The 57671-nt window shown below is 46.4% G+C and carries 53 protein-coding genes, 1 tRNA gene and 1 other annotated feature; of the genes, 49 read left to right on the top strand and 5 right to left on the bottom strand.

What is annotated here, in order from left to right:
* Positions 1 to 166: 166 nt before the first annotated feature.
* On the bottom strand, positions 167 to 1648 hold the full coding sequence (locus MKX46_RS09275) for a PTS transporter subunit EIIC (RefSeq protein WP_029518394.1): 1482 nt from the start codon (positions 1646 to 1648) through the stop codon (positions 167 to 169).
* Between the two features lie 318 nt (positions 1649 to 1966).
* On the opposite strand from MKX46_RS09275, the gene MKX46_RS09270 reads away from it, so the two are divergent.
* Together MKX46_RS09270 and glpK are read left to right on the top strand one after the other, a co-directional pair.
* The gene (locus tag MKX46_RS09270) at positions 1967 to 2791 is read left to right on the top strand and encodes an MIP/aquaporin family protein (protein WP_341071175.1); all 825 of its coding nucleotides are present in this window, start codon (positions 1967 to 1969) and stop codon (positions 2789 to 2791) included.
* A gap of 32 nt (positions 2792 to 2823) precedes the next feature.
* Entirely contained in the window at positions 2824 to 4317 is a 1494-nt protein-coding gene (glpK, locus tag MKX46_RS09265; protein WP_341071174.1) for a glycerol kinase GlpK, read from the top strand.
* An 85-nt stretch (positions 4318 to 4402) separates the two neighbouring features.
* Here glpK and MKX46_RS09260 read toward each other — a convergent pair whose 3' ends face one another.
* Complete coding sequence (locus tag MKX46_RS09260; protein ID WP_341071173.1) at positions 4403 to 5443, bottom strand: LacI family DNA-binding transcriptional regulator; 1041 nt, start codon at positions 5441 to 5443, stop codon at positions 4403 to 4405.
* 311 nt (positions 5444 to 5754) lie between these two features.
* Here MKX46_RS09260 and MKX46_RS09255 point away from each other — a divergent pair, with 311 nt between their 5' ends.
* From MKX46_RS09255 to MKX46_RS09245, 3 genes are read left to right on the top strand one after another with little or no spacing between them, the layout of a single operon-like run.
* Positions 5755 to 7101: a GH1 family beta-glucosidase gene (locus MKX46_RS09255; protein ID WP_318628057.1), complete on the top strand. Its 1347-nt coding sequence runs from the start codon at positions 5755 to 5757 to the stop codon at positions 7099 to 7101.
* Positions 7102 to 7119: 18 nt separating this feature from the next.
* Positions 7120 to 7398: a hypothetical protein gene (locus MKX46_RS09250; RefSeq protein WP_029518399.1), complete on the top strand. Its 279-nt coding sequence runs from the start codon at positions 7120 to 7122 to the stop codon at positions 7396 to 7398.
* Positions 7399 to 7424: 26 nt separating this feature from the next.
* Positions 7425 to 7748, top strand: coding sequence for a hypothetical protein (locus MKX46_RS09245; RefSeq protein ID WP_230585102.1), 324 nt, complete (start codon positions 7425 to 7427; stop codon positions 7746 to 7748).
* Positions 7749 to 7834: 86 nt separating this feature from the next.
* Here the strand turns inward: MKX46_RS09245 and MKX46_RS09240 are convergent, their stop codons facing one another.
* The 3 genes from MKX46_RS09240 to MKX46_RS09230 all read right to left on the bottom strand — a co-directional run bounded on the left by MKX46_RS09240 (position 7835) and on the right by MKX46_RS09230 (position 10080).
* Positions 7835 to 8599 carry an exodeoxyribonuclease III gene (locus MKX46_RS09240; RefSeq protein WP_029518401.1) on the bottom strand — a complete coding sequence of 255 codons (765 nt, stop codon included), beginning with the start codon at positions 8597 to 8599 and terminating at the stop codon, positions 7835 to 7837.
* A 16-nt stretch (positions 8600 to 8615) separates the two neighbouring features.
* Complete coding sequence (locus MKX46_RS09235) at positions 8616 to 9695, bottom strand: hypothetical protein (protein WP_029518402.1); 1080 nt, start codon at positions 9693 to 9695, stop codon at positions 8616 to 8618.
* Between the two features lie 311 nt (positions 9696 to 10006).
* A tRNA-Arg gene (locus MKX46_RS09230) sits at positions 10007 to 10080 on the bottom strand.
* A gap of 257 nt (positions 10081 to 10337) precedes the next feature.
* Between MKX46_RS09230 and MKX46_RS09225 the strand changes: the two genes are divergently transcribed.
* The 44 genes from MKX46_RS09225 (at position 10338) to ilvE (ending at position 57615) form a co-directional block, all read left to right on the top strand.
* Positions 10338 to 11246, top strand: coding sequence for a hypothetical protein (locus MKX46_RS09225; protein ID WP_185156363.1), 909 nt, complete (start codon positions 10338 to 10340; stop codon positions 11244 to 11246).
* Positions 11247 to 11389: 143 nt separating this feature from the next.
* Entirely contained in the window at positions 11390 to 12703 is a 1314-nt protein-coding gene (gene tig / locus MKX46_RS09220; RefSeq protein ID WP_341071172.1) for a trigger factor, read from the top strand.
* A gap of 411 nt (positions 12704 to 13114) precedes the next feature.
* Positions 13115 to 13705: an ATP-dependent Clp endopeptidase proteolytic subunit ClpP gene (gene clpP, locus MKX46_RS09215; RefSeq protein WP_016324659.1), complete on the top strand. Its 591-nt coding sequence runs from the start codon at positions 13115 to 13117 to the stop codon at positions 13703 to 13705.
* 12 nt (positions 13706 to 13717) lie between these two features.
* The gene (clpX, locus tag MKX46_RS09210; RefSeq protein ID WP_013311623.1) at positions 13718 to 14974 is read left to right on the top strand and encodes an ATP-dependent protease ATP-binding subunit ClpX; all 1257 of its coding nucleotides are present in this window, start codon (positions 13718 to 13720) and stop codon (positions 14972 to 14974) included.
* A gap of 110 nt (positions 14975 to 15084) precedes the next feature.
* The gene (gene ispG / locus MKX46_RS09205) at positions 15085 to 16203 is read left to right on the top strand and encodes a flavodoxin-dependent (E)-4-hydroxy-3-methylbut-2-enyl-diphosphate synthase (RefSeq protein ID WP_025718670.1); all 1119 of its coding nucleotides are present in this window, start codon (positions 15085 to 15087) and stop codon (positions 16201 to 16203) included.
* Between the two features lie 218 nt (positions 16204 to 16421).
* Positions 16422 to 18149 (top strand): ATP-dependent protease LonB, encoded by a 1728-nt coding sequence (lonB, locus tag MKX46_RS09200; RefSeq protein WP_029518404.1) that lies wholly within the window; start codon positions 16422 to 16424, stop codon positions 18147 to 18149.
* A gap of 110 nt (positions 18150 to 18259) precedes the next feature.
* Entirely contained in the window at positions 18260 to 20596 is a 2337-nt protein-coding gene (gene lon / locus MKX46_RS09195) for an endopeptidase La (protein WP_023989969.1), read from the top strand.
* Positions 20597 to 20614: 18 nt separating this feature from the next.
* Positions 20615 to 21226: a ribosome biogenesis GTP-binding protein YihA/YsxC gene (gene yihA / locus MKX46_RS09190; protein ID WP_029518405.1), complete on the top strand. Its 612-nt coding sequence runs from the start codon at positions 20615 to 20617 to the stop codon at positions 21224 to 21226.
* A gap of 287 nt (positions 21227 to 21513) precedes the next feature.
* Positions 21514 to 22101 carry a hypothetical protein gene (locus MKX46_RS09185; RefSeq protein ID WP_029518406.1) on the top strand — a complete coding sequence of 196 codons (588 nt, stop codon included), beginning with the start codon at positions 21514 to 21516 and terminating at the stop codon, positions 22099 to 22101.
* 268 nt (positions 22102 to 22369) lie between these two features.
* Complete coding sequence (gene speD, locus MKX46_RS09180) at positions 22370 to 22768, top strand: adenosylmethionine decarboxylase (RefSeq protein ID WP_025365654.1); 399 nt, start codon at positions 22370 to 22372, stop codon at positions 22766 to 22768.
* 246 nt (positions 22769 to 23014) lie between these two features.
* On the top strand, positions 23015 to 24409 hold the full coding sequence (hemA, locus tag MKX46_RS09175) for a glutamyl-tRNA reductase (RefSeq protein WP_029518407.1): 1395 nt from the start codon (positions 23015 to 23017) through the stop codon (positions 24407 to 24409).
* A 16-nt stretch (positions 24410 to 24425) separates the two neighbouring features.
* On the top strand, positions 24426 to 25253 hold the full coding sequence (gene ccsA, locus MKX46_RS09170; protein WP_029518408.1) for a cytochrome c biogenesis protein CcsA: 828 nt from the start codon (positions 24426 to 24428) through the stop codon (positions 25251 to 25253).
* 8 nt (positions 25254 to 25261) lie between these two features.
* On the top strand, positions 25262 to 25909 hold the full coding sequence (locus MKX46_RS09165; RefSeq protein WP_069011260.1) for a precorrin-2 dehydrogenase/sirohydrochlorin ferrochelatase family protein: 648 nt from the start codon (positions 25262 to 25264) through the stop codon (positions 25907 to 25909).
* Position 25910: 1 nt separating this feature from the next.
* Positions 25911 to 26837 carry a hydroxymethylbilane synthase gene (hemC, locus tag MKX46_RS09160; protein ID WP_029518410.1) on the top strand — a complete coding sequence of 309 codons (927 nt, stop codon included), beginning with the start codon at positions 25911 to 25913 and terminating at the stop codon, positions 26835 to 26837.
* A 4-nt stretch (positions 26838 to 26841) separates the two neighbouring features.
* Entirely contained in the window at positions 26842 to 28398 is a 1557-nt protein-coding gene (gene cobA, locus MKX46_RS09155) for a uroporphyrinogen-III C-methyltransferase (protein ID WP_209950329.1), read from the top strand.
* Positions 28399 to 28446: 48 nt separating this feature from the next.
* Positions 28447 to 29445, top strand: coding sequence for a porphobilinogen synthase (gene hemB / locus MKX46_RS09150; protein WP_069011262.1), 999 nt, complete (start codon positions 28447 to 28449; stop codon positions 29443 to 29445).
* Positions 29446 to 29475: 30 nt separating this feature from the next.
* Complete coding sequence (gene hemL, locus MKX46_RS09145; RefSeq protein ID WP_069011263.1) at positions 29476 to 30780, top strand: glutamate-1-semialdehyde 2,1-aminomutase; 1305 nt, start codon at positions 29476 to 29478, stop codon at positions 30778 to 30780.
* Positions 30777 to 31691: an RluA family pseudouridine synthase gene (locus MKX46_RS09140; protein ID WP_209950330.1), complete on the top strand. Its 915-nt coding sequence runs from the start codon at positions 30777 to 30779 to the stop codon at positions 31689 to 31691. Before hemL ends, MKX46_RS09140 begins: the two co-directional genes overlap by 4 nt.
* Positions 31692 to 31817: 126 nt before the next feature.
* Positions 31818 to 33155: a LysM peptidoglycan-binding domain-containing protein gene (locus MKX46_RS09135; protein ID WP_318628060.1), complete on the top strand. Its 1338-nt coding sequence runs from the start codon at positions 31818 to 31820 to the stop codon at positions 33153 to 33155.
* Between the two features lie 409 nt (positions 33156 to 33564).
* Complete coding sequence (locus tag MKX46_RS09130) at positions 33565 to 36231, top strand: valine--tRNA ligase (RefSeq protein WP_029518416.1); 2667 nt, start codon at positions 33565 to 33567, stop codon at positions 36229 to 36231.
* 36 nt (positions 36232 to 36267) lie between these two features.
* Entirely contained in the window at positions 36268 to 37644 is a 1377-nt protein-coding gene (locus MKX46_RS09125; RefSeq protein ID WP_069011266.1) for a bifunctional folylpolyglutamate synthase/dihydrofolate synthase, read from the top strand.
* A gap of 6 nt (positions 37645 to 37650) precedes the next feature.
* The gene (gene murC, locus MKX46_RS09120) at positions 37651 to 39030 is read left to right on the top strand and encodes a UDP-N-acetylmuramate--L-alanine ligase (RefSeq protein WP_013311605.1); all 1380 of its coding nucleotides are present in this window, start codon (positions 37651 to 37653) and stop codon (positions 39028 to 39030) included.
* A 166-nt stretch (positions 39031 to 39196) separates the two neighbouring features.
* Complete coding sequence (locus MKX46_RS09115) at positions 39197 to 40417, top strand: SPOR domain-containing protein (RefSeq protein ID WP_069011267.1); 1221 nt, start codon at positions 39197 to 39199, stop codon at positions 40415 to 40417.
* A gap of 121 nt (positions 40418 to 40538) precedes the next feature.
* A complete protein-coding gene (locus MKX46_RS09110) occupies positions 40539 to 40781 on the top strand; it encodes a DUF4321 domain-containing protein (protein WP_023989955.1) in 243 nt (80 codons plus the stop codon).
* A gap of 22 nt (positions 40782 to 40803) precedes the next feature.
* A complete protein-coding gene (locus MKX46_RS09105; RefSeq protein ID WP_039272577.1) occupies positions 40804 to 41412 on the top strand; it encodes a Maf family protein in 609 nt (202 codons plus the stop codon).
* Between the two features lie 13 nt (positions 41413 to 41425).
* A complete protein-coding gene (gene radC / locus MKX46_RS09100) occupies positions 41426 to 42118 on the top strand; it encodes a RadC family protein (RefSeq protein WP_341071171.1) in 693 nt (230 codons plus the stop codon).
* A 105-nt stretch (positions 42119 to 42223) separates the two neighbouring features.
* Positions 42224 to 43258, top strand: coding sequence for a rod shape-determining protein (locus MKX46_RS09095; RefSeq protein WP_013311600.1), 1035 nt, complete (start codon positions 42224 to 42226; stop codon positions 43256 to 43258).
* Between the two features lie 55 nt (positions 43259 to 43313).
* Positions 43314 to 44135: a rod shape-determining protein MreC gene (gene mreC / locus MKX46_RS09090; RefSeq protein ID WP_029518420.1), complete on the top strand. Its 822-nt coding sequence runs from the start codon at positions 43314 to 43316 to the stop codon at positions 44133 to 44135.
* Positions 44135 to 44665, top strand: a complete 531-nt coding sequence (gene mreD, locus MKX46_RS09085) for a rod shape-determining protein MreD (RefSeq protein ID WP_029518421.1) — start codon at positions 44135 to 44137, stop codon at positions 44663 to 44665. The genes mreC and mreD overlap by 1 nt, the downstream gene beginning before the upstream one ends.
* Positions 44666 to 44747: 82 nt before the next feature.
* Positions 44748 to 45410, top strand: a complete 663-nt coding sequence (locus MKX46_RS09080) for a septum site-determining protein MinC (RefSeq protein ID WP_029518422.1) — start codon at positions 44748 to 44750, stop codon at positions 45408 to 45410.
* Positions 45411 to 45413: 3 nt separating this feature from the next.
* The gene (minD, locus tag MKX46_RS09075) at positions 45414 to 46211 is read left to right on the top strand and encodes a septum site-determining protein MinD (protein ID WP_013311596.1); all 798 of its coding nucleotides are present in this window, start codon (positions 45414 to 45416) and stop codon (positions 46209 to 46211) included.
* A gap of 342 nt (positions 46212 to 46553) precedes the next feature.
* Positions 46554 to 47399, top strand: a complete 846-nt coding sequence (locus MKX46_RS09070) for a M23 family metallopeptidase (RefSeq protein ID WP_341071170.1) — start codon at positions 46554 to 46556, stop codon at positions 47397 to 47399.
* Positions 47392 to 48270 carry a M50 family metallopeptidase gene (locus tag MKX46_RS09065; protein ID WP_029518424.1) on the top strand — a complete coding sequence of 293 codons (879 nt, stop codon included), beginning with the start codon at positions 47392 to 47394 and terminating at the stop codon, positions 48268 to 48270. Before MKX46_RS09070 ends, MKX46_RS09065 begins: the two co-directional genes overlap by 8 nt.
* A 47-nt stretch (positions 48271 to 48317) precedes the next feature.
* Positions 48318 to 49502 carry an Rne/Rng family ribonuclease gene (locus tag MKX46_RS09060; RefSeq protein WP_341071169.1) on the top strand — a complete coding sequence of 395 codons (1185 nt, stop codon included), beginning with the start codon at positions 48318 to 48320 and terminating at the stop codon, positions 49500 to 49502.
* 98 nt (positions 49503 to 49600) lie between these two features.
* Positions 49601 to 49688, top strand: a sequence feature (ribosomal protein L21 leader region).
* A 13-nt stretch (positions 49689 to 49701) separates the two neighbouring features.
* Entirely contained in the window at positions 49702 to 50013 is a 312-nt protein-coding gene (gene rplU, locus MKX46_RS09055; RefSeq protein ID WP_013311592.1) for a 50S ribosomal protein L21, read from the top strand.
* A gap of 13 nt (positions 50014 to 50026) precedes the next feature.
* The gene (locus MKX46_RS09050; protein WP_013311591.1) at positions 50027 to 50365 is read left to right on the top strand and encodes a ribosomal-processing cysteine protease Prp; all 339 of its coding nucleotides are present in this window, start codon (positions 50027 to 50029) and stop codon (positions 50363 to 50365) included.
* Positions 50366 to 50370: 5 nt separating this feature from the next.
* Positions 50371 to 50688, top strand: coding sequence for a 50S ribosomal protein L27 (gene rpmA, locus MKX46_RS09045; RefSeq protein ID WP_039272574.1), 318 nt, complete (start codon positions 50371 to 50373; stop codon positions 50686 to 50688).
* Between the two features lie 146 nt (positions 50689 to 50834).
* The gene (locus tag MKX46_RS09040; protein WP_029518427.1) at positions 50835 to 51572 is read left to right on the top strand and encodes a Spo0B domain-containing protein; all 738 of its coding nucleotides are present in this window, start codon (positions 50835 to 50837) and stop codon (positions 51570 to 51572) included.
* A gap of 13 nt (positions 51573 to 51585) precedes the next feature.
* Positions 51586 to 52896: a GTPase ObgE gene (gene obgE / locus MKX46_RS09035; protein WP_029518428.1), complete on the top strand. Its 1311-nt coding sequence runs from the start codon at positions 51586 to 51588 to the stop codon at positions 52894 to 52896.
* Between the two features lie 157 nt (positions 52897 to 53053).
* The gene (locus MKX46_RS09030) at positions 53054 to 53491 is read left to right on the top strand and encodes an ACT domain-containing protein (protein ID WP_013311587.1); all 438 of its coding nucleotides are present in this window, start codon (positions 53054 to 53056) and stop codon (positions 53489 to 53491) included.
* A gap of 43 nt (positions 53492 to 53534) precedes the next feature.
* Complete coding sequence (locus MKX46_RS09025; RefSeq protein WP_029518429.1) at positions 53535 to 54821, top strand: homoserine dehydrogenase; 1287 nt, start codon at positions 53535 to 53537, stop codon at positions 54819 to 54821.
* Positions 54822 to 54848: 27 nt separating this feature from the next.
* A complete protein-coding gene (gene thrB, locus MKX46_RS09020; protein WP_165148813.1) occupies positions 54849 to 55817 on the top strand; it encodes a homoserine kinase in 969 nt (322 codons plus the stop codon).
* A complete protein-coding gene (pheA, locus tag MKX46_RS09015) occupies positions 55814 to 56713 on the top strand; it encodes a prephenate dehydratase (protein WP_029518431.1) in 900 nt (299 codons plus the stop codon). The genes thrB and pheA overlap by 4 nt, the downstream gene beginning before the upstream one ends.
* A gap of 17 nt (positions 56714 to 56730) precedes the next feature.
* Positions 56731 to 57615 (top strand): branched-chain-amino-acid transaminase, encoded by an 885-nt coding sequence (gene ilvE / locus MKX46_RS09010; RefSeq protein ID WP_165148833.1) that lies wholly within the window; start codon positions 56731 to 56733, stop codon positions 57613 to 57615.
* The last annotated feature ends 56 nt before the right edge of the window (positions 57616 to 57671 follow it).

The raw sequence follows: 57671 nt of genomic DNA, 5'->3' as shown, positions 1-57671 counted from the left end.
TGCCTGCTAAACAAGTTGTAAATGGTTTAGCTCCATCATATGAAGCTGTTACCCATTTATGTGCATTGCCTTAACCAAAAACAAAAAATTTGAAACGTTTATCCATAAAAAAAAGCACGTGCGTCTGTTATATGAAGAACGCACGTACTTAAGTTAGGGATTCAGCTCATGACATCAACCGCAGTATTTCATCTTTCAGAATTTCGGACCGAGTCCCGAAAATAACCTGCAGGGTACCGTTACCAAGCCTGATGATTCCCGACGCTCCGAGCTGCCTGAGAGCTTGATCGTTAACTGCTTTGTCGTCTTTGACGACAAGACGCAGCCGTGTGATGCAGGCATCAATGCTTAGGATATTGTCCGAACCGCCGAGATAGGTTAGTACCCTGCCTGCCTGACTGGACGGAGTGTCGGATGTAGCGTTTGCTTTTTTATTGGGTACAGATTCGTTAGCCTCAGACAGGAGACTGTCTTCTCCATCATCTTCACGCCCAGGAGTTTTTAGGTTGAATTTGAGAATGATAAATCGGAACAGAAAGTAATAGATGAGGGCGAAGACAAGCCCGACCGGGATCATTCGCAATGGGTGAGTGGAGAGCTTCATATTGACCAAATAGTCAATGAGTCCTGCTGAAAAGGAAAAGCCCAGTTTGACATCCAATAGGTATACGACCAGGCCGCTCAGGCCTGTCAGCAGAGCATGAACGCCGTAAAGCAATGGTGCAATGAACATAAACGAAAATTCGAGGGGCTCGGTAATTCCGGTCAGGAACGATGCCAGCGCAGAACCGATGAAAATGGAAGCGACGGCTTTACGTTTTTCCGGTTTAGCCGTATGGATGAATGCGAGAGCGGCTGCCGGGAGAGCAAACATCATAATAGGGAAGAAACCGGACATGAATAGACCAGCTGATTTATCGCCTGCAAAGAAACGGGTCAGGTCACCATGAACAACTTCGCCAGCTGCATTCGTATAGTTACCAATCTGAAACCACGCGATTGAGTTTAGTACATGATGCAAACCGAGCGGGATCAGCAGCCGATTGGCAATCATGAATACCATTGATCCGATTCCGCCAAACCCGACAATCCAGTTGCCGAAGGCTGCAATCCCATCTTGTACCGGACTCCAGATCATTCCGAGCAGAATGGCCAGAATCATGGTCGTGAAGGCGGTAATCATGGGGACAAAACGTTTGCCTGAGAAGAAGCCAAGCCAATCCGGGAGCTGAATATTATGATATTTTTTAAACAGAAAAGCAGACCATCCACCGATAAAAATACCACCCAATACGCCCATGTCCAGCTTGACGTCGTCTGGAATATATGCAAATATACCCGGCACTGCCGCCAAAATACGGGTCAACACCATATAGGCAATGACTGCCGATAATGCGGCTACTGCGTCGCCTGCCAGACCAATGGCAACACCAATGGAGAAAATGAGCGCAAGGTTACCGAAGATAGCCCCCGCCCCCTCGTTCAGAAAAGGAGTGACATAATGATTCAGAAATCCGCCAACTACGGGACCAAACGGTATATCCGTTTCATAATTAATCAGAGCTAATCCTTGCAAAATCCCTGCGGCGGGTAGAGTAGCTACTGGAAGCATTAACGACTTGCCGATTTTTTGCAGAAATTTCAGCATAACATTCTTCCCTTCTTCATCGAGTTTGGGAGTGTCGTATTCATCCTGAAATCCTTACTTGTGCCCATTTTTTTACATCATAAATCGGGGGATCTAACATGGTCAACGATTATTTTAAGCTATGAAATGACGTAAATCCGCAGTTGACATCGCTTACATGCTTATATAGTATCAAATTTAAGTTAATAATCGTGACGGAGACAAGAGAGCCACGCAGACATCCCATGGTACAGCACAGGGTTGATTTGTGATGGCTTTTCTTTTTTTTGTGCGATGAAAGCGATCAAAATCGGGTGATCTATTGAGGAGGTAGGTTGTATGTCGCCATACGCAGCCGAATTCATAGGGACAATGATTCTTATTGCCCTAGGTGGCGGAGTGTGCGCAGGGGTGTCCCTGAAAAAGTCATTTGCCCACGCTTCCGGCTGGATTGTGGTCGGAATGGGTTGGGGGCTTGCGGTAGCTATTGCGGTGTATGCAGTGGGTCAAATCAGCGGAGCGCATTTGAATCCGGCAGTTACACTCGCGTTGGCATTTCAGGGTAGTTTTCCATGGCAAGATGTATCCGGCTATATTGTGGCTCAGCTTCTCGGGGCCATGGCGGGTGCGATCATCGTCGTTTTGCATTATTGGCCCCACTGGAAAGAGACGGAGGACACAGCAGCCAAACTCAGTGTATTCGCGACAGGACCAGCTATTGATCATCCGTTTGGCAACGTGCTTAGTGAAATGATAGGTACTTTCATCTTTGTGCTTGCTTTACTGTCGTTTGGTGCCAATTCATTTACAGACGGCCTGAAACCGCTGATTGTTGGTTTTTTAGTTGTCAGTATCGGTTTATCCCTTGGAGGCACAACGGGCTATGCCATCAATCCAGCGAGGGATTTTGGGCCGCGTCTGATGCATTATTTACTACCGATTCCCGGTAAGGGGGCGTCCAACTGGAAATATGCATGGGTGCCCATTATAGGACCGCTATTGGGGGGATCTTTCGCAGGGCCATTTTATCAGGCTGTTTTTAAGGGGAGTGTGACTCCAGCTTTCTGGATTTTACTAGGGATCATCGTGATTGTACTCTTGATTACCTTCCGTATGAGTCGTACTTATAAAAATCATAAAACGGATCACAAACTTACAGCGTAAAAACGATGGATTTACACGGGGAGAGATGAACAATGGGAAAATATATTTTGTCACTAGATCAGGGAACGACAAGCTCAAGAGCGATTTTGTTCAATAGCGAGGGAGATGTAGTGTACTCGGCTCAGCGAGAATTTCCGCAATATTTTCCTCATCCCGGCTGGGTAGAGCAGAATGCGAATGAAATCTGGAGCTCTATTCTCGGAGTCATTGCCTCCTGTCTTTCCGAATCCGGTGTAAAAGCAAATCAAGTGGCTGCCATCGGCATTACCAATCAGCGAGAATCGGTGGCTGTGTGGGACAAAAATACAGGAGTGCCCGTATATAATGTACTCGTATGGCAATCACGCCAAACCTCGGACATCTGTGAAGAATTGAAGCGACAAGGGCACGAGGAACTGTTTCACAGCAAAACAGGGCTGCTGATCGACCCGTATTTTTCAGGCACTAAAGTAAAGTGGATACTGGACCATGTAGAGGGCGCGCGGGAAAAGGCGGAACGAGGTGACCTGTTATTCGGTACGATTGACTCGTGGCTGATCTGGAAACTATCCGGCGGAAAGGCACATGTGACGGACTACTCGAATGCAGCCAGGACGCTCATGTACAACATTTATGAGCTAAAGTGGGACGAAGAGCTGCTGGACATTCTGGGTGTTCCGAAAATCATGCTGCCCGAGGTAAGACCTTCTTCTGAGGTATATGCGCACACCGTGGATTATCATTTCTTCGGTCAGAATGTACCGATCGCCGGTGCAGCAGGTGACCAGCAAGCAGCCTTGTTCGGTCAGGCATGTTACGAAAAAGGGATGATCAAAAATACTTACGGCACAGGCTGCTTTATGCTAATGAATACGGGGGATCAGCCTGTTGAATCTAAACACGGCCTGATTACGACCATCGCTTGGGGACTGGAGGAAGGCAAAGTGCAATACGCACTCGAGGGGAGTGTGTTTGTAGCGGGGTCGGCGATCCAGTGGCTGCGAGACGGGCTGCGTATGTTCCGTGAAGCGAAGGACAGTGAGCCTTATGCCGCTCGTGTTTCGTCTACGGAAGGAGTGTATCTTGTCCCCGCTTTTGTCGGACTGGGGAGCCCCTACTGGGATAGCGAGGTGCGCGGAGCGATGTTCGGCCTAACACGAGGGACCACGAAGGAGCATTTTATCCGCGCCACATTGGAGTCACTCGCTTATCAGACCAAAGATGTGCTTACAGCCATGGAGATCGATTCAGGTATTGCGGTGAAGACGCTGCGGGTGGATGGAGGAGCTGTATTGAACAATTTTCTGATGCAATTCCAGAGCGATATTTTAGATGCAACGGTGGAGCGGCCAGTGATCCATGAGACGACGGCACTGGGGGCTGCATGTCTGGCAGGTTTGGCTATTGGATATTGGAAGAGTACGGATGAACTTCGTAAGCGGGTGAGGGTGGAAACCTCTTTTGCCCCGAATATGGATGAATCAAGACGTGCAGACTTGTATGAAGGCTGGAAAAAGGCTGTGAATGCGACGATGGCCTACAAGTAATGATTAAGCGCTGGGTCTCTGAATATTAAACTGCAAAAAGATGACTTCTGAATCTTATCAGGAGTCATCTTTTTTAAGGCATGAGCTAACCTTTGACCTTCGTATGGTTCCAATGTTGGCCGGTTCCGCAGGAACTACGAATGACCAGTTCCGGCTCGACTTTAATACATTTGGTATCCATTTGTTTATTCATCAGGTCAAACAGCACCATAGCAGCTAGACGGCCTATTTTTTGCTTGTCTTGTTTTACAGTTGTCAGTGGAGGTTCGGTATAACGACAGGCTTCTATATCATCACATCCCACTACAGCAATATCCTCGGGTACCCTCAAGCCGCTTTCCTTGAAAGCACGTATGGCACCAAAGGCAAGCAGGTCGGTAGCCGCAAAAATAGCTTTTGGTAAATTTCCTTGCTGTATCCACGCCTTCGCGACCTGGTATCCATCTTCTGCCGCGTAGTCCTTACCATATACGACCCATTCAGGTCTGACATCAAGACTAAACCGTTTTAGTGAAGCGATAAAGGCCTCCTCTCTCTCTTTAATAACCAAGGAGGGGCGTTCAATGCCTATAAAACCCATGTCGCGGTATCCATTCATGTAAAAGTGCTCAACAACCTTCATTGAAATCTTCTGATTGTCGGACATAATGTAGCAGGAGCTGGCTCCGGTTAGCTCAATATCGACACCGATGCAGGGGATAGGGCTGGCGTCGAGATCAAAAACACTCTTCTCCACTTCATCTCCAGCGATAATAATGCACCCGTCCACTGAAAAATATTTCGAGCGTGCCAAATAGTCCTCTCCATTATCCAGAAATTTCTCATTTGAAAAAAACAGCAGATCGTAACCGAGCAAGCCAATCTGTTTTTTGAAGACATTAATGATATCTACAAAAAAAGGATGACTAAAATCAACATTCAGCTTACCAGCAAATATAACGCCTACCAGATTAGATTTTTTGGTAGCCAGCGTTTTAGCCGAGGAGGAGGGTCTATAGCCTGTTTCCTCCATGATTTTAAGTACCCGCTGCCGGGTTTCCTCACTGATGTCTGTGTAATTGTTAATGATTTTCGAAACCGTTGCTACTGAAACGCCTGCCATGCTAGCTATTGTTTTTATATTCATGGAATCCTCCGCAACTAAACTGATTTAGTTAAATTGACTTTGTTTTTCAAAATTAATGATTACTCGTATTCTATGCTACCTCATAGAAGTGAGTCAACCGTGCTAATAAAGGATGACTCCTAATATTTTAAGGAGTAATAACGGTGATTTGTGTTTTATTTGATAATTTACAAATCTCTATTTACAAATACAGGCTATCCGATACATAATAGTAGCTGTAATTAACTAAACCGCTTTCGTAAAGGTAAGTGCATTTATTCTAAGATAGCCGGAGCTGTGAAGTCTTGATTCCTGAAAGGATGATACCAAGTATGAATGAGAATACCTATACATTCCCCACCACGTTTATGTGGGGAACTTCGACCTCTTCTTATCAAATTGAAGGTGGCGTGGATGAGGAAGGAAGAACGCCTTCTATTTGGGATACTTTCTGTCAAGTACCCGGGAAGGTGATCGGAGGGGACTGCGGAGATGTGGCTTGTGACCATTTTCACCGCTTTAAGGAAGACGTGCAATTAATGAAGCAACTTGGCTTTTTACATTACCGTTTTTCCGTGGCCTGGCCGCGCATTATTCCCGCACCTGGCGTGGTTAACGAACAGGGGCTACTCTTCTATGAGCGTCTGCTGGATGAGATTGAGTCGGCTGGGCTGATTCCAATGCTGACGCTGTATCATTGGGATCTGCCGCAGTGGATTGAGGACGAGGGTGGCTGGACGCAGCGAGAGACTATCCAACATTTTAAAACGTATGCCTCTGTAATCATGGATCGATTTGGACAGCGTATAAGCTGGTGGAATACGATAAATGAGCCCTACTGCGCCTCTATTTTGGGCTATGGTACAGGCGAGCATGCCCCCGGCCATGAGAACTGGAGGGAAGCTCTTGCTGCCGCTCATCATATTCTGATGTGTCACGGGATAGCCATGAACTTACACAAGGAAAAGGGCCTGACGGGCAATATCGGTATTACGCTGAACATGGAGCATGTCGATGCAGCCTCTGAACACTCCGAGGATGTAGCCGCTGCTGTCCGGCGGGATGGCTTTATTAATCGTTGGTTTGCCGAGCCATTGTTTAACGGGAAATACCCTGAGGATATGGTGGAATGGTACGGGGAGCACTTGAACGGATTGGATTTTGTACAGCCTGGTGATATGGAGCTGATTCAGCAGCCAGGGGATTTTTTGGGCATCAACTACTACGCCCGCAGTATCATTCGAGCGACTACAGACGCTTCGTTGCTTCAGGTCGAGCAGATTTCCATAGAAGAACCGGTAACGGATATGGGATGGGAGATTCACCCTGAATCCTTTTATAAGCTGCTGACACGGATTGAGAAGGATTTTACCAGAGGATTATCCATCCTGATTACAGAAAACGGAGCAGCGATGAAGGACGAACTGGTGAATGGAAAGATTGAAGACATTGGGCGTCAGCATTACATTGAGGAACATTTAAAGGCATGCCATCGCTTTATTGGGGAGGGAGGTCAGCTTAAGGGCTATTTTGTATGGTCATTCCTCGATAACTTCGAATGGGCCTGGGGATACAGCAAACGTTTTGGGATTATACACATCAATTACGACACGCAGGAACGGACACCCAAACAAAGTGCGCTGTGGTTCAAGCAAGTGATGGCGAATAACGGGTTTTAAAAAGAAAAGGGGTGCACGATGCAGCAGTATTATTTTGACGATCAAGGACGTTTTGTGATTGAGAATTTTGCGCAGGCCAAGCCCTTTTCCAGTTTTCTACCCGGTATTGCTGGTGTTCAGGGAATTCCTCTGTGGGCGTATTATGTTAATCGTGGACAAGGAATTGCGAGCTTTGGTGTGGAGGATAAGAATGGAGCTATCATGGAGTTTTTTCCGGCCAACCGAACAGCTCCTTTATTGCTAGCAGTGCTAATCCTGATGCAAGTTTGCATGGAACGGGATATATCGCGAGGCTGAGCGGATCTACAGCAGAATTTATTCATATGTGGATATGGATGATGACGGGCGGGCAGCCGTTTGGCTATGATCATAGGGGCCTATCCTTGAAGCTGGAGCCCAAGCTGCCAGGCTGGCTGTTCACAGCTACAGGTGAGCTATCTTTCTGTTTTCTCGGAAGCTGTCAGGTGACTTATTTTAATACGGATCGCAAGGATACTTATCCACCGGAATGCATAGTGACCCAGTATGTACTGCATTACGCTAGTGGCGAAAAGAAGACGATAAGACAGGCTATATTAGATCATAAAGAGGCACAAGATGTGAGAGAGCGGTTGATTTCCCGTATCGAGGTATATTTGGGGACATAGCTCCATTCATTAAAGCGGTCATGCTGCAATAACAGAGCATGACCGCTTTTTAAAGTTTCATAAATCCTTGTGTCAGGGCAGGGGACTTATGCTGAAATATCTTGCAACTCCAATATCACAGGACAGTGGTCACTGCCTGTAATATGACAATCAATGTTCGCATCCATCAATAGCGAACGAAGTCTCTCCGAGACGAGGAAGTAATCGATCCGCCAGCCAATATTCCTTTCTCTCACCTTTGGCATGTAGGACCACCAGGAATAAACATCCGTCCGGTCAGGATAAAAGGTTCTGAAGGTATCTATAAATCCGGCGTCTAGCAGCTGTGACATGCGTTCCCGTTCCTCAGGCGTAAAACCGGCATTTCCGTAGTTAGCTTTGGCGTTTTTGAGATCGATCTCCTGATGAGCTACGTTCAAGTCTCCACACACGATGACAGGCTTCAAAGCATCCAGTTGTTGCAGGTAGCTGCGAAAACGGTCTTCCCATTCCAGTCTGTAGGGCAGTCGGGATAAGTCCCGTTTGGTATTTGGTGTGTACACATTGACGAGATAAAATTTTTCGAATTCCAAAGTGATGGTTCGGCCCTCCGGTTCTTCATTTTCTTCAAGTCCATAATGCACAGAGAGCGGCTTGATTTTGGTGAAAATAGCCGTGCCGGAATATCCTTTTTTCTCAGCATAATTCCAGTATTGTGTGTATTCCTCCATGTTCTCCATGAGGATCTGCCCTTCTTGAAGCTTCGTTTCCTGTACGCAAAAAATATCGGCATTCGTTTCTTTTAAATAAGTATAAAACCCTTTGGTCACACAGGCTCTTAAGCCATTTACATTCCAAGATATTAATTTCATTTGATTAATCTCCTTGCTACTTCACGCGGTCAAGCGATGTGATTTGTATATCCTTTGTTGACATAAGCTTATAAATGTCTTCTATCTGGACTTCATAGGTCTTTTCATCAAAATGGTCCTGACCAAACATATAATCGTTTAGTTCTATTGCCTTAAGGTTTCGGTTGGTATTCATAGCCGAAGGGAAGTATTCGATGTCTAATGAGGCTTTATTTCCGGCCAACACTGTTTTGAGAACTTTTGCAGTTTGTAATACCCGTTCTTTTTCCAATGACAATCCTGAGTCAGTTAGATCCTCGAATACAATTATACGAATATATTGATCGCCGACCGCTTCGGGATTCAGTTTAAAATCGTCGTATTCTTTGATCATTTTATCTGTTTCCCCTTCTTGCACCCCAGAATGAACAGCGGCTGCATCATTGTATAGCTTCTGTATAACAGGTTTGAGCTTCATGTCCAGTTGGCTCTCCCAAAGGGCGTTAAGATATTTTTCTCTAAATGGGACATCCTCATAAGGACGCTTGGTCATGTTAAAGAGGACGGAAGGATGACGATTAGAGATCGCCTCCATGGTATATTCAGTGAAGGGAATACTATGATAGCTAATATTTTGAATTTGAAAGTCCTCTCCGTATTTCTGCTCCAGATATTGCTCTGATTCTGCGGCTACGTTGCGTTTATTTTCACCTGTTTGTGTAAAAGGTTCTATAATATCTACGTATTTCATTGTGACTGCAAGAAGTAGAAGTGTAGCTCCCACAGTGAGACTGAGCAACATGCGCCATTTGGAAGGCAACGATGCACTTGTCGGCGCGCTACCCACATTGCTTGTAATTTGAAAAGATCGTATTGTAAAAATAATGCCTAAAATGTGGAGAATAATGGCCAGCGGTCCCGAAATAATAAGCAGGTATCCGAGAGAAAATAATGTAAAATAGATCAGAATTCCCTGTGTGATGATCAGAGCCGCTCCTCCAATCATATAGGAAGGAATGGCGAGATAAAACATACCCAATCCAGTACCTAATATAGAAAGCAAAGTGGCAACAAAACGATGAATTTCCCGCGACTTTTGGAGTTTATTCGTAGTCAAGGGAGTCAGCCAACCTCCTTTACTTCAAAATGGTGTAACATGATAGATGATAGCAATATCTGCGTTTTATTGAAAGAGTAGTGACTTGAAACCAGCGCCTAAAGTAGCGTGGCAGACTATTCTTTCTACATTATTTATCATCAAAAAAAGCTCCCTTGCGGAAGCTTTTTTTTGATGTAATTTATCAAGAGAGATACTCTCCCTATGGTTGACTGCGAAGTATAGGCTAACGATGCCGATGGGCCGACGTTCCCCTGTGAGTTATCTCATGAGAACAAAAAAGCCTCCATTATGGAAGCTTCTTGTTATGACGTCCCAGGAGGGATTCGAACCCCCGACCGACGGCTTAGAAGGCCGTTGCTCTATCCAGCTGAGCTACTGGGACATAAAATTCAAGCGAATATTAATATATCATATGGATAAAAGAAATTCAAGTCTTATTTTGCATATATCGCTTATTTAGGCTTTATACAGCATAAATTCTGAGTAGACGTAGTTTTTTTTGCCTTATAAAAGGGTATGTTAGAATACAGGTGAATATGTGTAAGACGAGTGGTTGGACTTCGGCTACTGTTTCTCATATAATCTACAAATACTTGAGCTTGTGAAGGAGAGGGGGTGCCTTGAATAAAGGACTCCAAGGTGACGACAAAAGAAAATAATATTGTATTGTTTCCGAAGACACTGGACTATTATCAAATCCAACTTACTGTGATGCTTGAAAACGAACGTTACGGAGAGGCGATGGCGATGCTGCGTTTTTTAATGCAGTGTCAGGGACAGGAGCAGAAGCAATATGATGAATGGAACGCTCTATTACAATGGCTGGAAGCTGCATTTCCACAGTACGCTGACAGCGGGGCGGTAACGGACGCTGTGGAAGAAGAGGTCAGTGAAGTAGAGTTAGCTCGCCGTCATGCACGCTTTAAGCAGGAGCAGGATGCGGGCTACGGCAACAAGCTGTTGCGGATGGCTATGGATGAACCCTTATCCGAACAGACGATTTTAGCGTTGGAGCAGTTGTCCTATTTGGAACTGCCAGAAATCGACGATGCCTTGCTTCGCTGGATTACGGACCGGGAAATCCATCCTTTACTTCAATTCCGTGTTCTACAGACAATGCGACGACGCGGAATGGAAGGGACGATAGAAATCAGACGGGGTGATGAACAAGCGGAAATCGACATTGAAACGGTTCCGTTACAGCCTGGTGATTTTCCAGAGTCGATTATGCGTATTTTGGAACGGGTGGCTGATCAGACTGAGGTGCACGAGCCTACACTATTCTATTTTGCACAGGAGTTGTGGTCACAGTTTGTGATGGCAGTATACGGTACGAATGATTATAGATCCATGTTGGTGGAAGAGGACGGAATGCCGGATATTTGGGCTGCAGCACTCCATCAGACCGTTTCGGAAAGTTTGAACGGTAATAATAATGAGGAAGAAACCCGTGCTATATATGGTATTACAGATGCGTTGCGCTTCCGTTTTGAGCAGGCGTATCGGTCGATGCGACTATTCGTAGCGGCGGGAATGCACACTCCTTAGTGACCGGAAACGTTTACCTGTGAAGCATTCAAAGGGCTGCTCTTGAAAAAGACAGTAATGTTAGATATACTATAGTGGTTATTTTGTGTGCGTTGATTGTAATGAAAACTAAGTGAAGATTTTGTTGGAGGGGAAAGCATAAAATGAAAGCAACTTGGGAGAAAATAGAGAAGAACCTTGGGGTTCTTGAAGTTGAGGTTGACGCGGATCGTGTAGCCGCTGCACTCGACAAAGCTTTTAATAAAGTGGCAAAACAAGTAAGTGTACCAGGATTCCGTAAAGGTAAAGTACCACGTCCTATCTTTGAAAAACGCTATGGTATTGAAAGTCTGTACCAAGATGCAATTGACATCCTGTTGCCAGAAGCTTACAGCCAAGCTGTAGAGCAAACGGACATCTTCCCGGTTGACAGCCCTGACGTTGAAATTGATCAATTTGCTAAAGGCGAATCTTTCAAGTTCAAAGCAAAGGTTACTGTTAAACCTGAAGTGACTTTGGGCGATTACAAAGGCGTAGAAGTGCCTGTAAGCAAACTCGAAGTAAGCGACGAAGAACTGGCTCAAGAACTGGAGCGCCTGCAACAACGTCATGCTGAACTGGTTGTCGTTGATGAAGATGCTGCTCAATCCGGTGATACAGCTATTATTGACTTCGACGGTTCCGTGGACGGTGTACCATTCGAAGGCGGACAAGCTGAGAAGTATTCTTTGGAACTGGGATCTAACACATTCATCCCTGGTTTTGAAGAGCAAGTGGTTGGTTTGCACACTGGCGATTCCAAGGACGTTGAAGTAACGTTCCCTGAGAACTACCATTCTGCTGACCTCGCTGGCAAACAAGCGGTATTCAAAGTGAAAGTTCACGAACTGAAACGCAAAGTTCTTCCTGAGCTGGACGATGAATTTGCTAAAGATGTAAGCGAATTTGACACACTGGCTGAATTCAAGGAAGACTTGAAAAAGCAATTGTTGGATCGTAAGGAAAACGAAGCTAAAGCAGCTCGCGAGGGTGCTGTAGTGGAGAAGGTTGCTGAGAATGCAACAATCGACATTCCTGAAGCAATGGTGAAGAGCGAAGTGCAAAACATGGTTCGCGATTTCGACAACCGTTTGCGTAGCCAAGGTATGAACCTTGAAATGTTCCTTGGATTCTCTGGTCAAAGCAAGGAAGACCTGGAAGAGCAAATGAAAGCTGATGCTGAGAAGCGCGTACGTAACAACCTCGTGCTGGAGCAAGTGGCTAAAGCAGAAAACATCGAAGTTTCCGAAGCGGAAATTGATGAAGAACTGAAAAACATGGCTGAAGCTTACAAACGTTCAGTTGAAGAAATCCGTAGCATTCTGGAAGGTAACGGCTCGTTCGCTAACCTGAAAGAAGAAATTTCACTGCGCAAAACCATTGCTTTGTTGGTGGAAAACAGCAAAGATGTAGAAGCGCCAGTTGAAGCTGCTGAGTAATTCAGACGATAAAATATACGGAGTATGCTGTAACAAGCTGAAACGTAGTAATTAGATAGGGATAAGGCACGTAGTGAAAGTTACGTGCCTTATTTTTACCTTTGATAACCCAAATTTTAGTCGTTTATGGAAAGTGCTGTGAGTCGCGTTTTCTTGTTTTACATAAGTCACTACCGTATATTTGCACATACATACGAAACATGGTTAAATATGAGAAGGTCTCGGCAGAGTGTACTGTAAATAGCCCGCACTGCATATATGAGCGCATGCAAATATGACACGAGACTCTGAACATGTTAAAATATTTTGTAAGGTGTTCACGTTTCATGCTTGCTGCTTCCGTTTTAATGGGACATAAGGAAGCGGATGAATACAGGTGTTCATTTTAATAAAGAAAAGAGGTTGGTCGTGATGAGTCTCGTCCCTATGGTTGTGGAACAAACGAATCGAGGAGAACGATCTTACGATATTTACTCGCGGTTGCTTAAGGATCGTATTATTTTCCTAAGTGGCCCGATTGATGACGATGTCGCCAATCTCGTCATTGCACAGCTATTGTTCCTTTCTGCGGAAGATCCAGAGAAGGATATTAATTTGTACATTAACTCGCCAGGCGGTTCTGTAACTGCGGGCATGGGTATATATGATACAATGCAATTCATTAAGCCGGACGTATCGACGATCTGTGTAGGCATGGCTGCAAGTATGGGTTCGTTGCTGCTAACAGCGGGTGCGCCAGGTAAGAGATACGCGCTTACCAATAGTGAAGTCATGATTCATCAGCCACTTGGTGGCATTCAGGGGCAAGCCTCCGATATGCTGATTCATGCGGACTGGATTATCAAAACACGTGCTAAGCTGAATCAAATCTATGTAGAGCGTACGGGTCAGCCCCTCGAAAAAATCGAACGTGATACTGACCGGGATTTCTTCATGGAAGCGGAAGAGGCAAAAGCATACGGTATCATTGACCAGGTGCTGTCTAAACCGATTAATCTGTAAAGGGGTGGCTCTATGTTTAAATTTAATGATGAAAAAGGACAATTGAAATGTTCTTTCTGCGGTAAATCTCAGGATCAGGTTCGCAAGCTTGTTGCCGGACCGGGCGTATATATATGTGACGAATGCATTGAGTTGTGTACGGAGATTGTAGAAGAGGAATTGGGTCATGAAGAAGAAGTAGATCTGAAAGACATTCCGAAACCAATGCAAATCCGTGACATTCTGGACCAATATGTTATTGGTCAGGATCAAGCGAAAAAATCGTTGTCTGTAGCGGTATATAATCACTACAAACGAATTAATACTCAAAACAAAATTGATGATGTGGAACTGCAAAAAAGTAACATCTTGATGCTTGGACCTACAGGTTCGGGTAAAACGTTGCTTGCGCAAACCATGGCTAAAATTTTGAACGTTCCTTTTGCTATCGCAGATGCCACTTCCCTTACGGAAGCAGGTTATGTGGGTGAAGACGTTGAAAATATTTTGCTGAAACTGATTCAAGCTGCCGATTATGATGTAGAAAAAGCCGAACGCGGCATTATCTACATTGACGAAATTGATAAAGTAGCCCGCAAATCCGAAAACCCGTCCATTACGCGTGACGTTTCGGGTGAAGGTGTACAGCAGGCGTTGCTTAAAATTTTGGAAGGCACGGTTGCTTCTGTACCACCTCAAGGCGGTCGCAAGCATCCACATCAAGAGTTTATTCAAATTGACACCACGAATATCCTGTTCATTTGCGGTGGTGCCTTTGATGGTCTGGAGCAAATGATCAAACGTCGTATCGGTAAAAAGGTTATCGGCTTCAACGCTACCAGCGAACAAAAAGACCTGAAACCAGGCGAATATACTTCAATGGTATTGCCTGAGGATCTTTTGAAATTCGGTCTGATACCGGAATTTGTAGGACGCTTGCCAGTAATTTCTACGCTGGAGCCGCTTGATGAGAACACATTGGTTCGTATTCTGTCCGAACCGAAAAATGCGTTAACCAAGCAATACCAGAAGCTGCTTGAGCTGGATAATGTGCAACTGGAGTTTAAGCAAGATGCTCTGGAAGCCATTGCTCGTGAAGCGATCAAGCGTAACACGGGTGCCCGTGGCCTTCGTGCGATCATCGAAGGTATTATGCTGGACGTAATGTATGAGGTTCCTTCCCGTGAGGATGTGACTACTTGCGTCATCAATGAGCAGGTTGTAAAAGACAAAATCGCACCGGAACTCGGTGGTACAGATAAGGATAAAAAACAAGAAGAGAGCGCCTAAGGATTGATACTTCGCGATCTCTAAAACATGAGAAGCCGGATCTCCACTTCACTAAACCTGTATGAGGTTTTAAGGGGTGGAGGTTTGGCGTTAATGGGAGAGAAAAGTACATGTTCTTAAGACAAGACACACGTCCCGTTAAAGTCGGGAATCTGACGATTGGCGGCAGCAATGAAGTCATCATCCAAAGCATGTGTACAACTAAAACAGCAGATGTGGAAGCAACTGTAGCCGAGATTCTTCGCTTGGAAGAAGCCGGATGTCAACTGGTGCGGGTTACCGTCAACAATGAGGAAGCTGCCGCAGCCATTAAGGAAATTAAAAAACGGATTCATATTCCGCTAGTTGCAGATATTCACTTTAATCACAAGCTGGCTCTACTGGCAATTGAAAATGGGATTGATAAAGTTCGCATTAATCCAGGTAACATAGGACGACGTGAAAAAGTAGAAGCTGTCGTGAAGGCATGTAAGGAAAAAGGGATTCCGATTCGAATTGGTGTGAATGCCGGGTCATTGGAACAGCATTTACTTGATAAGTATGGCTACCCTACGCCAGAAGCGATGGTAGAAAGTGCGCTGTATCATATCGGGATACTGGAAGAACTTGATTTCCATGACATTATCGTGTCACTGAAGGCGTCTGATGTTCCTATGGCGATTGCTGCTTATACGAAGGCCGCTGAAATTATTAAGTATCCGCTCCATCTGGGTATTACCGAAGCGGGTACACTCTTTACGGGTACAGTTAAAAGCGCGGCAGGTATGGGCGCTTTGCTAGCATCAGGCATCGGCTCCACAATGCGTATTTCACTTAGTGCTGATCCGGTGGAAGAAGTGAAGGTAGCCCGTGAGTTGCTCAAGACGTTTGGATTAATCACAAACGCAGCTACATTGATTTCTTGTCCGACTTGCGGACGTCTGGATATTGATCTGTTCTCTATTGCCAACGAGGTAGAAGACTACATTGCAAAACTCAAGGTACCGATTAAAGTATCAGTACTGGGTTGTGCAGTAAATGGCCCGGGTGAAGCGAAGGAAGCTGATATTGGAATTGCCGGAGCGCGCGGTGAAGGCCTTTTGTTCCGTTATGGAAAAATGATTCGCAAAGTACCTGAGGCTGATATGGTGGACGAATTGAAAAAAGAAATTGATATCATCGTCAAAGCATATGAGGAAACAGGGAAAATACCTGGACGTGAAGAACGTCATACCGCCGAGAAGGTGTAGGCAAAAAGCAGTTATTATAAAGAGGCATAGTCATAATCTATTGTCATCATTTAAACGCCGTGGAGAGCAGCTCTGCTACAGAACTGTTCTTCGCGGTGTTTTTGTATTTCTCTCTGATCTTTTGAAAGACCGCCGTTTAGCTATCGCGGAAAAGGAAATACTGTTTTTCATAGAGCGGCATTTTTAAAATTGCTGAGATGAGAAACGGAGGAAATACGATGGACTTGACTATGATTTTGTTATTGGTGCAAATGTTTTTCGGGATTGTTATTGGTCTGTATTTCTGGAACCTCCTGCGGAGCCAGAAAACGAACCGTAGTGCGGTGGATCGGGAATCCCGCAAGGAATTGGATAAGCTACGCAAATTGCGTTCTATTTCACTTACCAAGCCGTTGGCTGAACGCACACGTCCTGCCACATTACAGGATATCGTGGGTCAGAAGGATGGACTGCGCGCGCTCAAGGCTGCGTTATGTAGTGCGAATCCGCAGCATGTCATTATTTATGGCCCGCCGGGTGTAGGGAAGACAGCTGCTGCACGCGTTGTGCTGGAAGAGGCTAAGAAGAATCTGTCCTCTCCGTTCAAGGGAGACGCCAAATTCACGGAGATTGATGCTACGACGGCCCGCTTTGATGAGCGCGGTATTGCGGACCCGCTGATAGGTTCAGTGCATGATCCAATCTATCAAGGGGCAGGAGCGATGGGGGTAGCGGGTATCCCACAACCTAAACCCGGAGCTGTGACGAAGGCGCATGGGGGGATGCTGTTCATTGATGAGATTGGTGAGCTGCATCCAACGCAGATGAATAAACTCTTGAAAGTACTGGAGGATCGCAAGGTATTTTTGGAGAGTGCGTATTACAACTCGGAAGATTCGAATACTCCTGCTTATATCCACGATATTTTCCAAAACGGTTTGCCAGCCGATTTTCGTTTGGTGGGTGCGACGACCCGTTCGCCGCATGAACTGCCACCTGCGATTCGCTCCCGGTGCATGGAGATTTATTTCCGTGCCTTGCAGCCACAGGAGATTGCTCGTATTGCAGAGGATGCCGTCCACAAGCTAGGCTTTGGCCCTTGTCCTGAGGCGGTAGAAGTTGTACAGCGTTACGCAACGAACGGTCGGGAGGCGGTCAATATGATCCAGCTGGCTGCTGGTTTGGCACTTACCGAGAAAAGGGAATGTCTCAATGCTTCCGACGTCGAATGGGTAGCGGGCAGTAGTCAAATTCAACCGCGTCCTGACCGAAAAATACCAGGCTTGCCGCAAATCGGATTCGTTAACGGATTAGCTGTATATGGCCCGAACATGGGGATGCTGCTTGAAATTGAAGTTACAGCAGTTCCGGTTCCTGAGGGAAAGGGCAGCTATAATATTACGGGGGTTGTGGATGAGGAAGAAATCGGAGGCGGGTCCCGTACACTGCGTCGTAAGAGCATGGCTAAAGGTTCTGTAGAAAATGTTCTAACCGTTTTGCGTACGCTCGGATTGTCTCCGTCGAATTACGATTTGCATATCAATTTTCCTGGGGGTACGCCGGTAGATGGCCCGTCCGCAGGAATTGCGATGGCAACAGCCATTGCTTCCGCGATGCGGGGAATTCCGGTGGATCATGAAATTGCAATGACTGGCGAAATTAGCATCCATGGTCGTGTCAAACCGATTGGTGGTGTATTAGCCAAGGTTGAAGCCGCTTTTCAGGCAGGAGCCAAAAAAGTGATCATTCCGCAGGACAACTGGCAAGCTCTTTTTGACAGCATTGAGGGTTTAAAAGTGATTCCCGTACAGTCGGTTACCGAAGTGTTCCGACATGTGTTCGGGGAAGAGATAACGTCGGATTCGCCTGTACATGCGCCAATTGAGACTTTTCGCCCATCCCAATCTTCCTTGTTACAGGCTGATGGAACGCATAACGGGACGATATCAGATACAGGATCTTGCTGATGAACCACCCTTTCATTGGTTTTTTCATAAAACATTTGATAAAATATGAAAGATAACAACTTGAGGATTGTAAAATCCGGAACCTGAGAATCACTGGAGGTGCGAAAGCGATGGGACCCACCAAGACAAAAGGTCGTCGTTTTCCTTTGCTGCCTTTAAGAGGGCTTCTGGTCTACCCGAGTATGGTTCTGCATCTCGATGTGGGCCGGGAAAAATCGGTCAAGGCTTTGGAAAAAGCGATGGTTGAAGACAATTTGATTCTCCTGTGTTCTCAATCAGAAGTAAATATTGAAGAACCTACACAAGAGGACATCTTTCGAGTCGGCACGGTAGCCAAGGTACGCCAGATGCTCAAACTTCCTAATGGAACCATTCGAGTATTGGTGGAAGGGCTGGAACGGGCCGAGATTATTCAATATACGGACAATGAAGAATATTACGAGGTAATGGCGAAGGAGCTGCACGAGGCAGAAAACGTACAGCCTGAGACGGATGCGCTAATGCGCACTGTATTAACTCAGTTCGAGCATTATATCAACTTGTCCAAAAAGGTAACACCGGAGACTCTCGCTGCGGTATCGGATATTGAGGAGCCGGGACGGCTAGCAGACGTAATCACAAGTCATTTGACGCTCAAAATTAAGGAAAAGCAGGATATACTGGAGACGATCGACGTTACTCAGCGTCTGGAGAAGCTTCTGGATATTTTGAACAATGAGCGTGAAGTACTGGAGCTGGAACGTAAAATCAACCAGCGTGTGAAGAAGCAGATGGAAAAGACGCAGAAGGAGTATTATCTGCGTGAACAAATGAAGGCAATTCAGAAGGAACTTGGCGAGAAGGAAGGTCGCGCGGGAGAAGTTGAAGAACTGCGCAACCAGCTAAGTGAACTAGAGTTGCCTGTTCCGGTGAAGGAGAAGGTCGAAAAGGAAATCGATCGTCTGGAAAAAATGCCGGCAAGCTCTGCCGAGGGTGGCGTCATCCGTAATTATGTGGATTGGTTGTTAAGCTTGCCATGGAACAAGTTTACCGATGATGATCTGGATATCGTCAAAGCTGAAGAGGTACTTAATAACGACCACTACGGATTGGATAAACCCAAGGAGCGTGTATTGGAGTATTTGGCTGTACGCAAGCTGGTGAAGACCATTAAGGGACCGATTCTGTGTCTCGTGGGTCCGCCAGGGGTCGGCAAGACCTCGTTGGCCCGTTCGATTGCCAAATCCATGGGTCGGGAATTTGTCCGCATCTCTCTCGGAGGTGTGCGGGATGAAGCGGAAATCCGTGGTCACCGTCGGACTTATGTTGGTGCGATGCCAGGGCGGATCATTCAGGGGATGAAGACCGCAGGAACGTCTAATCCAGTATTTTTGCTGGATGAGATTGATAAAATGGCTTCCGATTTTCGAGGAGATCCATCGGCGGCATTGCTCGAAGTGCTTGATCCTGAACAAAACAATACGTTCAGTGACCATTTTGTTGAGCTGCCGTTTGACCTGTCCAATGTGATGTTTGTAACGACAGCCAATGCTGCACACAACATCCCGCGTCCGCTAATGGACCGCATGGAGACGCTCTATATTCCTGGCTACACCGAACTGGAGAAGCTGGAAATCGCCAATCGGTACCTATTGCCCAAGCAGAAGAGAGAGCATGGCTTGGACGAGGAACAACTGGTTATCGGGGAGGATACGCTACTGCGTGTCATTCGCGAATATACGCGTGAATCTGGTGTGCGGAATCTTGAGCAGCAAATGGCTTCTCTGTGCCGCAAGGCGGCGAAGTCCGTTGTATCTGGTGGCGAAGGACCAATTCAAATCACACCGGATAATCTGAAGGATTATCTGGGTATCGCTAAATTCCGTTACGGTGTTGCAGAACTGGAGGATCAGATCGGTACGGTTACAGGCTTGGCATGGACAGAGGTCGGTGGTGAAACACTGATGATTGAAGTGACGGTCGTACCTGGTAGTGGTAAACTGATTCTTACGGGTAAACTGGGAGACGTTATGAAGGAATCTGCACAGGCGGCATTCAGCTACACCCGTTCCAAAGCAGTTGATCTGGGCATTGAACTAGACTTTTATGAGAAAAATGATATCCACATTCATATTCCTGAGGGTGCGATTCCGAAGGATGGTCCATCTGCGGGAATTACTATTGCTACCGCGTTAATTTCAGCTTTGACCAACCGTCATGTATCCAAGGATGTGGCTATGACGGGCGAAATTACTCTACGCGGCCGTGTATTGCCGATTGGTGGTTTAAAAGAGAAGTCGCTGGCTGCCCACCGGGCAGGCTACAAAAAAATTCTGCTTCCCAAAGATAATGAACGGGATTTAAAGGATATTCCCGACAGTATCCGGCAGGATGTTGAATTTGTCCCCGTTGCCCATATGGATCAGGTGCTAAAGCATGCTTTGGTTGAGCAGGCAAGGGTACATTAGAGAGGAATTAAGGACACAATGAAAGTAACAAAAGCAGAATTTATAATAAGTGCGGTTGGTCCCGATCAGTTTCCTGTGGACGCTTTGCCAGAGATTGCTCTGGCGGGGCGCTCCAATGTAGGAAAGTCTTCATTGATTAATCGGTTGATTAACCGTAAAAATTTGGCGCGTACCAGTTCTACGCCAGGTAAAACCCAGCAACTCAATTATTACCGGATTAATGATGATCTCTATTTTGTCGATTTTCCCGGTTACGGTTACGCCAAGGTATCCAAAACGTCCCGCAAGGCTTGGGGGCAGATGATTGAGTCTTATTTGCTGGAGCGTGAGCCACTCAAACTGGTGCTTCAAATGGTAGATTTGCGCCATCCGCCGTCCAAGGACGATATCATGATGTATGATTGGCTGCGTCATAACGGGCTTCCCGTATGTGTAGTAGGCACGAAGGCAGATAAAATCCCTAAAACGCGGCGAGAAAAGCATTACAAGGTAATCAAGCAGGAACTCGGAATACTTCCCGGGGGATTGTTTATCCCCTTTTCATCCGAAGAAGGTATGGGCAAGGAAGAGCTGTGGTCTGTCATCTCCAGCTATATAGAGAATGACGAAGAAGAGCAGACGGAATTGTAAGGCTAGGGACGTCCTTGAGGACGTCCTTTTTTCATGGTTCGGGCTTCAAAAAAATAAACTTACTAAATAGGTGGGAATAATATATAATAACAAAAAGAACTCGTGGATTTTAAGCCGAAAAGTGAGTATATGGGGGATAATGCAGTCTCAACCCCATCATTTTCCGTTTATTTCCGATGTATGGCGGGAATTTATGATTTGATGTGCAAGAAAAGCACTTTAGGTCTGATGTATAATAAATTTAAAGCTTAAACTTATAGGTTCAGGAAAGAATTGAGGAGATGGGTATGGCTCAGCGGTTAGCCACAGAGTATGTTAAAACCACTTTGACCTTGTCGGAAACCCAAATGGACGAATTTTTGCGGGCAGTGGATGATCCCCAGGTGCATTACTATATTAAAGTTCTAGATAACGGAAGACAGGAAATCGTTCTGGAGCATAGTGCGGGTGAGGAAGTTCATTTGTTTTTTGAAGCCAAAGAGGGAGCGTTTGTGTGTGAATTGACTTGTCGCTTAATTCATCCGCAACTAACCCTGTTTATACGCAAACTTTTTGTTCGTTTTAAGGGCGAAGGCATCGTTTACCGAATGTATCAAGGATTCACTATGGTGTATTTTTATAATGAAGGTACGGTTCGTAAAATTATGGAGAAGAATGCCGGAGGTTCCAGGCTGGTATTCGAATATAAAAATACGGTGCAGGAATTGCAACAGCTTTTTCAGCATCAGAACGTCGAAAATGAAATATCTGACGTATATCATCTCATTAATTCGTTGCTTGACCAGCGGAATTTGGCGCGTACTTTCTCGGAGTTGGAACAGATTGACCACAAGCTTCGAATGAGTTGCTCAAAATTATTTGCACTGGAAGCTTAATAAGGCATGAATATATGGAATGAATCGTTATGCCATGTAGTCCCTTTCTTTACCGAAATAGGCTTTTTTATTCTTAAAAAATGATTGCATTTGCTGCACATAGATGTTATTTTTAATCTCGTTGAAAATGAAATATAGGAACCAGGATTCACTCAGGACATTGAATGTTGCGAGAGGTTATTCCCTCGGGAAGTGAATGACGTAGGTCCTAGCGGATGAAATTTTTCCAAACATTTTATTCCTAGGAAGGGGGAACCGAAAGATGGAATTGGAGTACTCAACTTTCGGAAGACACGTTGCCGTAGATACTTGGGGTGTTGAGTTTGAATTACTGAATGATGCGCAGTTTTTGGAGGCTCAATTAGTTGAAGCAGCTGAAGCTTGCGGAGCAACGGTGATGTCCGTTCAATCCAAGCAGTTCGAACCACAGGGAGCTACCGTGCTTGTACTGTTGTCGGAGAGTCATCTCTCTATTCATACGTATCCTGAGAGAGGGTTTGCCGCTATTGATTGTTATACTTGCGGTGAGACTGTCGATCCGCAGCTGGCTATTGATTACCTGGTATCCGTTCTAAAACCGAAAAAAACATATGCGAAAAAGCTGATTCGCGGCTTGGGAGAACTTCAGGTGGAATCACCAGAGTGCAAGCTGGCTGAGTTAGTGTAAATCGTTTTTTATGGAGCCGTTTGTGCGTCCTATATTATAGCCATGGAACATTTCCATGGTTATTTGTTTTAAAAGTGGTCTACACTAAATCAAATCATACAGAACGTGCTGGTTTCATGAAAGCTATTCAATTTTCATAAACAATTCATAAAACAGCCGGAGGAGATTCGGACTTCTGTGATATAATTAACATAGTTTATGATAACAGTGGTTATTCTTATTACAGTTTAGGCAGGTGAATTTGCAATGCACATCGTCGTTGTTGGGTTGAATTATCGTACGGCGCCTGTGGAAGTCAGAGAGCGTTTTACATTTGCAGAACAAGATTTGCCAAAAGCGCTGGAGCAACTCAAACTTACCAAAAGTGTGTTGGAGGGCGTAGTTGTCGCAACCTGCAATCGGACTGAAATATATGTTGTAGTGGACCGCCTTCACATGTGCGGCTATTTTATACGCAGTTTTATGGAGCAATGGTTTGGCATTCCGCGTGATCAATTTACACAACATTTATATATATATGAGGACGAGCAGGCGATTCGGCATTTGTTCCGTGTGACTTGTGGTCTTGATTCTATGGTAATCGGAGAAACACAAATTTTGGGACAGGTAAAGAACGCTTTTCTTCAGGCTCAATCCCAGAAAATTACGGCAACGTGGTTTAATATGTTGTTTAAGCAGGCTGTCACATTGGGCAAGCGTGCCCATTCAGAGACATCTATTGGAGAAAGTGCCGTATCTGTCAGCTATGCAGCAGTTGAGCTAGGCAAACGGATTTTCGGGATGTTTACCGATAAAAAGGTACTGATTCTCGGTGCTGGTAAAATGAGTGAACTTACGGTTAAGCATTTGTACAGCGGCGGAGCAGCCGAGGTTATTGTAGCCAACCGAACCTTGTCCCGTGCGGAAGACCTTGCCTCCAAGTTCCATGGAACGCCGGTTACGATGGAGGAAGGCATGAATCGGTTGGCGGACGTGGATATTGTTATTAGCTCGACAGGTGCCCAGGGGTATATTCTGGATCGGACTCGGGTTGAAGCAAGTATGAAACGTCGACAGTCCCGTCCTTTGTTTATGATTGATATTGCGGTTCCGCGTGATCTCGACCCGGCTATTGGTGAATTACAGAATGTTTTCCTGTACGATATTGATGATCTGGAAGGGATCGTGGAGAGCAATTTGGAAATGCGCCGTACCGAAGCTACAAAAATCGAGCATATGATCGAAGATGAGCTTAGCGAGTTTTATCAATGGTTGAAAACGATGGGAGTGCGTCCGGTGATTCGTGCATTACAGGAAAAAGCGGAGTCTGTACATCAGGATACGTTGGAAAGCTTGTTCAATAAGCTTCCCGAGCTGGATGAACGGCAACGCAAAGTGATTAGCCGTTTGACGAAGAGCATGCTGAACCAGATGATGCATGATCCGATCAATCGGGTAAAGGAACTGGCTGTCCAAAAACAGGGGAATGAGGCCCTGGACATGTTTAGCCACATTTTTGCTCTGGAGGATCGTTTGGATGACGCCGCTCAGAAAGTAGATAAAAGCGATGCATCTGCGTTAATAAAACCGGAAGCCGGTGTTCATGAAAAAACCGTTCAGGCTCAGGCTTTGCCAGCGTCGTTTGCGCCGGCCAGCCTGTAAAAGTGGGTGAACAGACGTGGCTTCAGGCATGCTTATATATGATTCAATGATTTATGTTTTTGCCCTGAGCCTTCTGTTTGTATTCTCGGATGGGATTCGTCGCAATGCGAATGCTAAACGGACAGGTACAGGGCTTCTTGTTGTCGTTCTGGTGCTCCAGCTTGCTTATATGGGGATAAGAACCTGGAATGAAGGGCACCTTCCTATTTTCGTGACCTACGATTTTCTATTTCTGTTTTCAGTTATTTTAGTGCTGATTTCTTTGATTTTGACACGTTATCAGCGTTCCGAATTTGCGGTATTGCTGCTTAATATTATTAGTTTTGCAGTGCTGGTGCTCAACAATATATGGATGGAGCCTCTCGACAATCCACTTGGAAATTGGCATACCGTGCATGGGCTGCTCCTGATTCATATTGCGCTGGCTAATCTTGGTTTTGTAGCGATGACGGTAGCAGCTGTATTTTCGGGGTTATATCTGTTTTTGCATCGTAAATTGAAAGTAAAGAAATGGAATGACACGATCAGACGCCTGCCAAGTCTGGAAATGATGGATCGGTATACGCATATGGCGCTGTTGATTGGTACTCCTTTGCTGGGAGTCTCTATTGTAGTTGCCGTTATTTCTATTATTGCTGAGGAACGCTGGCTTCTCTTGCTAGATACCAAGGTGCTGATGACAGCGATTGCCCTGTGTGTGTATATTATATTTTTAGTGAGCAAAAGATTGAATCAGCGTTCAGGGCTTGTGATGGCAAAGTGGGCATTGGTGGGCTACACGCTATTGATTCTTAATTTTTTGCTGAATTCCTGGTCTGTATTTCATCAGTGGACGGGAGAGTGAAAAGCCATTTGCAGCATTTTGTCCCGATTTCGTTGAATTGTAACAATAAGATCTGTTGTATTGTAGGCGGCGGCAGGATTGCGGAACGAAAGGTTAAGGGGATGATGGAAAGTGGGGCGTCCATTACCCTCATTAGCCCGAATATAACGCCGGATTTACAGGTCCTGGCCGATCACAAGCAGCTCCACTGGGTAAATCGCGTATATCGCGAGGGTGACCTCCAGGGAGCCTTTCTTGTATATGCCGCTACGAACCAGAGAGAAGTGAATAATAAGGTTGCGCATGAGGCCAGACAAAGGGGTATACTGGTAAATGTGGCGGATCGCTCGGAAGAGGGAGATTTTATAACGCCGGGCATCATCCGACGAGGGAGACTGACGATTAGTATCTCTACAGAAGGGGCAGGCCCCGCTGTGACCGCTGATATTACATCAGCCTTGGATACGTTGTTTGGTAGCGAATACGAGCCATATCTGGATTTCATGCACGATATGCGACAGATCATCAAACGTAAGATAAGTTCCCCACAGCAAAGGACTAAACTACTGAGGCGCTTGGCGAGTAGCGGAATTTTGGATCAAATACGCCGTCATGAATTTATGGCTTGGACCGAACAACAAATAGACCTGTGGATTGCGCAAAATCAGGAGGAATAACATGCGAACAATTGTGGTAGGCAGCAGACAGAGTGCGCTGGCGTTAACTCAGACCGGGCATGTCATTGAAGATTTGAACGCGCTATGCGCGGAGCATGGAATGGATTTGCAATTTGTCGTAAAGAAAATCCTGACCAAGGGTGATCGAATATTGGATGTAACCTTGTCCAAAGTGGGTGGCAAAGGGCTTTTTGTCAAAGAGATTGAACAGGCCATGCTGGCTGGTGAGATTGATATGGCAGTACATAGTATGAAGGATATGCCTTCCGAATTGCCGGAAGGGCTTGTCAACGGCGCTGTACCGCGTCGTGAGGATCCACGTGATTGCCTGATCACATTGGGCGCCGAGAGCCTGGAGGAATTGCCTCAAGGGGCAAAGGTGGGCACGAGTAGCCTGCGCAGAGCCAGTCAAATCAAGTCCATGCGACCTGATCTACAATTGGAGCCTGTGCGTGGGAATATTGATTCCCGTCTGAAAAAGCTGGAGACGGAAGGTTTTGACGCTATCATTTTGGCGGCAGCAGGTTTGCATCGGATGGGCTGGAAAGATCGAATTACATCCTATATACCGGAAGAAGACTGTTTGCCGGCGGTTGGGCAGGGAGCGCTGGGTATTGAATGTCGCGCGAGTGATGAAGAGCTATTGGCCTTGCTGCGCCTTTACAACGACCGGGATACCTCGGCTACCGTTGCGGCAGAACGAACCTTTTTGGGCGTGTTAAATGGGGGGTGCCAAGTGCCGATCGGGGCTCATGCCGTCTGGGCTGGTCAAGAAATCAGCCTTACGGGCATGGTAGGCTCGCCAGATGGCGAGGTTATTTTGAAGGAAACGCTCCAGGGAAATGATCCGCAAAAGCTGGGAGAAGCGGTGGCGGCCAGTTTGATAGCCAAAGGAGCAGAACAGATTCTGGCGCAGGTGAGGGGATGATAGCATGGCAGGAAAAGTATATTTGGTAGGTGCAGGACCCGGAGACGCAAGATTAATTACGGTCAAGGGTTGGGAATGCATTCAATTGGGCGATGTCATTGTGTACGACAGACTGGCAAGCCCGCGCCTCTTGGGATTGATGAAGCCAGGGGCCCAAAAAATATATGTTGGAAAGTTGCCAGATCGTCACACTATGAAGCAAGAGGAAATTAATCAGCTGTTGGTGGATTTGGCCTTGGAAGGAAAAACAGTTGTTCGTCTTAAAGGGGGAGACCCTACTATATTTGGACGAGTCGGCGAGGAAGCCGGGCTACTGCGTAAACATGGTATTTCCTATGAAATTATACCCGGCATCACATCAGCAATCAGTGTGCCCGCCTATGCGGGGATTCCAGTCACACACCGGGATATGGCCTCATCGCTATCTATCATTACAGGTCATGAAAGTCCGGATAAACTCGACAAAAGTATTCATTGGGATAAAGTGACGAACGCAACGGGCACACTGATCTTTATGATGGGTGTAGCAAAGATTGGCTATATCAGTGAACAGCTGATAAAACACGGCAAGCCATCAAATACTCCTGTTGCCTTGATCCGCTGGGGAACCCGTGCCGAGCAGGATACGCTGGTGGGTACGCTTGCGGATATTGAAGCTAAGGTGAAGGCTGCGAATTTTCAGCCTCCCGCCGTCATCGTTGTCGGAGAAGTGGTCAATCAACGTGAACAGTTAAAATGGGCTGAGGACATGCCTTTGTTTGGCAAGCGAATTTTGGTTACTCGCGCGCGTGCGCAGGCCAGCAGTCTGGTCCATCGGATAGAAGAGCTTGGTGGCGAGCCTTATGAATTTCCAGTTATTCAGACGGTCGCCCCTTCGGACGAGCCAACCAAACAGGAAATTAAAGAGGCATTTGCGCGACTGCCAGAATATGATTGGGTGTTTTTTACCAGCGTTAATGGAGTGGAATACTTTTTCACGCACTTAAAGGAACAGGGAAAGGACGTACGTATGCTGTTCAAAGCGCGTATTGCCGCAGTCGGACCGGCTACAGCAGCCGCGCTTCGGACGCACGGAATTGTGGCAGAACAGATCGAGGGCCCATTTCAGGCAGAGGGCTTGCTCGAAGGATTTGAGCAGGATTTGCAGGCAGGGCAGAACGTATTTCTCCCAAGAGGTGATCTAGCTCGGCCGTGGCTGCCAGAAAAGCTGAGGGAGATGGGACTTCATGTGACCGAGGCTGATTTGTATCAAACGGTGCTAGCAGCCAACACACAGGATGATGAACTTCTCAAGCTGCTTCAGGAGCGTGCCATTCATGCGATTACGTTTACCAGTTCCTCAACTGTAACCTTTTTCTTAGAAGCCCTCAGACAAATGGGGATCCATGATCCGGTGTCGCTGCTGGAGGGAGTTACGATTGCTGTGATAGGTCCTTTGACCGGTGAGACAGCTACCCAAGCCGGCTTGACTGTAAGTTTTATGTCAGAGAAGGCGACCATTGAAAGTCTGATCCAATCGTTGTGTGAGTGGAAACGTTCAAGTACTGTTATGACATTATAATTTTTTTGTTTTTACTAATGAATGTATAAAAAATGGAGGTTTGTAATCATGAGTGTTCCTTTTACCAGACATCGCCGTTTGCGCCAGTCGGCTGCAATCCGCAGTATGGTGCGTGAGACCGTATTGAATCCCACTGATTTTATCCAACCGATCTACGTAACATTTGGCACTGGGGTGAAACAGGAAATTAGCTCTATGCCAGGTGTATACCGTTTTTCTCTGGATCGGCTGGAGGAAGAACTGAAAGAGATTAGTGAGCTCGGCATTCCCGCTGTGCTCCTATTTGGCATCCCAGAAACCAAAGACAGCGTAGGGACTTCGGCTTTTGTGGACGATGGTATTGTTCAGGAAGCTACTCGTCTGATCAAGTCGCGTTATCCCGAACTGCTGGTTGTGGCTGACACTTGTTTGTGTGAGTTTACGGACCATGGACACTGCGGTATGGTGCACATGCATGAGCATGATGGTGAGGTATGCGGTGAGGTATTGAATGATGAATCTCTGGAGGTGCTGGTACGTACAGCTGTATCTCAGGCCAGAGCTGGTGCAGATATTATCGCGCCATCTAATATGATGGACGGTTTTGTACAGGCGATTCGGCAGGGGTTGGATCTAGAAGGCTTTTCACATATTCCAATTATGTCGTATTCCGTCAAATATGCGTCTGCTTTTTACGGTCCTTTCCGGGAGGCCGCAGATTCTGCGCCGCAGTTTGGTGACCGCAAATCCTATCAGATGGATCCTGCTAATGCACGTGAAGCATTGCGAGAAGCAGAATCTGATGTGCTGGAGGGGGCAGATATGCTGATGGTGAAGCCTTCCCTTTCTTATCTTGACGTAATGCGCACGATTAAGGATCAATTTGATCTGCCTATGGTGGCTTACAACGTTAGTGGTGAATATGCCATGGTCAAGGCAGCGGCTCTTCAAGGCTGGATTGATGAAAAAGCAATGGTGCTAGAGATTTTGACAAGTATGAAGCGTGCGGGTGCAGATATGATTATTACCTATTCTGCCAAGGATGCGGCAAGATGGTTGAAGCAATAAGTCTATTTTCAGAAGATAGGAGTGGTCAGAATGATCGACGAACAACGAACAGTGCGCAAGGATACGAACTCCAAAGTAGCCTTTGATGAGGCAAAACAATACATTCCGGGTGGCGTAAACAGCCCGGTACGGGCTTTTAAATCTGTTGGAATTACACCTGTGTATATCGACCATGGCGAAGGATCGCGCGTATATGATATTGATGGTCAATCCTATTTAGACTATGTATGTTCATGGGGACCGCTTATTATGGGCCATGCACATCCCGAAGTGGTTAAAGCTTTACAGGCTGCTGTTGTAAAAGGAACCAGCTTCGGCGCACCAACGTTGGCAGAAACCGAAATGGCCAAGCTCGTATGTGAGCGTGTTCCTTCTATGGACATTGTACGTATGGTTAACTCCGGTACTGAGGCGACTATGAGTGCGATTCGACTCGCACGCGGATTTACGAGCCGTAGTAAAATTCTTAAATTTGAGGGATCATATCACGGTCATGCGGACAGCTTGCTGATTAAAGCAGGCTCTGGTGTTGCCACATTAGGCTTGCCCGATAGTCCCGGTGTGCCTGAAGTTGTGGCCACCCATACCATCACTGTCCCTTATAATGATCTAGCTTCGGTGAAGCTAGCTTTTGAGAAATTTGGCGAAGAGATTGCCGCAATTATTGTCGAGCCAGTAGCAGGCAATATGGGAGTTGTACCGCCACAGCCTGGATTTTTGGAAGGTTTGCGTGAGGTAACCCAGCAGTACGGAAGTCTGCTGATTTTTGATGAAGTGATGACTGGATTCCGGGTTGGACTTCATTCGGCTCAAGGTCGCTTTGGTGTGACACCGGATCTTACCTGTTTGGGTAAAGTGATTGGTGGTGGACTCCCTGTAGGTGCTTACGGCGGACGTCGTGATATTCTGGAGCGGATTGCTCCATCGGGGCCCATTTATCAAGCGGGTACGCTTAGCGGAAATCCGCTGGCTATGGCAGCAGGTTATTCGACACTTAAATTACTGACGCCAGAAGTATACGATCGCTTGGAAGAGCGGGCAGCACGACTTCAAGCCGGATTCGAACGTAATGCGAACGAGCTAGGTATCCCTGTCACGATCAATCGCGTGGGTTCCATGGTTTGTCCATTTTTTACAGAAGAAAAGGTTGTCAATTTTGATACAGCTAAAACGAGTAATCAGGACCACTTCCGTCGTTACTTTACTGAAATGGTGAATGAGGGAGTCAGTGTAGCACCATCTCAATTTGAGGGTATGTTTGTATCGGGCGTGCATACGGTAGAGGATATTGATGCCACCATTGAGGCGAACTATCGCGCGCTCAAACGTCTATGAGCTGGCAAGGTGGCTGGAAAAGAAGAGGACCGTGGCTGGAAGTCACGCCAGGACGGGAAATCACAGACGGGGAAAAAAACAGCGCTGATGCTGTAGATCAGTGGTTGCTGAATCGTTTGGAATTACCGGAAAAGCTGTGGCGCAGACTGCGCCATGATAAAGAGATTGAACTTACAGGGGACCGGCTGCGGCTGGCCCTTTTTCCTGTAATGAACCTTGGCATCACCCCTCGCTGGTATGATTTGAAGGTACTGTATGAAGATGATTTTTGCCTGGTAGTACATAAACCAGCAGGTATGGCAGTACATCCGGACGGTGGTGTGCAGGATGGTCCGCTGACGTTGGATCATGCTGTCGCATCCTACTATGAGATGAATGGCATTCATGCGGTGGTACGGCATGTACATCGTCTGGATGTGGATACGACGGGCCCAGTGCTATATGCCAAAAATGAGTTTGCGTTGCTCAAGCTGGACGAGCAAATGAGAGCTAAGGATATCGACCGCCGGTATGTAGCTTTGGTACGAGGGAAAGTACCTCCATCGCTGCGAACGTTGGATTGGCCGATTGGCAAGGACAGGCATCATAAGCAGCGCCGTCGTGTATCTCCGACTGGGCAGAAGGCGGTTACCCATATTGAACTCGGGGAAGTATGGGGAAGCGGTTCAAGTGCAGTGAGTCTCGTATATCTGACGCTGGAGACAGGACGGACGCACCAGATTCGCGTACATCTTAGTCATGCTGGCTACCCGTTGCTTGGGGATGTATTATACGGGGGGCGTGCTACTGATTTTGGCAGGCAGGCGCTACACGGAGAGTGTCTTACCTTCTGTCATCCGCTGAGTGGCGAAACGATTACTGTTGAGGATGCTTGGCCGGATGATTTTCAAAAGCTGCACAAACAGCTATAAAAGATGGCATGCCTTCTATTTTGGCGCATATACTTGAACCTAGAAACGGTTTGCAATATGGAGTTTCCGTGCGCCTGACCAGAAGTCAGAGGATGTGCGGAGACTGCCCAAAGGAGGATGCCATCCTTGAACAAACAACAGAATGATCAGCCGCAAGGCTTGCGTTTTGATATTTATGAACGCATTCATTTGACGGAGGAAGCTGCCGGGATTGCTGAGTTGGAGGAAATCGAGCTTCTGCCACGCATTCAGGTTGTAACCCACGGCGACCATGCCGCTTTGCGAGGGCATTTGCTGCTGGAGGGCGTGTACCGCACACCTGAACAGTTCACGAGCGAGCTTCATCATTTGATCCCTGTGGAAATTACCATTCCGCTAAACCGCGTAGGGAGATTGGAAGATATCTCTGTCGAGATTGAAAATTTTGATGTAGACCTGCTTTCTTTACGTAGTCTAAACATTACAGGCGTTCTTTCTTTGCATGGTGTGGAAAGCTCGCACGCGGAAGAGACGGCGGTCTGGTTGGATGAGGAATTTACCGTAGTGCATGCACCTGAGCATCCGGTTCAATCCCTTTCCGCCGATGAAGAGTATCGTCAGGCAGAGGCCTATTCTACCAATGATTCTACCAATGATTCGACCTCTGATTACGTTACAGATCCTGAAACCTCCTACAGTGTGCCAGTACAACAGGAGTCCGTTTCCTGGGAACAGCTGTCTGAGGACCAAGGGGAACAGCAATCATCGTCGGAACAGCAAGCTTATGAGCCAGCAGTAGATCCTAACCGATTCTATGAGCCTTGGACGGGCAAAGCAGTTGAAGATAACTCTCCCGAGGTCAAACATGAGCATGGGTCTCCGGAAGTGTGGGGATTTCAGCAAAAGGAAGCATGGGCAGGGGGAAATGAGTCCAAAGTATCTTCCGCATCTCCTAATGTAAATTATGACCCTTTGCTGTCTGAACCGCATCCTGCTACGGAGTCCGAGGTCTATCTGGAGCCACAGTTGGAAGCGAGTCAAGTAGATAGCTTCGACTTCAGGCCTGAAGCGTCAGAACAGGTGAATCACGAGGCCCATGACACTTTTACTGAGGATAAGCCAGAGATGCGTGTGGCGCTTAACAGTAAAAAGGATGAAGAGGCAGACGAGCCAGACCCGGTTGTCTACTCATCATTGCTCCAATCCAGCCGTTCGGTGAAAGAAGCGGAATACCAGCAGCAATTGGAGCAGGAGCCGCAGGATCAGAAAGCCGAAGAAGAGCGGGAGAATGCCAAGTGGAAGAACCTTTTTTTTCATACACAAGATGAAACACCTTTTCGTAAGGTGCGGTTATGCATAGTACAGCGCGAGGATACACTGGAAACCATAGCTGACCGTTATCAGCTCAGCACGCGTGAGCTTCAACTGTATAACAGATTGGCGGAGCATCATGTGGAAGAAGGACAGGTATTGTACATCCCTTGATCCGGTTGCTGAAAAATGCACAGCGGGTGTTGACTATAGTCAATGGGAAATGTATGATGTGGTATAGTTATTGAAAGACTGAGATCGGGAAGAGTAGGCAGCAAGCCCTTCAGAGAGTGGAATTGCAGCGCTGTGAGGTTCCGCAGGAAGCTACTGGCCGAAGTCACCCGGGAGTCGCCTGTTTGAACGGTTCCTCATTTAATTCCTACGGAAGATAAGAGGTTCACGGTAGAATAAGGCCGGTCCGCAACCGTTATCTGCATAAAGTGTCACACCATGTGTAATGGATCAGTGGATACATACACTAGGGGTGAAACAAAGGTGGTACCGCGAGAGAACAGCCTTTCGTCCTTTGAGGATGAAGGGCTTTTTTTATTTGCCAATTGAAAAATCATGGAGGTATCCTGATATGTCAGAACAAGACAACAAGACAACCTTGGAAATGCCAACAACGTACGATCCAAAATCAGCAGAACAAAAATGGTACAAAACGTGGATGGAGAAGGGCTATTTCCGCGCTGGGCAACATCCAGAGGCAGAGCCTTTTACAATCGTTATTCCACCACCGAATGTTACAGGTATGTTGCATATTGGACATGCTCTTGACTTTACTTTGCAGGATATTATTATTCGCGCCAAGCGGATGCAGGGCTATGATGCCTTGTGGCTGCCAGGGGCAGACCATGCGGGTATTGCTACCCAAACAAAGGTAGAGCAAAAGCTGCGTGAAGAAGGCCTGACACGTTATGATTTGGGCCGTGAGAAGTTTTTGGAGAAAGTGTGGGAGTGGAAGGATCTTTATCTAGATAATATCCATAACCAATGGGAAAAGATGGGCTTTTCTCTCGATTATTCTCGTGAGCGTTTTACGCTGGATGAGGGACTGTCCCAAGCGGTACGCGAGGTATTCGTTAAACTGTACAAGAAGGGTCTGATTTATCGCGGTAAACGCATCATAAACTGGGACCCTGCTGCACGTACTGCATTATCGGACATTGAGGTGGAATACAAAGAGGTGAACGGAAATCTGTATCACCTGCAATATCCACTGAAAGACGGTAGCGGATTTATTACGGTAGCCACTACACGTCCTGAAACGATGCTGGGCGATACAGCTGTAGCTGTACACCCGGAAGATGAACGCTACAAGCAAATGATCGGCAAAACGCTTGTGCTCCCAATCATCGGACGGGAAATTCCGGTCATTGCGGATGATTATGTTGATAAAGATTTCGGTAGCGGCGCGGTTAAAATTACACCGGCTCACGACCCGAATGACTTTGAAATGGGACAACGTCACCAGCTGCCACAAATTACGGTGATGGACGAAACGGGAACGATGAATGCCGAAGCAGGCAAATATCAAGGCCTTGATCGCAGCGATTGCCGTAAGCAAATCGTCGCTGATCTGAAAGAGCAGGGCGTACTGATTCGTATTGAAGAGCACGTACATCAAGTAGGCCACAGCGAGCGTACAGGTGTAGTTGTAGAACCTTATCTGTCCACACAATGGTTTGTGGAAATGAAGCCTCTGGCAGCTAAAGCCATTGAAGTGCAGAAGGCTGGCAACGGGGTAAACTTTGTACCGGATCGCTTTGAACGTACTTATCTGCATTGGATTGAAAATGTGCGTGACTGGTGTATTTCCCGTCAATTGTGGTGGGGACACCGTATTCCGGCTTGGTACGATGAGGATACCGGAGAAGTTATTGTATCGGCGGAGGACCCTACAACTTTGCCTGAGTATGCTGGCAGAAAGCTAAAACAGGATGAGGATGTGCTGGATACTTGGTTCAGCTCGGCTTTGTGGCCGTTTTCGACACTGGGCTGGCCTGAGCAGACAGAGGACCTCAAACGCTACTATCCGACTAATGTCTTGGTTACAGGCTATGACATTATTTATTTCTGGGTATCGCGTATGATTTTTACAGCACTCGAGTTTACGGAAGAGATTCCGTTCAAGGACGTACTTATGCACGGGTTGGTTCGTGATGCGGACGGTAGAAAAATGTCCAAATCCCTCGGCAACGGTGTTGATCCGCTCGACGTGATTGACCAATATGGTACCGATGCCATGCGTTATATGATTTCCACCAGTAGCACGCCTGGGCAAGACCTTCGTTTCCGCTGGGAGCGGGTGGAGCAGGCCCGCAACTTTGCCAATAAAATCTGGAATGCGTCACGCTTTGCGCTGATGAATCTGGAAGGCGTCACTTCGGCAGATATAGACATTACTGGTGACCTGAGCACCGCTGATCGTTGGATTCTGCATCGTCTAAACGAAACTTCACGCGACATCACGCGTCTAATAGATGCTTATGAATTTGGCGAGACAGGCCGCCTTCTGTATAACTTTATTTGGGATGATTTGTGCGACTGGTACATTGAGTTTGCGAAGCTTTCCCTATATGGCGACAACGCAGATGCGAAAAAGAAAACGCAGTCCGTACTTGCATATGTATTGGACCGGACGCTGCGCATGATTCATCCGTTCATGCCGTTTATCTCTGAGGAAATATGGCAGCATCTTCCACATGAGGGAGAAACGATTACACTGGCCGCTTGGCCTGTTTATGATCCGGCTTTTGAGGATAAGGATGCAGTTGCAGAAATGAATTTGCTGATCGACGTAATTCGCGCTGTGCGCAATATCCGTGCTGAAGTCAATGTGCCGATGAGTAAAAAAATTGAGTTGCTCATAAAACCCGGCGATCAAGCCGTTCTCGATATCATTAACCGCAATGGGGAATATGTGCGTAGATTCTGTAATACGTCTGAATTCGACGCGGGATTAGAGTTCACCGTTCCAGATAAAGCGATGACATCTATAGTTAGCGGCGCAGAGTTGTACCTGCCGCTGGCCGGACTGCTTGATATTGCCCAGGAAATTAGCAGACTGGAAAAAGAACTTCAGCATTTGAACAGTGAAGTGGAGCGCGTGGAGAAAAAGTTATCTAACCAAGGCTTTGTGGCGAAGGCACCAGCTAAAGTCATCGAGGAAGAGAAGGCCAAGCAAGCCGATTACTCAGATAAGCGCGCTAAAGTTATCGCACGTATTGAAGAACTCAAGGGATAATTTCACTCACAATAAAATGACCTGAAGGTGAAGAGGATGTCAGATACGATCAGGGGCGGAGATACGGCTCCTTTACAAAGCTATGATGAGGCAGTGGAATGGATTAACGGCTTGATTCCGTTTGGTATCAGACCTGGACTGGAACGAATTGAACAACTAATGAGTAAATTGGGTGATCCGCAACGACATCTGAAATTTGTGCATATTGCGGGAACCAACGGTAAAGGCTCGACTTGTGCCTTTCTGACCTCTGTGCTACTTAAATGTGGGTACAATGTCGGGACTTTTACGTCTCCGTACATCACCCGATTTACGAACCGCTTTCAATTCAATGGGACCGATATTCCCGATGAAACGCTGGTTTTGCTTGCCAATCGCTTGTATCCGTTGGTGAAAGAAATCGCAGATAGTGAATTGGGATCACCTACAATGTTTGAGGTATCGACAGCGTTGGCTATTTTATACTATGCTACGGTATCTTTCCCAGATGTTGTGGTATGGGAGACAGGTCTTGGGGGAAGGATGGATGTAACTAATATCGTGAATCCAATCCTCTCGGTTATTACAAATGTCGGCTATGACCATACGGATATTTTGGGAGATACGCTCGAACAGATTGCAAGGGAAAAAGCCGGTATCATCAAACCGGGTGTACCTGTCGTCAGTTGTGTTTCCCAACCCGAGGCTATTCAGGTCATACGTGAAACGGCGACAAAGCAAGGAGCTACCTTGTACCTGGCAGGAGAACAATTTACGTATGAACGGCTAAACGGAGATGAAACAGCTCAAACCTTTTCATTCGCGGGGCCCTTCCGACATATGGAAATTGACATCACGTTGTTAGGCGAGCACCAATGTTCTAATGCGGCAGGAGCTATGATGGCACTTGAGGTCCTACGTCAGTATATGGCTTTTGTGTTGGATGATGCAGAACTGCTGGAGGGCTTTAGGCAAACTGCCTGGGCAGGGCGTCTCGAACAAGTCAGTACATCACCGAGAATTGTTCTTGACGGGGCTCATAATCCAGAAGGAGCACAGACGCTGGCCAAGAGTCTTCCTCAAGTGTATTCGTACAAAAAATTGGTTTTAATGATGGGGATGCTGTCAAACAAGCATCATGAAGCATACTTGCAGCATATACTGCCACTAGTGGATACGCTTATCCTGACCGAGCCCGATTTTCGGCGCAAAATGAATGCCGCTGAATTGGCTCATCTCGTGGAGAAGCTGCGGCCGTCTTATGCCAAAACGGATTTAAAAATAATTGTAGAAGGTGACTGGAAAAAGGCTCTTGGCCTGTTTCAATCACATACGGAAGCGGAAGATCTGGGGGTGGTGTCCGGCACGCTGTACCTTATTGCGGATGTACGGGCTACCCTTATGTATCAAACCGATTCGGAAAAAGGTTGGTGAAATTTGTTGATTACTTCGGAACATGTTCATTTTATCGGTATCGGCGGCTACGGGATGAGCGCGATTGCTCGAGTCATGCTGGAGATGGGTTATACCGTGACTGGCTCAGATGTGGCATCACAGGAGCTGACAGAAAAACTGGCGGCAAAAGGCGCAAAAATATATATTGGACACACGCCTGAGCATATTGCAGGCGCGGATATCGTCGTCTATTCAACAGCATTGTCACGTGACAATGTGGAGCGGGTGGCAGCGGAGGAATTGAATATTCCAACTCTGCACCGTTCGCAGATGCTGGCTCGCTTGCTTAACGAACGTAAGGGAATAGCTGTTGCGGGTGCGCACGGTAAAACGACAACCTCTTCCATGATCGCTCTGGTTATGGAGAGATGTAACGTTGATCCAACGTATATTATTGGCGGCGAAATCACGAATTTGGGGACGAATGCCAAAGCAGGTAAAAGCGAGTTTGTCGTTGCTGAGGCGGATGAGAGTGATGGTTCTTTCCTGCAATATCATCCTTGGCAAGGCATCGTAACCAATATTGAAGCAGATCATTTGGAAAATTACGATGGCGACTTTAATCGTCTGAAAAGTGCTTATGTACAGTTTTTGAGTCAAATTCGACCGGATGGAGCGGCTATTGTATGCGCAGATGATCAGAACATCCGGGAAATGCTGCCTCAACTCCAGACTCGGGTCATTACTTATGGAGTGGAGCATGAAGCGGATTATATGGCGACAGATATCCAATTAGGTGACCGTCGATTAAGCTTCACTATGAGCCGTAAGGGAACAGCACTCGGAACAATCGAACTATCAGTGCCGGGTAAACATAACATGTATAATGCGATGGCGACTGTAATTTCATGTTTGGAAGCAGGGATTCCATTCGATCAAATCGCTGCTACAATTGTGGAATTTCACGGAGCGAAGCGTCGGTTTCAAGTACTAGGTGAAAGCAATGACATACTGATTATTGATGACTATGCGCATCACCCAACAGAGATTGAGGCTACGATTAGCGCAGCGAGAGCGACTGGCAAGCGTATTATTGCTGTATTCCAGCCGCAACGCTATAGCCGCACCTTTTTCCTGCTCGATGCGTTCAGCCGCGCGTTTAGCGAGGCTAGTGAAGTCATCATTACCGATATTTATTCACCAGCGGGAGAAAAACAGATTGAAGGCGTGCATTCTTCCAAGCTCGTGGATTTAATCGTCCAAAACAGCAATGCTAATGCAATCTATTTGCCGACCAAAGAAGCTGTGATCGAGGAGTTGAAAGATCGATTACAGCCGGGTGATCTTGTGCTGACGATGGGAGCAGGAGATATCTGGAAAGCAGGTGACGCGTTAGCGCGCCATCTTCGCGGACAGCAAGTGTAAACCGTATAAAAATGAGCTGTTGCGCCAATGAATTACAATTATTCAAGGGTATTCCGAACACGACTGTGTTTCGGGATACCCTTTTTTGTAATGCTGGGGCATATATTCTTAGCTTGACTCATACAACAGACTATGAGGAAGTATGGGACAAGGAGGGAGTGCATCCATGAACAAGACCAAGATGACATTCCGGTTCGACCAACAGTTGCCGGAGACAAGCCGGGAGGATAAGCTACAGGTGCTTCCGTACAAAAACGAGTCGATTACGAACGAACAGCGTGAAACTGATAACCCGCATAAAGGAACGGAACGGAACAGAGGAATGGAGAAAAATACTGCAACTACACAAGAATCAAAGATCAATGAGCCTGAGGATCGGAATAAACGCATTTCAAGTCGGCGTTTTGCTCCGACATTAAGAGTACAAGAGGGATGGGATGACCCCTTTGGTCGTTCGGCGGCTTCCTGGTCAGATGCGGAAGTTCTACCGGATAGCCTGGAAGAGGATGAGGAAGCTTATCATTCTGGCCAAGAGTACAGAAGACGTCCGCCCAACCCTTCTAGATGGAAACTGGTTGGCTCTGTAGCCAGCGCACTGGTGACCGGAGGCATGTTTGGATATATTATGTTGTTACTGTTTAACGGAGGAGGCATGGTTCCGGGATCAGATCCTTCAGTAGAGGAGGCTGTACCGGTCTTTAAAGAATCTGTTGGTGTGGATGCAATATCTGCAAAAGAGAATTCTGTCCCTGTCACTGTCATAGAGGCTCAGGTACCACCTCAAACCTACTATTTGTTGCAATATGGGGTTTTCAGCACCCCAGAACGGGCCTTACAAGCAAAAGAAGAACTATTAAAGGCAGGTATTGCAGCAGGAGGGGATACCGAGGACCAAAACCGGGTATATGCAGGAATATCACCGGATAGGGAGCAAGCCAAGTTGCTCAGCAATCAGTTGAAAACACAAGGAGTCGAATTGTATGTTCGTGAGCTTGAATTGCCTGGATTTGAAAAAGCGGCTTACGGAGGCGAAGGTGATAAACTCACTAGCTTTTTTCAGTTAAGTAGCTCATTGGTGGGTAAGTTGAGCGGACTTTCCTCAAACTTGCTCGGAGAAGGAGGTCCGAATACGGTGCCAGCCTCCGACATGAAGGAGCTGAACGACCTGCATCAGCAGTGGACACAAAATATCACTGTACTTCCCAGTGGTCTTCCGAAGGAAGCGGTTGCCTCCGCAACCTCACTTGAAAAGGCGATGAACAGCGCGATCTCTGCACTTGGGGAATATAATAAGAATACAGCCAAGGAACACATTTGGGAGATTCAGTCCTCCATGATGGAATATGTTTTGCGTGAGAGGGAATTTATCCAATTCATAAAACAATAGGCTAACCATATTTTCCGGCAAGGAACTGGAAATAGTTCCCCATGCCGGATTTCTGTTTGTATTGCAGTACAAATCACCGTATAATAATGAAGGTGTCAAAAAATGGCGAGGGAAGATCAGGATGAAAAAAAATGTAGGAATGCTTATACTGTTTTTGTTGCTCGGTTGGCTCTTGGGTGCATGGATTGCCAAAGCCCTTCAATCGATCAAATTCCTTTCTTTTCTGACCCACCCCACTAGGATATCTTGGTCGCCGAGAGCGGACCTGGATATTATCAGCTACAACATAACAATAAATTTTGAATTGAGCCTGCTTAGTCTGATCGGCATCATTGCCGCGTTCTGGCTGTACCGCAGGCTCTAACTGATGAAAAGGAGCTTCCCTTATGGACGGGAAAATTACGCCCCGCATTATTTTGGCATCGACTTCACCAAGAAGGAAGGAATTGCTCGCATTTTTGAGACTCCCCTTTGAGGTGGTGCCAAGTCATGCGGATGAGAGCACGCCTGAGAGCTGGACGCCTCAGCAAATCGTGGAGACCCTTGCGGCACGCAAAGCCCAAGCGGTCGTGAACACCGTCACTCAGTCGAAGGAAGCCGGACTGGTGATTGGCAGTGATACCATTGTCGTGCTGGATGGTTCGGTATTGGGCAAGCCAGCCGACCATGCGGACGCAGTTCGCATGCTGACTGCATTGCAGGGAAGGACACACCGCGTGTACACCGGGGTAGCCTGCATACATACCGGAACCGGCGAAGTGCTTGTCAGACATCGCCAAACGGAGGTTACAATGAAGCCTCTGAGTCAAGAGCAAATTGTGGCATACGTGAATACTGGTGAACCGTCTGACAAGGCAGGAGCGTATGGCATTCAAGGCATGGGTGCTACGCTGGTGGAATCTATTCAGGGTTGTTATTTTAACGTCGTAGGATTGCCGCTTTCCTTGCTGTCGGACATGCTGTCCGATTTTGGAGTGAATGTGTTGCGTCCATAAAGGGGATAAACATATGCTGGAGTCGCCAATACTGATGCTTCGCGACCTCCCCCATGAAGAACGACCAAGAGAGCGCATGATGACATATGGGGCGGATGCCTTAAGCAACGCGGAGTTGCTGGCAATATTGCTGCGTACAGGAACGCAAAATGAGTCTTCGGTGCATTTAGCGCAGCGTATTTTGCAGCAGGCAGGAAATTTGCGTCAACTGGTGGATATGAGCTTGAGCGAGTTGACCCAGATTAAGGGCATTGGGGATGCTAAAGCGATACAGCTAAAAGCGGGTATCGAACTGGGGCGTCGACTAGCTTTGTCTCGCCATTTGGAGACCCCGGTGATTAGTTGCCCGCGGGATGTGGCAGATCTGCTGTTTGAGCAGCTTCGTTATTTGCAGAAAGAGCATTTTGTATGCTTGTTCCTTAACACTAAAAATCATGTCATTGCTCAGGAAACACTATCTATGGGTAGCCTGAATTCTGCCATCGTGCATCCACGCGAAGTATTTTGGGCAGCAATCAAATGCAGCAGTGCTTCAATAATTTGCGCTCATAACCATCCGAGCGGTGATCCGAAGCCAAGCCCGGAAGATGTCCAGTTGACTCGCCGCCTGATGGAAGCGGGCAACATCGTGGGTATCGACGTGCTTGATCATATAGTGATCGGGGACGGGACCTTTGTAAGTTTGAAGGAACAAGGTCTGATATAATATAATATTTAAATCAAACATTTAAACACGACCGGATAATCCGGCCTGAATAAACCGCTTATACATGGATAACAGATTTCAGGGAAGAGAAAAGGAGATTACATCATGCTGGGTGGCTTTACAAAAGATTTGGGAATAGACTTGGGGACGGCAAACACGCTTGTATACGTTAGAGGTAAAGGAATTGTGGTTCGTGAACCATCTGTAGTCGCTTTGCGTACAGATACAAAAACCATTGAGGCTGTTGGTGAATCTGCGAAAAAAATGATCGGTCGCACACCGGGAAATATTCGTGCGATTCGTCCGATGAAGGACGGTGTCATTGCTGATTTTGATACGACAGCAACGATGATCAAATATTTTATCCGTCAGGCGCAAGCCCAACGCTCTTTGTTTCCACGCCATCCGAACGTGATGGTTTGTGTGCCTTCGGGCATTACTGCGGTGGAGCAGCGTGCCGTTGAAGATGCGACGAAGCAAGCAGGCGCAAGAGAGGCATATACGATAGAAGAGCCGTTTGCAGCAGCAATTGGCGCTGATCTTCCTGTATGGGAGCCTACAGGCAGTATGGTTGTCGATATCGGTGGAGGTACAACCGAGGTGGCAGTCATTTCCCTGGGTGGGATTGTAACAAGCCGCTCCGTGCGTGTCGCTGGCGATGAAATGGACGAGTCCATCATCCAATACGTGAAGCGCCAATACAATCTGATGATTGGTGAACGGACTTCAGAGCAACTGAAAATGGAAGTGGGTTCAGCTATGCCATTAGAGCAAGTGGAAACCTCGGAAATCCGCGGACGTGATCTGGTAACAGGTTTGCCGAAGACGATCACGATTACTTCTGATGAAATTAGTGAAGCATTATCGGATACAGTCAATGCAATCGTGGATGCGGTTAAAGTAACACTGGAAAAATGCCCTCCCGAATTGGCAGCGGATATCATGGATAGAGGTATTGTACTTACTGGCGGTGGAGCACTTCTACGTAACCTGGACAAGCTGTTGGCAGGTGAAACCGGAATGCCGGTGATCGTAGCAGAAAATCCTCTAGATTGTGTGGCAATCGGCACAGGCAGAGCGTTGGAAAATATCCATTTGTTCAAATCGCGCAGCAGTTCTGCCGTCCGTTCCAAACGTTGAATCGGGGGTGTAGGAACTGTTTAAGCTGCTTGGCAATAAAAGACTATTTGTTCTATTGATTGGAATCGTTCTGTTTATTGCCCTTATGGGGATTACACTTGGACAGAGGAATTCCTTAACCTGGCCCGAGAAGTTCGCCAGAGATTCGATTGGCTTTGTGCAAGGTATCTTTTACAGGCCCGCTTCTGCAATAGCGGGCTTCTTTGAAGATATCGGGAATATGCGCAGTATCTACGAAGAAAATGAACGGTTAAAAATTGCTGTGGCAAAGCTGACTCGTGACCAAATTCAGACCCATAATTATGTTGAAACAAATGCCAGACTGCAGAATGAACTGAAGTTCACCCAAACGCAAAAGGCGAAAAATAATTATGATTATCGTGTTGCTCAAGTGAACAGCGTCAGCAATGATTCCAAAACGCTTGTGATCGATATTGGTGAGAAGGACGGAGCGAAGGTTGGTCAGGAAGTCAGTTCGCTTGAAGGATTTGTAGGAGTCATTAGTCAAACGGGGAATTTTACGTCCACCGTTACCCTATTGACTACATTGGATCCTAAAAATCCGAATTCTTATGCTATTGCAGCGACAGTCTTGGGCAAGGAAAATCAATCGTTTGGTATGATTGAAAGCTATGATCCGGGTACGAACAGATTTCAAATGACTCGCATTGAGGAAAAAGATCCAATCGCAAAGGGTGATCAGATTATTACATCTGGCGCAGGTGGTAAATTCCGCAAAAACCTAATGGTTGGAACGGTAGAGAAGATTCAGGTTGGGGAGTTTGGCAAAACACGGACAGCGATTATTAAACCGGCAGCCAGCTTTGTGGATTGGAAAGAACTGCTCATCCTCTACACTCCTGAGGTACCGGAATAATGAAGATGCGCGGTCAGGTTCTAATACTGCTGCTGTTTGTACTGTTTATAGCTGAAGGGACGATTCTTCCATGGCTTCTTCCGGATAGTTGGCATTCAAGAATGGTTCCGAATTTTGTGTATGTCGTGATCTTGTTTGTGTCTGTGTATTACAGCCGTCATACAGCATTGGTGCTAGGTATTGTTTTTGGACTTATTCATGATGTAGTGTTCTATGGGTTTATCATTGGGCCTTATTCTTTTGCAATGGGGTTGTCTGCATACTTATTGGGGCTTGTTTTTACAGCTCGACGTGCGCAGATGCCCATTATGATGGCAGCCGTGTTGATTGGTAGTTTCCTCTTGGATTCTATGCTTTTTGCCATTGACCAGCTGTTCCAGCTGAATCATCAGACTTTCAATTGGGCACTTGCTCAGTATATAATTCCTGATTTATTTATCCATTTTCTGTTCGCCCTCATCATTTATGTCCCAGTTCGCAAGCAGTTGCAGCGTTTGGGTACCCGTGTGAAAAAGGAAGAGGCTGTCTAGGTCTTTTTACACACATTTTGTCCGGGTTAGCAGGGATTTGACGTCCCGGGGACGAAATGATTGAGATAGGAGGGACAGGCTAATGGCGGTGAAATCGAATCATGTCACGATTAAAGGCATCAAAGATGGCCTGGTATTCCTGCTGGACGATCAATGCGAGTTTGAGAATTTGCTGGGTGAGCTGCGTTTTAAGCTGGAGCACAGTCATCAAAATATTTTAACAGGCCCGATCATTCATGTGGATATTAAGCTGGGAAGCCGAGAAGTGACAGAGGAACAGAAGGAAAGTATTCTGGAGATTTTGAAGCAAAAGGGGAATCTGCTCATCAGGTCTGTAGAATCACCTGGACTGCCTGTGGAAGTGCAGGGAAAGCCCCCTATTCACACGGTGACAGGGATTATCCGATCTGGTCAAGTGCTTCATCACAATGGGAACCTACTCTTTTTGGGAGATGTAAACCCGGGTGGAATTATAACATGTACTGGTGATATTTATGTCCTCGGCGCTCTGCGAGGCATGGCGCATGCAGGGATGGAGGGAAATAGTGAAGCGATTATAGCGGCTTCCTATTTTGCACCGACACAGCTGCGAATTTCCGAAATGATCAGCCGTCCACCAGACGAATGGGAGACACGTGAATCCGGTATGGAATTTGCGTATCTCAAGGATGGCGCTATGCAAATAGATAAAATGAGCAATATTGTGCGTCTGGGCCGCGATTTTAACGTGTTCAAAGGGGTGTAGCACATGGGAGAGGCTATCGTCGTCACTTCAGGAAAAGGCGGCGTCGGCAAAACGACGACGTCAGCCAATATAGGAACAGCGCTTGCACTGCTCGGCAAAAAGGTATGTTTGGTGGATACGGATATCGGTTTGCGTAATCTAGACGTTGTGATGGGTCTGGAAAACCGAATTATTTACGACCTTGTTGATGTAGCGGAAGGTCGTTGCCGTTTAAATCAGGCACTGGTTAAGGACAAGCGTTTTGAGGAGCTGTATATGCTGCCAGCCGCTCAAACCAAGGACAAGAGTGCTGTTACGCCGGAGCAGGTTAAGGATATTATTTTGGAGCTTAAAAAGGATTTTGAATATATATTGATCGATTGCCCTGCGGGTATTGAGCAAGGCTTTAAAAATGCCATTGCTGGGGCGGATCAGGCTATTGTTGTGACTACTCCGGAAAATGCAGCCGTACGCGATGCAGACCGGGTAATTGGTTTACTGGAAAGCTCACATGTGATATCACCCAAGTTGGTGGTTAACCGCATTCGCAATAGCATGGTTAAATCCGGAGATATGTTGGATATTGATGGGATTTTACAAGTGCTTAGCATAGACCTTATTGGGATTGTGCCGGATGATGAAATGGTAATTAAAGCAGCTAATACAGGGGAGCCTACCGTTATGAATCCAGATTCACAGGCCGCGATTGCTTACCGTAACATTGCGAGACGGATTTTGGGCGATACAGTGCCCCTCATGCAGCTAGACCAGAAGAAAAGCGTGATGACACGTTTTAAGAAGTTTTTTGGTATGGGTGGATGAGGAAAACCGGAAGTTATGGCTGGTAAATTGCTTCCACACTTCCTAAGTGATTTTCCATTGGTTCTAAAGGTAGGGGCTGTAGTAGTATTCATTTGTAATACTAGACACTTAAATAAGTAATAATCTTATTTAAGTGTTTTTGGTTTGTCTTTTTAAATTCCTATAATACGGCTTCTCGAAATTTAGAGTCACTACATAAATATTATAAATACAAAACAAATCCGGTGCGTTAGCGCCGGTTTTTTTTGATTTTTAGGTACTTATTCCCGAGCGGGACAACATAAGTTGAAGCCCGTCCTCATAAGATGTATCAAACATACCTCGCTGAGGGGGCTGAACAGGATGAATAAAAATTCCGGAATCAAGCAGCGCAGAGAAGAACGTATACAGCAGCTAATCGCGGGAAGCAAAGCGGAGACGTATCCCTCTGGCATATATCAGTACAGGCACGGGGATAAAGATATGAGGTCGATGCCTATAGTCAGTGCCAACTTACCCAGAGACCCAGAAACGGAGTGGAAAAATGAGCGGCAACACTGGCAGCAATCTTTTGGGGCGAATCATGCTCCGTCTTTTTGGACTTCCTTTTGGCGAAGATCAGTCATAGCAACGGTGTTATTTGGAATGGTATGGGGAATGTTTCGTTGGGATATTCCCTATGCAGTGAATTTGAGAATGTTTATTGCGGATGCCTTGAATAAGGATATGGATTTTGCAGCCGTCGGACAATGGTATGAAACTTATTTTGACGGAGCTCCTTCCTTTTTGCCGATTTTTGGCGAGGAGCATGAAACGCACAAGGTAGCCGCAAATCGAAAGGGCTCTCCACCGATCGAAGGCACTATAACACAGCCTTTTGTACTGAGCCTGAAAGGGGTAGAAATTACGCCGAATGTCACTGACAACGGGCCAATCGTTGTTAAAAGTATAGATGCAGGACGAGTATTAGACATATTAAATCATCCCAAAAGCGGGATTTCGGTTACAGTTCGACACACTGGCGGTATCACAGCAACTTACGGAAGGCTTTCCCGCTCTACCTTAAAAGTGAACGACTGGGTTCAGGAGGGAGATGAGATCGGTGTACTGCCAGCAAGTCGCAGCGGCAGCGAGGCGGCAACTTTATTTTTGGCAGTTCAGAGAGGGGATCACTACATTGACCCGTCGGAAGTGGTAGCCCTTGATTAATGTCCGAGGGGTGACCTTATCACTACATCCACTGTTTGTATTGGTTATGCTGACCTCTATAATAACGGGACATTTTATCGAGATCATCACTTTATTTACATTGGTGTTTATTCATGAGCTAGGTCATGCGACAGCTGCTTCGTTGTTAGGCGCGCGGGTGCTTTCCATACAGATGTTACCCTTTGGAGGAGTTGCGGTCATTGAGGATCAGGGGAAGCTCAATGCGTGGAAGGAGATTGTCATTGCGCTAGCGGGGCCCCTGCAAAACGGAATCATGATCATCATCCTTTTATGGTTCAAAAATGTGAGTGGACCGGAGTATGATTATGTAAATTATATAATTCAGGGGAATGCAGTTATTGCACTGTTTAATTTGCTGCCCATTTTACCACTTGATGGTGGGAAAATATTGCAGGCAATGATTAGTTTATCCTTTTCTTATCACCGCACATTAGTGTGGACCTTTAGGGCCAGTATCGTAACGAGTCTGCTATTTTGTATGTATGGTATTTCACCGTTGTTAAGGCAAAATGGGCCTATGCATTTAAATCTGCTGGCGGTAGGGATTTTTTTGCTTTATTCTAATATTGTGGATTATCGGAATATCCCTTACCGTTTTATACGGTTTTTGCTGGGGAGGGACGAGCTTTTTTACCGCGAAATAGCTAAGGGAAGTATTGCCTTACCTATTGTATCCCTGCCAATGAAACATTTGGAGCCTATTTTGCGTCTTTTCAGAAGAGATCGGTATCATATGGTTTATGTTATGAATGAACAGGGACGAATTGTAGCCGTACTGCCGGAGCAACGCCTTATTCGCTCTTATTTTGCGACACGCCCGCCAGATGGTGGAGAACCCAAGCCTAAATAATGTTTTATGAGTAAGAAAGAGGCTGTATCCAGAGAGGTTGAAAAACCATGAAGCAAATGATTGTACAATGCCAGCAGCAGATGACCCAAATGGCGCTGTTGGAAGAGGGACGATTGGTTGAATATGCGGCTGAACTACCGCGAAAACGGGGGATTCTAGGTTCTTTTTTCAAAGCGAGGGTGGTCAATGTGCTACCAGGTATGCAAGCCGCCTTTGTTGACATTGGACAGCGAAAGAATGCCTTTTTGTACGTAGATGACGTACTTCACGCTCATTTGGACAAGCAGCCGGAGGTAAAGCCATCCATTTCTGAAGTGTTAAAGGTGGGGCAGGAAATTGTAGTACAGGTATTAAAAGAGGCAGTTGGTAGCAAAGGAGCCAGGGTCACCACTCATTTTTCACTTCCGGGTCGCTGGATCGTATATATGCCCCGTGCTGATTATGTGGCCGTATCCAAGAAGATCGAACGTGAGGGCGAGCGCACCCGTTTGAAAGCAATGGGAGAGCAGCTACGCACAAGTGAGGAAGGACTCATAATCCGTACCGTTTCGGAGGACATGAGTATAGATGCGATTGAAAATGATCTGAATCAACTACGTAAGCAGTGGGCGGCTATTCAGCGTAAAGCTGGTGAACACTCGGCTCCGTGCGAATTACACCGGGATTTAAGTATTGTTCAGCGATTGATTCGGGATGTGTTTACACCTGAACAGGATGAACTGGTCATTGACAGTGAAGAGCAAGCAAAGGATGCAGAAATCATGCTGCAACAGATTGGTCCTGCGAAAGCTCATGTAAGTATATTTCGTGGTGCAGAAGAAACGATTTTTAAAGCTTATGGCATTCATGAGCAGCTGGAACGCGATTTTGCGCGAAAGGTATGGCTGCAGGGCGGTGGATACATTGTCATTGATCATACAGAGGCATTAACCGTTATTGATGTGAATACGGGAAAGTTTACGGGAGGCAGTAATCTGGAAGAGACGGTGACCCGGACTAACATTGAAGCAGCTAAAGAGATTGCTCGCCTGGTACGTGTTCGTGATATTGGTGGTATCATCATCATTGATTTTATTGACATGGAACAAGAGGAGAACCGTCGGGAAGTATCCTCTGTGCTGGAAGCAAGATTGAAGAAGGATCGGACCAAATCTTATGTTGTCGGTTGGACGCGGTTAGGTTTGCTGGAAATGACCCGCAAAAAAGTGCGTGAAGAAAAGACGCTCGTGTAGAGCGATGCGTAACCCAAAATCATTTTAAAACTAAAGGTTGAATGTGCACAAAGCTTGTGCTACAATCATTTAGTATGTGTGATGCGTAAGATTGGCTGCACATGCTGTAACCGCTCCAATCAGGTACTGAAGTGCAGTATCCTAAGGGAATCTGCCACCTGCAATTAGGCGAGTCTGAGACATAAGGAGGTGCAAGCAAATGTACGCAATTATCGAAACAGGTGGTAAGCAATACAAAGTTCAAGAGGGCGACGTATTGTTCATCGAGAAGTTGGAAGCTAATGATGGTGAAACTGTAACGTTCGATCGTGTTCTGGCAGTGTCCGGCGACAATGGCTTGACAGCAGGTACACCGCTTCTTTCTGGAGCTTCTGTAACAGCTAAAGTTGAGAAGCATGGTCAAGGTCAAAAGGTCATCGTATACAAATACAAACCTAAAAAGAACTACCATGTGAAGCAAGGTCATCGTCAACCGTACACGAAAGTGACGATTGAAAAAATCCAAGCGTAAGAGGGTGCGATAAGTGATTATCGTGCGTATTACACGACTGGAGGATGGCAGCATACAGGGGTTTTCCGTTAAAGGACATGCAAATTTCGCTAAATCTGGCGAGGATATCGTATGTGCTGGCGTTTCGGCGGTAACAGTAGGAACTGTCAATTCGATTGGAGCTCTTACGGACGTTGAGATGGAAACGGAAATGGAAAACGGCTTTTTAAGCGCGTATCTTTCTCCTGAAAGTTATCATGATGCGAACGCACAGGTTCAACTGTTGCTGGAGTCCATGGTGATTATGCTGACAAGCATTGCTGAATCATACGGTAAGTATATTCAAATAGAAAATAATCAAAGAAGGAGGTAGACATCATGTTGAAATTGACATTGGATCTTCAATTATTCGCATCGAAAAAAGGTGTAGGTTCCACAAAAAACGGACGTGACAGTAAATCGAAACGTCTTGGAGTGAAACGTGCTGACGGTCAAGCAGTTACCGGCGGTAGCATCCTGGTTCGTCAACGCGGAACGAAAATTCACCCGGGCACGAACGTGGGCATCGGTAAGGACGACACCCTGTTCGCGAAAGTGGACGGCGTTGTGAAGTTCGAACGTTGGGGCCGTGATCGCAAAAAGGTGAGCATCTACCCGATCGACGTTGCTCCAGTAGCAGCTACTGTAGAAGCTTAATAGCGGCTTAGACACGCTGAAAAGCCTCCGGCACTTTTGTCGGAGGCTTTTTTGCATGATGGTAATGAACTGGAAAGTTAGTCTGTGCTATACTGGATTAAGGTTCTTTAATAATCCATTTAATTATCGCAGAACGGAGAGAAGCCATGTTCCAGCGGATAAGAGCGCCTTATCTGGCGTTGGGTTCCATTCTGATTCCTTTGGTTTTTTCACTGCTCTATCCCGAAGTATTAACGATTATCTTATTAGCAGTATGGTCTGTAGTTGCTGCATGTTTTGGTATGTGGTATACGAATAGACAGGTTGAGTATGAGCGGAAAGCTGCTTTGCGTTCTTTTGAGCGTACAGCGATTGCAATGCTTAACCATCATCGGCATGACTGGATGAATGACTTGCAGGTGCTTTATGGATATATTCGCATGAATAAGCATGATAAATCTGTTGCTTATGTGGAAACAATAAAAGGGCGCGTGGCGGAAGACAGTAAAATATCTAAGTTGGGTATTCCCTCACTGGTGTTTTATTTACAGTCTTTTCGCGTGAACGCCGGTAATTTACAGTTGTCGGTACAGGTTGAGGAGCAGTTAAAGTTAGACGCTGTCATGTCTCCCGAAGACGGCGAGTCGCTTGCCTCGGCCGTCATAGAAACGGTGCGTGCGTATCAATATGGCGGGGGCCGGTCGTCCTGGGGAGAAGTGCGCAGATTGACACTTTATTTCGGTATGGATCAGAATGATGTTATCGTCCGTTTTGAAGGAAGTGACATACCTGCGGATTTGAATATCCTTAAGCGGGTCAGATCCGTACCCGGAAGTGAACGCATTCGAACAGAGAAGCTCCCTACGGGCGAAATGTTTCAAATTCGGATGCAGTGCCAGACATAAGGAAGGTGTAACCATGTTTGTAGATAAAGCGAAGATTTTTGTTAAAGGCGGAGACGGCGGAGACGGATTAATTGCGTTTCGTCGTGAGAAATACGTTCCTGAAGGTGGCCCAGGTGGTGGTGACGGAGGGAACGGTGGAGATGTAATTTTCCGTGTAGATGAGGGTTTGCGTACCTTGATGGATTTTCGGTACCAACGACATTTTAAAGCCCAGCGTGGAGTGAAAGGTCGTAACAAAAGTCAACACGGAGCCAATGCGGAGCACATGATCGTACGTATACCGCCGGGAACGGTCATCATAGATGATGATACTGGTGAAGTAGTAGCAGATATGACACGTCATGGTCAACAAGTCGTCGTAGCTAAAGGAGGACGCGGAGGGCGCGGGAACATCCGTTTTGCTACGCCGAGTAATCCAGCGCCTGAGTTGGCTGAGAACGGTGCAGAGGGACAAGAACGTTATATCACGCTTGAGTTAAAAGTAATGGCTGATGTAGGCTTGGTCGGGTTTCCTAGTGTTGGGAAGTCTACCTTGTTGTCGGTTGTATCTTCCGCAAAACCGAAAATTGGGGCCTACCACTTTACAACGATTACTCCGAATTTGGGTGTTGTGGATGTGGGTGATCATCGTAATTTTGTGATGGCGGATTTGCCTGGTTTAATTGAAGGGGCTCATGAAGGTATTGGGCTGGGACATGAATTTCTGCGGCACATTGAGCGGACGCGTATTATTATCCATGTCGTGGATATGGCGGGCTCCGAAGGACGTGACCCGTTTGAAGATTGGACTAAAATTAACGACGAATTGAAGCAATATAATTCAGCATTGGCTGAGCGTCCGCAAATTGTGGCGGCCAATAAAATGGATATGCCGGAAGCTGAAGAAAACCTGGCTCACTTCAAAGAGCAGATTGCTTCTATACGTCCTGATCTTGAAATCATGCCTATTTCCTCACTGACACGTCAAGGTGTAAAGGAACTGCTCTACCGGGCTGCTGATTTGCTGGATCAAATACCGGACGAGCCGGTTGTTGAGGAAGTAGCAGAAGTTAATGAACGTAAGGTATTTAAGCTGGATACAGCAGAAGACGAAGGCTTTACAATTGTACGTGAAAACGATACATTCGTGGTGCAGAGCCCTAAAATTGAGCGCATGATGAAGCGCATGCAGTTGAACTCGCATGATGCCATTTTGAAATTAGCAAGAACGTTACGCCACATGGGTGTGGATGCTGAGTTACGCAAGCGTGGCGCCAAAGATGGTACATCTGTACGCATTGCTGATTTCGAGTTCGAATTTGTTGAAGGCAGCAGCTACTACTAAATTTCAAATAAAGGTCTAAAACCTGAACGGTTACTGTACTATAGGAAACTCTATAGAAGGCAGTAGCCGTTTTTTGCATTGTTTGCTTGCCGATTTTCATGAGTTTCGATATAATGTCCTCTATACAAAAACATAAGTCTTTGAGGAGAGGACGTTCTTGAAAGAGCGCTATTACTTGGTACGGGAAGATATTTTGCCTGAAGCTATTGTTAAGACCATACAGGTGAAACTGCTGCTGGCTTCAGGAGATGTTAAAACCGTGCATGATGCCGTGGAGCAAGTTGGGCTAAGCCGAAGCGCCTTTTATAAATATAAGGATGGCATACATTTGGTTAACCAGCTGGAGCGTGAGCGAATTGTTAATATCTCTATTGATTTGGAACATCAATCCGGAATGTTGTCCAGGGTACTTGGCAGAGTGGCAGATTTCGGAGGCAATGTGCTGACGATTCAGCAAAGTATTCCACTGCAAGGCAGAGCCAACGTAGTCATCTCGGTAGAAATGTCCAGACTCAGTGAAGAGTTGGGTGTTCTACTGGAGGGCTTGGAAGATATCTCTGGAGTCAAACGTGTTCGCCTGATTGGGCAAGGTTAAGGCAATACAGTTCATTAGATAAAAGTTATCAGGAGGGGAATGGATGAAACCGGTCAAAGTAGGATTGTTAGGTTTGGGGACGGTAGGAACGGGGGTCGTTCGAATCGTAGAAGGCAATCAGGAAGACTTGAGCAGACAAGTCGGTTCACCGATCATCATTGAAAAAATAGCTGTAAAAAACATAGAAAAATATCGTTCCATTGAAGTGGAGACGAGCAAACTTACTGAGGACCCATGGGAAGTTATTCGGGACCCTGAAATTGATGTAATTATCGAAGTCATGGGCGGCGTTGATCAGACGAAGGAGTACATTCTTGAAGCGCTGGAGCGGGGTAAACACATCGTAACGGCAAATAAGGACTTAATGGCTTTGCACGGTTCTGAAGTATTAGCAAAGGCGCAGGAAAAGCAGTGTGATATTTTTTATGAAGCGAGTGTAGCGGGTGGTATCCCGATCATTCGTACACTAATTGAAGGTTTCTCCTCCGACCGCATTACCCGCATTATGGGGATTGTGAACGGTACGACAAACTTTATTTTAACCAAAATGAGTCAGGAAGGGGCCTCGTACGAGGAAGTTCTCAAGGAAGCACAGGAGCTTGGGTATGCTGAATCCGATCCGACCTCAGATGTGGAAGGACTGGATGCAGCCCGTAAAATGGCAATTCTCGGCACGCTGGGTTTCCGCTCTAATGTAGAGCTCAAGGATGTAAGTGTCAGCGGCATTTCAAAGGTAACCAGTGAAGATATTGCTTTTGCTAAAAAACTAGGATATGAAATGAAATTGCTAGGCATTGCAGAGCGCCAGGGTGATGAATTTACGATTAACGTTCAGCCGACCATGGTACGCAAGCAACATCCATTGGCTTCGGTGAACGGGGTATTCAACGCGGTGTATGTGCATGGTGAAGCAGTGGGTGAAACCATGTTTTATGGTGCGGGTGCAGGTGAAATGCCGACGGCAACATCAGTTGTAGCCGATTTAGTTGCTGTAGTGAAAAATCTCAAACTTGGTGTCAATGGGCTTAAAGCTATCGTTCCTTACAACCCTAAAAAAATTAGTAACGACGAAGATGTGTATTTCAAAAACTTCGTGCTTCTGCATGTGGATGATAAAGCAGGGGTGTTGGCACGGATTACGCAAGTATTTGCTGAATTTGATGTCAGTCTGGCATCTGTTGTGCAGCAACCGAATGAGGTTAACCCCGATGCTGAAATTATTATCGTGACTCATTTAGCCAGTAAAGCAAGTATGAAAAAGGTTTTGGAGCATTTTGAAACTTTGGACGTCATCCGTCGCATCAAGAGCGTATATCGAGTAGAGGGATAGTCAATAAAAGCAGGAGGAATTGTCTGTATGACCGTTTTAAAAACAGCAAGAGTGCGTGTGCCCGCGAGTACGGCCAACTTGGGTCCGGGCTTTGATACATTGGGCATGGCGTTGTCCTTATATGCATGGATTGAAATGAAGGAGGCCGAACAGACGGCTTTTCATTTATACGGAGATGAAATGAATGGTGTTCCCCAAGATAAAACTAATCTGATTTTCAAGGTAGCACAAATGGTTTTTCGGGAAGCGGGTGTATCAGTTCCTGAGCTCGATATTTCGATGTACTCAGATATTCCACTCACTCGTGGTTTGGGCAGCAGTGCTTCCGCCATTGTGGGCGCCTTGGTCGCTGCAAATACGTTGATTGGCTCGCCTCTGCCGGATTCCAAGTTGTTCGATATGGCAAGCGCCATTGAAAAACATCCGGATAATGTTGGAGCTTCTCTGTTTGGCGGTATTATTACAGCGATGTGGGACGGTGAGCGTGCTAGGCATTTACGACTTGAACCGGATACCAATCTGGAGGTTATGGTAGTTATTCCAGATTTTCAGCTGTCCACGTCGAAAGCCAGAGAGGTTCTACCCGCACAAGTATCATTGAAGGATGCTGTATATAATATAAGTCATGCTTCCATGTTGGTAGCAGCATTGGCATCAGGGCGAACCGACTTAATCGCTGAAGCGATGCGTGATCAGCTTCATCAGCCTTACCGCGCGGCACTTGTGCCAGGTATGACAGAGATCTTGCAGGATGCGCACCATTATGGTGCTTTGGGTGTGGCTCTAAGTGGGGCTGGACCAACGTTGCTGGCATTGACAGATCGGCGGGAAAATCGGAAAGCAGAGCTGGAGCAGTATTTAACGGATACCATGAACAAAGAGGGGATCACTGCTTCTGTTTTAAAATTGCGCCCTGAGAATGAAGGAGTTAAAGTATATACAGAAGGGAATACTCTCCCTTTTATGGATATGATTAAAGGGGAACTTACGATATGAAACGAATTGCACTTCTTCCTGAGGGGACTGTTTCTCATGAAGCGATTAAGTATTTGTTAGGAGATACGTCCCATGAATTACTTTTTTACAAACATATCGCGGACGTATTTCAGGCAGTAGACAAGGGTCAGGCAGACTATAGTGTAATTCCCATTGAAAATACGATTGATGGCTCTGTAAGTTTGCATATGGATTGGCTTGTACATGAAGTAGACATTCAAATGCAGGCGGAATGGGTATATCCTTCAATTCAAAATCTTATTGGTCATCGCAGTGAATTTACGAAGGATTTGGACAAGCTAGATTTGAGCAAAGTGGTCAAAATTATGTCTCATCCTGTGGCGCTTCCCCAGTGTAAAGAATTCATACAGGCTTCCGCTCCTCAGGCCGAGTTGGAGAGTGCAGGAAGTACGGCGGAAGCCGTCGAAATTGTTAAACATAACCCCGGTAAAGGCTGGACCGCTCTCGGAACCAAGCTTGCGGCTGCCAAACACGGATTGGATATTTTGGCCAGCAAAGTGACGGATCACGATAACAACTTTACCCGCTTTGTCTTGATCGGTCATCAACCTATAAGTCTCCCGGGTACGCCTGAAGGTCAGCGAACCAGTATTTTGGTCACGCCGCCGCAGGATTTCCCGGGAGCGCTGCATCAGGTTTTATCCGCATTTGCATGGCGCAGGTTAAATCTGTCCCGTATTGAATCGCGTCCAACCAAAAAGCAATTGGGGAATTATTATTTTTACATTGAAGTTTTGGAATCTCTGCATTCCGTGCTACTTCCGGCAGCCTTTGCAGAGATCGAGGCTTTGGGGTGCCATGTACGTGTTCTTGGCTCTTATCCAAGCTACAAGTATGTTGAAGCAGCGATCGAACCTATTTTAAAGGAACATTAATCGGAGGTGTGATTTTAATGGCAGAACAATGGATCTATCTGGATGGGCAGCATGTGACTAAGGAAAACGCAAAGGTTTCCGTATATGATCATGGATTCTTGTACGGAGACGGTATATTTGAAGGCATTCGTATTTATAACGGGAATATTTTTAAATGTAAGGAGCACTTGGAGCGCCTGTATGATTCTGCGAAATCCATTCAATTAAACATTCCGTTGTCTTCTGATGAAATGTTGGAAGCAATGGCTGAAACGATTCGTCTTAACGAAATGCGTAACGGATATATCCGTCTAGTTGTATCCCGAGGTGCAGGAAATCTAGGTTTAGACCCTCTTCGTTGTGCGAAGGCGAGTGTCATCATTATCGTGGAGCAGCTCGCCATTTACCCAGAAGAAGCTTACTTGACTGGCCTGAAGACAATTTCTGTCTCTCAGCGTCGCAACATCCCGGATGCTTTGAATCCGAAGATTAAATCATTGAACTATCTCAACAATATCCTCGTGAAGATCCAGTCTAACTATGCTGGTGTAGGTGAGGCTATTATGCTCAATTCCCAAGGATATGTGACGGAAGGCTCTGCAGACAACATTTTCATTGTCAAAAACGGAGTGTTGTATACACCTCCTTGCTATTTGGGAGCGCTTGAAGGAATTACTCGTAATGCTATTATCGATTTGTGTGCTAAGCTTGGGTACTCCCTTAAGGAACAACCTTTTACACTGCATGATGTATATGTTGCGGACGAGGTGTTTTTTACAGGAACTGCGGCAGAAGTTATTGCAGCTTATGAGGTGGATGGTCGTACGATCGGCTCCGGCGTTGCTGGCCCAGTGACTTTGGAGCTCCTGACTGAATTCCGGAAGATCGTGGATCAGGATGGCTACAAAGTGTGGCAGGACTAAAATAAAACCGAATCCTTTTAACTGAATGCTCGCGAGAGTATTTAGTTAAAAGGATT

This window comes from Paenibacillus sp. FSL P4-0113 (genome assembly GCF_038009305.1).
GTDB classification, from domain to species: Bacteria; Bacillota; Bacilli; order Paenibacillales; family Paenibacillaceae; genus Paenibacillus; species Paenibacillus polymyxa_D.
This window is presented reverse-complemented; position numbering and strand designations above follow the sequence as displayed.

Bases quoted from the DNA above. Each gene is read 5' to 3' on its own strand.
- MKX46_RS09275 (WP_029518394.1), bottom strand. From the start codon at position 1,648: ATGCTGAAATTTCTGCAAAAAATCGGCAAGTCGTTAATGCTTCCAGTA.
- MKX46_RS09270 (WP_341071175.1), top strand. From the start codon at position 1,967: ATGTCGCCATACGCAGCCGAATTCATAGGGACAATGATTCTTATTGCC.
- glpK (WP_341071174.1), top strand. From the start codon at position 2,824: ATGGGAAAATATATTTTGTCACTAGATCAGGGAACGACAAGCTCAAGA.
- MKX46_RS09260 (WP_341071173.1), bottom strand. From the start codon at position 5,443: ATGAATATAAAAACAATAGCTAGCATGGCAGGCGTTTCAGTAGCAACG.
- MKX46_RS09255 (WP_318628057.1), top strand. From the start codon at position 5,755: ATGAATGAGAATACCTATACATTCCCCACCACGTTTATGTGGGGAACT.
- MKX46_RS09250 (WP_029518399.1), top strand. From the start codon at position 7,120: ATGCAGCAGTATTATTTTGACGATCAAGGACGTTTTGTGATTGAGAAT.
- MKX46_RS09245 (WP_230585102.1), top strand. From the start codon at position 7,425: ATGTGGATATGGATGATGACGGGCGGGCAGCCGTTTGGCTATGATCAT.
- MKX46_RS09240 (WP_029518401.1), bottom strand. From the start codon at position 8,599: ATGAAATTAATATCTTGGAATGTAAATGGCTTAAGAGCCTGTGTGACC.
- tig (WP_341071172.1), top strand. From the start codon at position 11,390: ATGAAAGCAACTTGGGAGAAAATAGAGAAGAACCTTGGGGTTCTTGAA.
- clpP (WP_016324659.1), top strand. From the start codon at position 13,115: ATGAGTCTCGTCCCTATGGTTGTGGAACAAACGAATCGAGGAGAACGA.
- clpX (WP_013311623.1), top strand. From the start codon at position 13,718: ATGTTTAAATTTAATGATGAAAAAGGACAATTGAAATGTTCTTTCTGC.
- ispG (WP_025718670.1), top strand. From the start codon at position 15,085: ATGTTCTTAAGACAAGACACACGTCCCGTTAAAGTCGGGAATCTGACG.
- lonB (WP_029518404.1), top strand. From the start codon at position 16,422: ATGGACTTGACTATGATTTTGTTATTGGTGCAAATGTTTTTCGGGATT.
- lon (WP_023989969.1), top strand. From the start codon at position 18,260: ATGGGACCCACCAAGACAAAAGGTCGTCGTTTTCCTTTGCTGCCTTTA.
- yihA (WP_029518405.1), top strand. From the start codon at position 20,615: ATGAAAGTAACAAAAGCAGAATTTATAATAAGTGCGGTTGGTCCCGAT.
- MKX46_RS09185 (WP_029518406.1), top strand. From the start codon at position 21,514: ATGGCTCAGCGGTTAGCCACAGAGTATGTTAAAACCACTTTGACCTTG.
- hemA (WP_029518407.1), top strand. From the start codon at position 23,015: ATGCACATCGTCGTTGTTGGGTTGAATTATCGTACGGCGCCTGTGGAA.
- hemC (WP_029518410.1), top strand. From the start codon at position 25,911: ATGCGAACAATTGTGGTAGGCAGCAGACAGAGTGCGCTGGCGTTAACT.
- cobA (WP_209950329.1), top strand. From the start codon at position 26,842: ATGGCAGGAAAAGTATATTTGGTAGGTGCAGGACCCGGAGACGCAAGA.
- hemB (WP_069011262.1), top strand. From the start codon at position 28,447: ATGAGTGTTCCTTTTACCAGACATCGCCGTTTGCGCCAGTCGGCTGCA.
- hemL (WP_069011263.1), top strand. From the start codon at position 29,476: ATGATCGACGAACAACGAACAGTGCGCAAGGATACGAACTCCAAAGTA.
- MKX46_RS09140 (WP_209950330.1), top strand. From the start codon at position 30,777: ATGAGCTGGCAAGGTGGCTGGAAAAGAAGAGGACCGTGGCTGGAAGTC.
- MKX46_RS09130 (WP_029518416.1), top strand. From the start codon at position 33,565: ATGTCAGAACAAGACAACAAGACAACCTTGGAAATGCCAACAACGTAC.
- MKX46_RS09125 (WP_069011266.1), top strand. From the start codon at position 36,268: ATGTCAGATACGATCAGGGGCGGAGATACGGCTCCTTTACAAAGCTAT.
- MKX46_RS09115 (WP_069011267.1), top strand. From the start codon at position 39,197: ATGAACAAGACCAAGATGACATTCCGGTTCGACCAACAGTTGCCGGAG.
- MKX46_RS09110 (WP_023989955.1), top strand. From the start codon at position 40,539: ATGAAAAAAAATGTAGGAATGCTTATACTGTTTTTGTTGCTCGGTTGG.
- MKX46_RS09105 (WP_039272577.1), top strand. From the start codon at position 40,804: ATGGACGGGAAAATTACGCCCCGCATTATTTTGGCATCGACTTCACCA.
- radC (WP_341071171.1), top strand. From the start codon at position 41,426: ATGCTGGAGTCGCCAATACTGATGCTTCGCGACCTCCCCCATGAAGAA.
- MKX46_RS09095 (WP_013311600.1), top strand. From the start codon at position 42,224: ATGCTGGGTGGCTTTACAAAAGATTTGGGAATAGACTTGGGGACGGCA.
- mreD (WP_029518421.1), top strand. From the start codon at position 44,135: ATGAAGATGCGCGGTCAGGTTCTAATACTGCTGCTGTTTGTACTGTTT.
- MKX46_RS09080 (WP_029518422.1), top strand. From the start codon at position 44,748: ATGGCGGTGAAATCGAATCATGTCACGATTAAAGGCATCAAAGATGGC.
- minD (WP_013311596.1), top strand. From the start codon at position 45,414: ATGGGAGAGGCTATCGTCGTCACTTCAGGAAAAGGCGGCGTCGGCAAA.
- MKX46_RS09070 (WP_341071170.1), top strand. From the start codon at position 46,554: ATGAATAAAAATTCCGGAATCAAGCAGCGCAGAGAAGAACGTATACAG.
- MKX46_RS09060 (WP_341071169.1), top strand. From the start codon at position 48,318: ATGAAGCAAATGATTGTACAATGCCAGCAGCAGATGACCCAAATGGCG.
- rplU (WP_013311592.1), top strand. From the start codon at position 49,702: ATGTACGCAATTATCGAAACAGGTGGTAAGCAATACAAAGTTCAAGAG.
- rpmA (WP_039272574.1), top strand. From the start codon at position 50,371: ATGTTGAAATTGACATTGGATCTTCAATTATTCGCATCGAAAAAAGGT.
- MKX46_RS09040 (WP_029518427.1), top strand. From the start codon at position 50,835: ATGTTCCAGCGGATAAGAGCGCCTTATCTGGCGTTGGGTTCCATTCTG.
- obgE (WP_029518428.1), top strand. From the start codon at position 51,586: ATGTTTGTAGATAAAGCGAAGATTTTTGTTAAAGGCGGAGACGGCGGA.
- MKX46_RS09025 (WP_029518429.1), top strand. From the start codon at position 53,535: ATGAAACCGGTCAAAGTAGGATTGTTAGGTTTGGGGACGGTAGGAACG.
- thrB (WP_165148813.1), top strand. From the start codon at position 54,849: ATGACCGTTTTAAAAACAGCAAGAGTGCGTGTGCCCGCGAGTACGGCC.
- pheA (WP_029518431.1), top strand. From the start codon at position 55,814: ATGAAACGAATTGCACTTCTTCCTGAGGGGACTGTTTCTCATGAAGCG.
- ilvE (WP_165148833.1), top strand. From the start codon at position 56,731: ATGGCAGAACAATGGATCTATCTGGATGGGCAGCATGTGACTAAGGAA.